The organism is Flavobacterium rhamnosiphilum (genome assembly GCF_004349195.1).
GTDB lineage: Bacteria > Bacteroidota > Bacteroidia > Flavobacteriales > Flavobacteriaceae > Flavobacterium > Flavobacterium rhamnosiphilum.
In genome coordinates this window covers 57672-115342 of the sequence record NZ_SMLG01000001.1, presented here as the reverse complement: position 1 = coordinate 115342, position 57671 = coordinate 57672, and the positions used below count along the sequence as shown (strand labels likewise).

General features: G+C 36.7%; 41 protein-coding genes (2 of these 41 cut by a window edge). 21 read left to right on the top strand and 20 right to left on the bottom strand.

The window, feature by feature from the left end; all coding sequences use genetic code 11:
• The 9 genes from hemE to E0I26_RS00405 form a co-directional block, all read left to right on the top strand.
• On the top strand, positions 1-938 hold the 3' portion of the coding sequence (hemE, locus tag E0I26_RS00445; RefSeq protein ID WP_039108302.1) for a uroporphyrinogen decarboxylase. 88 nt of this gene lie to the left of the window's left edge; only the last 938 of its 1026 coding nucleotides appear in the window; its start codon lies beyond the left edge, outside the window; the stop codon is at positions 936-938.
• 69 nt (positions 939-1007) lie between these two features.
• Complete coding sequence (gene hemF / locus E0I26_RS00440) at positions 1008-1916, top strand: oxygen-dependent coproporphyrinogen oxidase (RefSeq protein ID WP_131914538.1); 909 nt, start codon at positions 1008-1010, stop codon at positions 1914-1916.
• 122 nt (positions 1917-2038) lie between these two features.
• Positions 2039-3031 carry a porphobilinogen synthase gene (hemB, locus tag E0I26_RS00435; RefSeq protein ID WP_131914537.1) on the top strand — a complete coding sequence of 331 codons (993 nt, stop codon included), beginning with the start codon at positions 2039-2041 and terminating at the stop codon, positions 3029-3031.
• Positions 3032-3082: 51 nt separating this feature from the next.
• Positions 3083-4006: a hypothetical protein gene (locus tag E0I26_RS00430; RefSeq protein ID WP_131914536.1), complete on the top strand. Its 924-nt coding sequence runs from the start codon at positions 3083-3085 to the stop codon at positions 4004-4006.
• A gap of 248 nt (positions 4007-4254) precedes the next feature.
• A complete protein-coding gene (locus tag E0I26_RS00425) occupies positions 4255-4644 on the top strand; it encodes a c-type cytochrome (RefSeq protein WP_131914535.1) in 390 nt (129 codons plus the stop codon).
• A 216-nt stretch (positions 4645-4860) separates the two neighbouring features.
• Entirely contained in the window at positions 4861-5331 is a 471-nt protein-coding gene (locus E0I26_RS00420) for a methylated-DNA--[protein]-cysteine S-methyltransferase (RefSeq protein WP_131914534.1), read from the top strand.
• 164 nt (positions 5332-5495) lie between these two features.
• On the top strand, positions 5496-6209 hold the full coding sequence (locus tag E0I26_RS00415) for a 3'-5' exonuclease (protein WP_131914533.1): 714 nt from the start codon (positions 5496-5498) through the stop codon (positions 6207-6209).
• Between the two features lie 78 nt (positions 6210-6287).
• The gene (locus tag E0I26_RS00410) at positions 6288-7727 is read left to right on the top strand and encodes a nucleoside recognition domain-containing protein (protein WP_131914532.1); all 1440 of its coding nucleotides are present in this window, start codon (positions 6288-6290) and stop codon (positions 7725-7727) included.
• A 244-nt stretch (positions 7728-7971) separates the two neighbouring features.
• A complete protein-coding gene (locus tag E0I26_RS00405; RefSeq protein ID WP_165929385.1) occupies positions 7972-8421 on the top strand; it encodes a DUF1569 domain-containing protein in 450 nt (149 codons plus the stop codon).
• A 17-nt stretch (positions 8422-8438) separates the two neighbouring features.
• On the opposite strand, the gene E0I26_RS00400 is transcribed toward E0I26_RS00405, so the two are convergent.
• Positions 8439-9038, bottom strand: coding sequence for an RNA polymerase sigma factor (locus tag E0I26_RS00400; RefSeq protein ID WP_131914530.1), 600 nt, complete (start codon positions 9036-9038; stop codon positions 8439-8441).
• Positions 9039-9197: 159 nt separating this feature from the next.
• Between E0I26_RS00400 and E0I26_RS00395 the strand changes: the two genes are divergently transcribed.
• The 9 genes from E0I26_RS00395 to E0I26_RS00355 all read left to right on the top strand — a co-directional run bounded on the left by E0I26_RS00395 (position 9198) and on the right by E0I26_RS00355 (position 31855).
• Positions 9198-10391 carry a FecR family protein gene (locus E0I26_RS00395; RefSeq protein ID WP_131914529.1) on the top strand — a complete coding sequence of 398 codons (1194 nt, stop codon included), beginning with the start codon at positions 9198-9200 and terminating at the stop codon, positions 10389-10391.
• Positions 10392-11330: 939 nt separating this feature from the next.
• Positions 11331-14846: a SusC/RagA family TonB-linked outer membrane protein gene (locus E0I26_RS00390; RefSeq protein ID WP_131914528.1), complete on the top strand. Its 3516-nt coding sequence runs from the start codon at positions 11331-11333 to the stop codon at positions 14844-14846.
• A gap of 11 nt (positions 14847-14857) precedes the next feature.
• Positions 14858-16417, top strand: coding sequence for a RagB/SusD family nutrient uptake outer membrane protein (locus E0I26_RS00385; protein WP_165929384.1), 1560 nt, complete (start codon positions 14858-14860; stop codon positions 16415-16417).
• Between the two features lie 189 nt (positions 16418-16606).
• A complete protein-coding gene (locus E0I26_RS00380; protein WP_131914526.1) occupies positions 16607-17248 on the top strand; it encodes a fasciclin domain-containing protein in 642 nt (213 codons plus the stop codon).
• Positions 17249-17352: 104 nt separating this feature from the next.
• A complete protein-coding gene (locus tag E0I26_RS00375; protein WP_131914525.1) occupies positions 17353-18456 on the top strand; it encodes a DUF5007 domain-containing protein in 1104 nt (367 codons plus the stop codon).
• Positions 18457-19087: 631 nt separating this feature from the next.
• Positions 19088-23134 (top strand): LamG-like jellyroll fold domain-containing protein, encoded by a 4047-nt coding sequence (locus E0I26_RS00370; RefSeq protein ID WP_131914524.1) that lies wholly within the window; start codon positions 19088-19090, stop codon positions 23132-23134.
• 251 nt (positions 23135-23385) lie between these two features.
• Entirely contained in the window at positions 23386-28026 is a 4641-nt protein-coding gene (locus tag E0I26_RS00365; RefSeq protein WP_131914523.1) for a discoidin domain-containing protein, read from the top strand.
• A gap of 127 nt (positions 28027-28153) precedes the next feature.
• The gene (locus tag E0I26_RS00360) at positions 28154-29476 is read left to right on the top strand and encodes a hypothetical protein (RefSeq protein ID WP_131914522.1); all 1323 of its coding nucleotides are present in this window, start codon (positions 28154-28156) and stop codon (positions 29474-29476) included.
• Positions 29477-29656: 180 nt separating this feature from the next.
• A complete protein-coding gene (locus E0I26_RS00355) occupies positions 29657-31855 on the top strand; it encodes a TonB-dependent receptor plug domain-containing protein (RefSeq protein ID WP_131914521.1) in 2199 nt (732 codons plus the stop codon).
• Positions 31856-31924: 69 nt separating this feature from the next.
• Here the strand turns inward: E0I26_RS00355 and E0I26_RS00350 are convergent, their stop codons facing one another.
• The 12 genes from E0I26_RS00350 to E0I26_RS00295 all read right to left on the bottom strand — a co-directional run bounded on the left by E0I26_RS00350 (position 31925) and on the right by E0I26_RS00295 (position 45155).
• On the bottom strand, positions 31925-32584 hold the full coding sequence (locus E0I26_RS00350) for a CoA transferase subunit B (RefSeq protein WP_131914520.1): 660 nt from the start codon (positions 32582-32584) through the stop codon (positions 31925-31927).
• A gap of 2 nt (positions 32585-32586) precedes the next feature.
• Positions 32587-33288 (bottom strand): CoA transferase subunit A, encoded by a 702-nt coding sequence (locus tag E0I26_RS00345; protein ID WP_131914519.1) that lies wholly within the window; start codon positions 33286-33288, stop codon positions 32587-32589.
• 187 nt (positions 33289-33475) lie between these two features.
• Entirely contained in the window at positions 33476-35785 is a 2310-nt protein-coding gene (locus tag E0I26_RS00340; RefSeq protein ID WP_131914518.1) for a penicillin-binding protein 1A, read from the bottom strand.
• Between the two features lie 9 nt (positions 35786-35794).
• Positions 35795-36274: a gliding motility lipoprotein GldH gene (locus E0I26_RS00335; protein ID WP_131914517.1), complete on the bottom strand. Its 480-nt coding sequence runs from the start codon at positions 36272-36274 to the stop codon at positions 35795-35797.
• The gene (locus tag E0I26_RS00330) at positions 36258-37523 is read right to left on the bottom strand and encodes a PSP1 domain-containing protein (RefSeq protein ID WP_131914516.1); all 1266 of its coding nucleotides are present in this window, start codon (positions 37521-37523) and stop codon (positions 36258-36260) included. Before E0I26_RS00330 ends, E0I26_RS00335 begins: the two co-directional genes overlap by 17 nt.
• Before the next feature lie 187 nt (positions 37524-37710).
• Entirely contained in the window at positions 37711-37941 is a 231-nt protein-coding gene (locus E0I26_RS00325; RefSeq protein WP_131914515.1) for a ferredoxin, read from the bottom strand.
• Entirely contained in the window at positions 37941-39182 is a 1242-nt protein-coding gene (locus tag E0I26_RS00320; RefSeq protein ID WP_131914514.1) for a peptidase U32 family protein, read from the bottom strand. Before E0I26_RS00320 ends, E0I26_RS00325 begins: the two co-directional genes overlap by 1 nt.
• 6 nt (positions 39183-39188) lie before the next feature.
• Entirely contained in the window at positions 39189-40544 is a 1356-nt protein-coding gene (gene trhO / locus E0I26_RS00315; RefSeq protein ID WP_131914513.1) for an oxygen-dependent tRNA uridine(34) hydroxylase TrhO, read from the bottom strand.
• A gap of 150 nt (positions 40545-40694) precedes the next feature.
• Positions 40695-41105 (bottom strand): BrxA/BrxB family bacilliredoxin, encoded by a 411-nt coding sequence (locus E0I26_RS00310; RefSeq protein WP_131914512.1) that lies wholly within the window; start codon positions 41103-41105, stop codon positions 40695-40697.
• 101 nt (positions 41106-41206) lie between these two features.
• On the bottom strand, positions 41207-42358 hold the full coding sequence (locus E0I26_RS00305) for a lycopene cyclase family protein (RefSeq protein ID WP_131914511.1): 1152 nt from the start codon (positions 42356-42358) through the stop codon (positions 41207-41209).
• A gap of 35 nt (positions 42359-42393) precedes the next feature.
• The gene (locus tag E0I26_RS00300; protein ID WP_131914510.1) at positions 42394-42861 is read right to left on the bottom strand and encodes a thioredoxin family protein; all 468 of its coding nucleotides are present in this window, start codon (positions 42859-42861) and stop codon (positions 42394-42396) included.
• Positions 42861-45155, bottom strand: a complete 2295-nt coding sequence (locus E0I26_RS00295; protein ID WP_131915127.1) for a TonB-dependent receptor — start codon at positions 45153-45155, stop codon at positions 42861-42863. Before E0I26_RS00295 ends, E0I26_RS00300 begins: the two co-directional genes overlap by 1 nt.
• Positions 45156-45275: 120 nt before the next feature.
• On the opposite strand from E0I26_RS00295, the gene E0I26_RS00290 reads away from it, so the two are divergent.
• The 3 genes from E0I26_RS00290 to E0I26_RS00280 all read left to right on the top strand — a co-directional run bounded on the left by E0I26_RS00290 (position 45276) and on the right by E0I26_RS00280 (position 48363).
• The gene (locus tag E0I26_RS00290; protein WP_131914509.1) at positions 45276-47147 is read left to right on the top strand and encodes an Nramp family divalent metal transporter; all 1872 of its coding nucleotides are present in this window, start codon (positions 45276-45278) and stop codon (positions 47145-47147) included.
• 99 nt (positions 47148-47246) lie between these two features.
• Complete coding sequence (locus tag E0I26_RS00285) at positions 47247-47900, top strand: metal-dependent transcriptional regulator (protein ID WP_131914508.1); 654 nt, start codon at positions 47247-47249, stop codon at positions 47898-47900.
• Between the two features lie 46 nt (positions 47901-47946).
• The gene (locus tag E0I26_RS00280; RefSeq protein ID WP_131914507.1) at positions 47947-48363 is read left to right on the top strand and encodes a hypothetical protein; all 417 of its coding nucleotides are present in this window, start codon (positions 47947-47949) and stop codon (positions 48361-48363) included.
• Between the two features lie 131 nt (positions 48364-48494).
• On the opposite strand, the gene E0I26_RS00275 is transcribed toward E0I26_RS00280, so the two are convergent.
• The 7 genes from E0I26_RS00275 to E0I26_RS00245 all read right to left on the bottom strand — a co-directional run.
• Positions 48495-50903, bottom strand: coding sequence for a PAS domain S-box protein (locus tag E0I26_RS00275; RefSeq protein ID WP_165929383.1), 2409 nt, complete (start codon positions 50901-50903; stop codon positions 48495-48497).
• Between the two features lie 182 nt (positions 50904-51085).
• Positions 51086-51607, bottom strand: a complete 522-nt coding sequence (locus E0I26_RS00270; protein ID WP_131914505.1) for a YfiR family protein — start codon at positions 51605-51607, stop codon at positions 51086-51088.
• A gap of 74 nt (positions 51608-51681) precedes the next feature.
• Positions 51682-54366, bottom strand: a complete 2685-nt coding sequence (locus E0I26_RS00265) for a TonB-dependent receptor (RefSeq protein WP_131915126.1) — start codon at positions 54364-54366, stop codon at positions 51682-51684.
• A gap of 574 nt (positions 54367-54940) precedes the next feature.
• Positions 54941-55072: a FeoB-associated Cys-rich membrane protein gene (locus E0I26_RS00260; RefSeq protein WP_131914504.1), complete on the bottom strand. Its 132-nt coding sequence runs from the start codon at positions 55070-55072 to the stop codon at positions 54941-54943.
• Positions 55073-55078: 6 nt separating this feature from the next.
• Positions 55079-57178 carry a ferrous iron transport protein B gene (gene feoB, locus E0I26_RS00255; protein WP_131914503.1) on the bottom strand — a complete coding sequence of 700 codons (2100 nt, stop codon included), beginning with the start codon at positions 57176-57178 and terminating at the stop codon, positions 55079-55081.
• On the bottom strand, positions 57178-57417 hold the full coding sequence (locus tag E0I26_RS00250) for a FeoA family protein (protein WP_121343194.1): 240 nt from the start codon (positions 57415-57417) through the stop codon (positions 57178-57180). The genes feoB and E0I26_RS00250 overlap by 1 nt, the downstream gene beginning before the upstream one ends.
• A gap of 170 nt (positions 57418-57587) precedes the next feature.
• Positions 57588-57671, bottom strand: partial view of an SCO family protein gene (locus E0I26_RS00245; RefSeq protein ID WP_131914502.1) — the 3' portion only. It continues 582 nt past the right edge of the window; only the last 84 of its 666 coding nucleotides appear in the window; its start codon lies beyond the right edge, outside the window; its stop codon occupies positions 57588-57590.

Sequence of the window (57671 nt, the reverse complement as noted above, 5' to 3'; positions counted from 1 at the left end):
ATTTACCGGAATTCATCGCTTTGCGTGATAAATATGATTTTTTCACCCGTTGTCAAACTCCGGAATTAGCTGCTGAAATCACCGTACAACCAATAAGAAGAATTGCTCCGGATGCTGCGATTTTGTTTTCGGATATTTTGGTAATTCCGCAAGCAATGGGAATTGAAGTGTTGATGAAAGAAAATTTTGGTCCGTTTTTACCAAATCCTATTCGTACGATTCAAGATGTGGAAAAAGTTATCGTTCCAGATGTAAATGAAACATTAGGGTACGTTTTTGACGCTATCAAATTGACCAAAGAAATGTTGAATGATGAGGTGCCGTTAATTGGTTTCGCAGGTTCACCTTGGACAATTATGTGTTATGCAGTAGAAGGGAAAGGTTCTAAAAGCTTTGACATGGCTAAAGGGTTTTGTTTCCAACATCCAGAAGCAGCTCATGTTTTATTGCAAAAAATCACGGATACCACTATTTTATACCTAAAAGAAAAAGTAAAAGCGGGAGTAAATGCCGTTCAAATTTTTGACTCTTGGGGCGGAATGCTATCTCCGGTAGATTATCAGGAATTCTCATGGAAATACATCAACCAAATCATTGAAGCTTTGGCAGATGATGCTCCGGTAATTGTTTTCGGAAAGGGATGTTGGTTTGCGCTTGGCGAAATGGGAAAAAGTAGAGCTTCTGCGTTAGGAGTTGATTGGACTTGTTCTCCAAGAAATGCAAGATACTTGTCAGGTGGGAATATAACGTTACAAGGAAATTTTGATCCGTCAAGATTGTTGTCGCCAATTCCTGTTATTAAGAAAATGGTACACGAAATGATCGATGAATTCGGAAAAGACAAATACATCGTGAATTTGGGTCACGGAATTTTACCAAATATTCCTGTGGATCACGCAAAAGCGTTTATTGATGCAGTGAAGGAATACAATCAGTAGTCAGTCACAGTCACAGTTTTTACTTTCCATTTTTGGAATTTAAAAACTGCTGCTGAAAACTAATTTATAATGAAAGAACAATTTTATTCTTACATACAAAACCTTCAAGATCAAATCTGTAAAGGATTAGAAGCAGTTGAAGGTCAAGCCAAATTCCGTGAAGATCTTTGGGAACGTCCGGAGGGCGGCGGCGGAAGAACCCGCGTGATAGAAAACGGAACTGTTTTCGAAAAAGGCGGAGTGAATATTTCAGCCGTTCACGGGAAACTACCCGAAGCCATGCAAAAGATGTTCAATGTGGGCGAAGCTGATTTTTTTGCCTGTGGACTGAGTTTGGTTTTGCATCCCAAAAATCCAATGGTGCCAACTGTTCACGCGAACTGGCGTTATTTCGAAATGTACGATGACAATGGAAACGTAATCCAGCAATGGTTTGGCGGTGGACAGGATTTAACACCGTATTATCTGTTTGAAGAAGATGCAATCCATTTTCATCAAACCTGTAAAACAGCTTGTGACAAACACAATCCAGAGTTTTATCCAAAATATAAAAAACAATGCGATGCTTATTTTTGGAACGCACATCGTAATGAAGCACGCGGAATTGGCGGATTATTTTTCGATTATTGCAAAGCAACAGATGCAATGTCAATGCAAGATTGGTACAACTTTGTAGCCGAAGTCGGAAATAGTTTCCTGGAAGCGTATGTTCCAATCGTAGAAAAAAGAAAAGATTTACCGTATACTCCTGAGCAAAGAACTTGGCAGGAAATTCGTCGTGGTCGTTATGTGGAGTTTAATTTGGTACACGACAAAGGCACTTTATTTGGACTAAAAACCAATGGAAGAATCGAAAGCATCCTGATGAGTTTACCACCACATGTGCAATGGGTGTACGACCATCACGCAGAAGCAGGAAGCGAAGAAGAAAAATTAGTAAACGTATTAGAGAATCCAAAAAGTTGGATTGCAGATTGATGATTAACGATTTTTGATTGCAGATTTTCTGCTATCACCAATTTGTTTTTAAATCATAAATCTGCAATCGTAACCCGAGAGCTTTGCTCGAATTGGCGAAGCAATCTAAAATCAGAAATCATATGTTCCCATTACACAGAGGCAGAAGATTAAGAACAAACGAATCCATTAGAAGTTTAGTTCGTGAAACCAGTTTAAGTCCAGCGGATTTTATGTTTCCCATGTTTATTGCAGAAGGCGAAAATGTACAAGTGGAAATTCCTTCCATGCCAGGAATATTTCGTCGTTCCATCGATTTAACGGTAAAAGAAATCCATGAATTATTCGATTTAGGCATTCGTGCGGTGAATATTTATGTAAAAGTAAGCGAGAATTTAAAAGACAATACCGGATTGGAAGCATGGAATCCAAACGGATTGATGCAAAACGCCATTCGTGCCATCAAAGCCGCTTGTCCGGAAATGATTGTAATGCCAGACGTAGCTTTGGATCCATATTCTATTTATGGACATGATGGAATCATTGCAAACGGAGATGTAGAAAATGATTCGACGAACGGAGCCTTGGTAAAAATGGCGGTTTCTCATGCACAAGCGGGTGCCGATTTTGTTGCGCCTTCTGACATGATGGACGGACGCGTATTGCGTTTGCGTGAAGGTCTGGATGCTGCCGGTTTTCATAACGTGGGTATCATGAGTTATTCTGCAAAATACGCATCAGCATTTTACGGACCGTTTCGTGATGCGTTAGACAGCGCTCCTGTTGATGCCACTGAAATTCCAAAAGACAAAAAGACCTACCAAATGGATTATGCCAATCGAATCGAAGCCATTAAAGAAGCGTTGTGGGACGTGGAAGAAGGGGCTGATATGGTTATGGTAAAACCAGGAATTGCGTATTTAGACATCGTTCGCGAGGTCAAAAATGCCGTAAATGTTCCGGTAACGGTATACCACGTTTCGGGAGAATATGCGATGATCAAAGCTGCCGCCGAAAGAGGTTGGCTAGATCATGATAAAATTATGATGGAACAATTAATGTGTATCAAAAGAGCCGGAGCCAGTTTAATTTCGACTTATTTTGCCAAAGAAGCTGCGATACTTTTAGGGAAGTAAAAACTTACGAAAAAAAGTGTACCTTCGTCGAAAATTTAAGAAATACTCCATATGAAAAAAGGATTACTAGTAGCCATGATGTTAGCTTGTATTGCAACGTCAGCGCAAAAAATTAAAATTAAAAAGGATAAAATCAGTATCGATGAAACTGAAGTTGCTATTTTAGATAAAGAAAAGTTAGTATACAAAATCCTTTCTTTAGACAATAGACCAATCTTTTCAATTGAGAGAAAAGCTACAGCTTTATTAGATGGTTCGCTGGTTTACTGGAGTTTGTTAACTGATTTAAATACTAATAAAACAAATGAAATAGTTGATTACGGTCAAGATCAAGGTTTGAGTTTTCAAAATGCTATTGTTGCGAGTGTTTGTAATGATAAATACAGATTTATTAGCGCAGCAGGAATTGATGAAAAAGCAGTAACAGCGTTTATAAATGGTACACCAACTGATATAGAAAAAGTTTTTGCAGAGGCTAACTTAAAAACGAAAAATGAGCTAAAAGCGGATAACGATTTGATGGTTAAGGCAAAAGTATCAGTTAAAAATAGTGATATTTTTCAAATGCAAGATGTTGAAGGTAAGCAAACTAATGTCGTAATTGGATCAGTAAATAAAAAAAACGTGGTTTTTATTGCTGGTTTTCCGCCAAGTCTAGTATACGAGGTTAAGTCGTTATATAGCGAATTAGATAACAACAGCCGAAAACAAAATAGATCAAGAGAAATAGGAAGCTGGTATGCCACTAAAACAGGATATAAGAATCCAAATACGGACAAAAACGTCAAAAACGAAATCATTACTTCAGATAATAAATATTTTAGACTAAGAGGATCTGTCTCAGGTCTGGAGAAAATAAGTTCAGCGGGTTTGGAAAATGGAGATATTGAAACCTATGGAGGCGAAAGTACACTTTCTAACAGGATTGTAGCTAAATTACTTTCTAACGGTTACAAATTTGAAGCTATGAAATAAAATTGCAGTAGTAATTTGACATCTCTGTTGAATAAATTATTATAAGAAGTATCCAAAATCATAAATTATGATTTAAAGATTTGAAATACAAAGCCATTCGCTATTCGAATGGCTTTCTGTTTTTTTAAACTAACGTTAGTTTGCTTTTTTTCTCCGCGAAAATCTATTGGAATAACAAATAAAACTATGGTTTATAATTTGATAAAGATTTTAAATGAATTAAATTTGAGTACAAAACATTTCAAATTGTGAAAAAATTAATTTTTATTGGATTTGCCATTTTAGCCTTTTTTTCTTGTAAAAAAGAAGAAGTCAAAAAAGAATCTTTATACCCAACTTCTACAGAAGAAATCGCCCAGACTCCTGAGAAATTAGGGGAAGCAATTTTTCAAGGAAAGGGAAATTGCGTTGCCTGTCATGAAGTAGACAAAAAATCAATTGGTCCAAGTATTCAGGATATTGCAAAAATATACAAAGACAAAGGCGGAAACATTGTTGAATTCCTGAAAGAAAACGAAAAGCCCATTGTCGATCCAAGTCAATATGAGGTGATGAAAACCAATTTTGCAATAACAGAAGAGATGTCTGATGAGGAATTGAAAGCCTTAGAAGCTTACATGTATTCAAATTTGAAATAGTCTTAGCATTTTTAGGAGCTAATCCCGCTTTCCGCTATATCTTTATGTTTTTGGCAGCAAAAACATAAAGGATGCCGCTTTTATCGGGGCTAAAATACAAGAACCATTCGTCTCTGCGAATGGTTTTTTTATGTTTAAAACGTTTTAAGTTTTATTTCTTTCTGAACTTTGTTACTTCTTCATGAACAATGTGGTTAATTTTTTTATCTTTAAAATATGGAAATAGCATACATCAAAACCCCTTTAGGAATTGCCACAATAACAGGCGATGAAAATGGAATATCCGTAATTTCAGTTACCGAAGAAGGACAGATTTCAACTACAATTTCAGCGGTTTTACAAGAAGCCGTTACCCAGCTCAACGATTATTTTGAAGGCAAACGAACCGATTTTGGCTTTGCACTCAATCCAAAAGGTACTGAATTCCAACAAAAAGTCTGGAAAGGATTACTCGAAATTCCTTTTGGGAAAACCATGTCCTATATGGATTTATCCAAAAAACTGGGCGATGTCAAAGCCATTCGTGCCGTCGCTTCTGCCAACGGGAAAAACCCGCTTTGGATTGTCGTTCCGTGTCACAGAGTCATTGGAACAGATGGTTCATTAACAGGATATGCAGGCGGTTTGTGGCGAAAAAAATGGTTATTGGAACACGAAAATCCGACCACACAACAAAGTCTATTTTAAAATCAGACTTCTTAGATTTTTAGATGGTTAGACACATTAGATTTCTTTGATTGTTAGAAATTTAGATTGTCTCAGATTCAAAAAAATCGATCAAGTTTACTAATTTAGGTTTTTGTATTTAATCTAAAAATCTAAGAAGTCAAAAAATCTAACAAATGTAGCTGATGATAGAAAAAATAAACCTCAATAACATTCTGTTCCTCGATATAGAGACTGTTCCGGAAGCCGAAGATTTCAATGCTTTGGATACCGAAATGAAAGATCTCTGGGAGCACAAAACCCAATACCAGCGCAAAGACGAATACACAGCCGAGGATTTTTACGACCGTGCGGGAATTTGGGCCGAGTTTGGGAAAATCGTTTGTGTTTCGGTGGGTTATTTTACCATCAAAGGCGATATTCGAAATTTTAGGGTGACTTCTTTTTTTGGAGAAGAAAAGAAAATATTGTTGGATTTCAATAATTTGCTGAACAATCATTTCAATCAGCCACAACATGTTTTGTGTGGTCACAATGCCAAGGAATTTGATATTCCTTTCCTCGCAAGACGAATGATTATAAACCAAATTGCTATTCCCAACAAGTTGAACCTATTTGGGAAAAAACCATGGGAAATACCACATTTAGATACGTTGGAATTATGGAAATTTGGAGATTATAAACACTACACTTCCTTAAAGTTAATGTGTAAAGTACTTGGGATTCCTTCTCCAAAAGGCGATATCGACGGCAGTCAGGTGGGGCATGTTTTCTATGTAGATAAAGACATTGACAGGATTGTAACGTATTGTGAAAAAGACACCATTGCCGTAGCTCAAATTTTCCTTAGATTGCGAAGAGAGGATTTGTTGATTGAGGAGGAAATTATTCATGTTTAGATTGTCGCAAACCAATCGGGGTTCAAAATCCTGATGAGGTTTATTAATAAATATTTACATTTACAAAAATTATAGATTATGGTATTGAGTAGATTCTGGTTGGTTATTTTTATTTCAGCAATTGTATTTGTAGTGTTTAGTTTGTTTTCTGGAGACAGTTATACTATTGACCACGTTTTGAACGGAAAGAAAGATGATCCAATTCTGGTTTCGGAGAAATTTGCCGAAGAACTTCCTGCTTTTATAAAAGACAGCATTAAGACAGCACCAGAACAGACCATGATTATCAATCGTGATACCCTGAATGCGGATACGACTTATGTTTTTAAAAACAAAACAGTAAAAATTTATAGTGGTGTTCAAAAATCTGATGGTTTATTGCCAACGTGTAAAAGTACTTTACTAGATTTAATCCTTCCGCTGATGGCTTATTTGGCTTTTTTCTGTGGATTGATGGAACTTTTAATCATTTCTGGAGCTTCTGGAAAGTTGGCTAAAGCATTGAGTCCTGTTTTTGTAAAAGTGTTTCCGAGTATTCCTGAAAACCATCCTTCTATTTCCTACATGACTTTAAACTTTGCTGCTAATTTTCTGGGCTTAGATTCGGCTGCAACTCCTTTTGGTCTAAAAGCGATGGAGAGTTTACAAGAAATAAATCCAGAGAAAGATAAGGCGAGTGATGCTCAGATTATGTTCATGTGTTTGCACGCTTCGGGTCTTACTTTGATCGCTACTTCTATTATAGGATACCGTGCAGCTGCAAACGCAAGTAATCCTGCGGATGTGATGTTGCCTTGTATTATCACTTCTTTTATCGGTACAATTGCAGCTTTTCTGATCGTTGGAATCAAACAAAAAATCAATTTTAGAAGTGCTTCTTTGGTTATCGTATTGATGACATTAATAGCTGCAATTGTTGGTTTGTTGATGTATGTAAATCATTTGGATTTAATTGGAAAAAACTATTTTACCTCTAATCTTTCTGCTTTAATATTAATTGGAATAATTGCCTTTACCTTGATCTTTTCGTTTATTCATGAGAAAAAATTTACTGAGGCATCAACGACCGTTTTTGAAAGTTTTGTAGTGGGAGCCAATAATGGTGTGAAAACTGGCGTGACTATTTTTCCTTATGTTTTGGGAATGCTGGTTGCCATTTCTTTATTCAGAAACAGTGGTTTATTTGAAATTATTAGCAATTGGATCGCTTTCATTTTTTCAAATATGGGAGTAAGTAAAGAAATTACAGATGCTTTACCGGTTGCTTTACTTCGTCCTTTTAGTTCGGCCGGATCAAGAGGATTTTTGATTGATTCGATGAATACTTTTGGTGCCGATTCCTTAACGGCAAGATTGAGTAGTATTTTTCAATGCAGTGCCGAAAGTACTTTTTATGTGATTGCAGTTTATTTTGGTTCTGTAAATATTAAAAACACTCGTTATGCACTAGGAACGATGCTTTTAGTAGATTTGATTTGTGTGATTACGGCTATTTTTGTAGCGAGTTGGTTCTTCTAGATGAGATGATTTATCATTAATGCGTTCCGAAAGGATAGTTTGTAGTGTTTGGGAATAATTACACCATTTTTACTTTTGTAATTATTGTAATAAACAACCGTACAGTTTGTCATTTCGACGAAGGAGAAATCTCATCAAGTTATTCAGATTGTGTGATTCCTCCTTCGTCGGAATGACAATATTGCCAATAAATATTCCAATATTTTTAAAAATAAAATGGTATTACCAGTTAAAAACAATCAATATGAAAAATATTTTCGACAAGAAAGACAATCAGGAGCTTATTGCGAGAGTGCAAAAGTTAACGTCAGCTTCTAAAAGTACTTGGGGGGAAATGTCGGTTTCCCAAATGGTGCTGCACTGCCAGAAACCACTGGATGTTGCCGAAGGTAAATTGGAACTAAAAAGGAATATTATTAGTTTTCTTTTTGGTAAAATGGCAAAGAAAAGTTTTTTACAAAATGAATATTTTAAGAAAAACTTGCCAACCGATAAAAGATTTATCATTAAGTCATCTCCCGATTTCGAGAAAGAAAAAGAAGTATTATGCAGCCAAATTGCTCGCTTTGGAGCCATGGGGCCAAGAATCATAGCGAATAGCAGGCATCCTTTTTTTGGTGAAATGACCGAAGAGGAATGGGGAATTTTGCAATACAAACATCTGGATCACCACTTGAAGCAATTTGGCTGTTAAAAATTAGATCCGGAATATCATTTTAAAAAAGGCCAATGCAGCAAGAAAATAATTTGCACCGCCTTGTTGATGTTTGTTTCTCTAATTTTGGATCTGATTTGATATAAAGCCTTACCCATTTGAGTTTCCACCGTTTTTACGGAAATTTCCAGATGCGATGCAATTTCCTCATAGGTCAAGCCTTCCGTTTTACACATGATGAAAATTTCTTTTCTTTTAGGGGGAAGTTGTTCTATTATTTGCGCTATATACCTTAATTTTTGTTGAGTATATTCTTCATCGCTTTCTATCAGTTCAAGAACGGCCGTTTTTTGATTTTTTTCAGATAAACTTTCCTTACGCTTATCTTTTTTGTATTCGTTTATAAAGGAATAATAAGCAGCCTTATACAAGTAACTTTTTATGGAGCTGGTAATTTCTATTTCACTTCTATTTTTCCAGAGTCTGAAAATTACTTCTTGAACAATATCCTCTGCTTTATCGTAATCTCGTGTCAGACCATTTATATAATGTACAATGTCTTTGTATTTATTCGCATATAAATATTTATAGGCCTCCTCATTTCCGTTTTTGAGGGCTTCAATCAAATAATTATCATGTTTGAAGGAATGAATCATAATTTTTTAACGTTGATTTATTGGTTGTTAGAAATTAAAATAAAAAAAAACAGAAAAAAAATTAAAATGAGTAGGGGTATTTGTTTTTTCAACTGTCATATGAAAAGCGAATTAACATAAAATTAAGTTAAAACACAACTTTAAGATAAAAAACACGGAATGTATATAAGAAACATAGAGACAATCTTGTTAAAATACTTTAGCGGGGACGCAACTATTGAAGAGGTTGATTTTTTGGAAGAGTGGATTTCTGATAATCAGCAAGAATACATCGATGCAGTTAAAGTTTATTTCTCGACAATAGAATCGAAACAGCATATAGATACTGATTTGGCGTACCAAAAGTTTATTGAAAAAATAAATGAAGTTAAGGTAGTCGCTATAACGAAACCTAAGTTGACCTATAAAATTTTAAAATATGCGGCGGTATTTATTGGTGTGTCAATAAGCTCTTTTTTATTGTATCAGAATATTTACAAACAAGATTTAGGTTTGTCCGTAACTAATGTGAAAGCCTATGACAGAGCCACTTTGGTATTGGCGGATGGCACAGAAGTTGTTCTGGAAGAGCATCAAAATGAAGAGATCAAAACAGATGCCGGTGTTAAAATTGTAAACAATGCCAAAGTGTTAAAGTACAGTACGGTTGATAATTCTGTAAATACAGATCCAAGTAAAGTTGCCTACAATACACTGCATGTGCCTAATGGAGGAATTTATCAAATCGAGTTGCCGGATGGTTCAAAAGTTTGGTTGAATTCGGCCACTTCGTTAAAATTTCCAACACAGTTTGTTGGCAATCAAAGAGTGGTTTCTATTGATGGGGAAGCTTATTTTGAAATTCAAAAAGACAAGAAAAAACCGTTTATAGTTAAAACCGAAACGGCAGCCGTAACAGTTTTGGGAACGCATTTTAATGTGAATTCTTATAGTGAGGATGATTTTTTTGCCACCACATTAGTTGAAGGAAGTGTCCAACTGAGTGCTTCGAATCCAGGGGGGGCAACGATGATTTTGAAACCGGGTCAAAAAGGAAGCTTATTCAAAGACAATAATTCCTCAATAAGCGTAAAAGAGGTTGATGTGTATCAAGAAATAGCATGGAAAGATGGGAAGTTCTTTTTTGAAAAAGAAAAGTTAGGAACCATTATAGCCAAATTAAGCAGATGGTATAATGTGGATTTTATATTTGAAAATCAGTCTGTTGCAAATTATACTTTTACGGGTGTTGCTAAAAAAGATCAGCCTGTTGAATATTTGTTGGATATTATAAGTAAAACTTCTGATGTGAGGTATGAAATAGTTAAAAAAACCAAGACTAACAGAAAGCTTATAAAAATAAGGAAGAAGTAATAAAAAAAGCTAGAAAAATGCGCCAACATTTCCCTAGCTATAAACTTTAATCATTAAAAAAACTCTGGACAAGAGCTATTTATTAACCATTAAACAACCAAATTTATGAAAAAAATATTAGACTCAGTTGATGTCGAGGTATTAAGTAAATAAAAAAATAAATATTTGAGCAATGAAGAAATCAAATATTCTTTTTACAACTTTTTTTAGCATCACTTATTTCCTCCAGAAATCTTCAATCATACCTTTGAAAATATGGAAAACTGAGTAATATCTTTATGTTGATTTTATTGAAAAAACATATTTTTAGCACAAAAAAAACGCATAATGTTTTTTTGTGCTAAAAAAATAAAAATATTCTGTGCTCGAGCACATTTTTTTTGTATTTTCCTTGTTTTATTGAGATTTAATATATAGATTGGTCATGTATTAATGAATTAAATCACTTGGAGGGTGAAATTAATTTAATTGAATTAAAAGATTTAAATGTTTTGTCAAAATATTGATATACAGAATATTAAATGCGTAAAATAAGTCTATACTTGTGTTGCGGATGGTTGAAAATTATGTAAGATTTTTTAGAAGTTATCAGTTCTTTGACCGTTGAATTAAGAGATTTTTTCTGGTTGAAAAAAAACAAAAAAGAACCTAAAAAATCAGACTATGTTTTTTAGAAAAACAAGAAAAAGAATAAAAATTGTGGTTCCCAATTGCGGAGTCAATTTATGAATAGCCAGTAGGAATTTGTTGGATAGTATTTGCAAGATTTGCAATGTGTAAGTTTAAAATGCTAAAAAACAGGAAAAAATAAAACCACGAAACAAGTAGTAAAATAAAACCAGGAAAATGCGCCAACATTTTCCTGGTTATAAACTATTTAATCATTAAAAAAAAACTCTGGACAAGAGATTATTTACTAACCATTAAACAACCAAATTTATGAAAAAAACGTTAGACTCAGCAGATGTTGGGATGTTAACTAAACAAAAAAAATTAATCCTTTGGATAATGAAGAAATCACTATTCTTTTTTATTGCCTTATTTAGCATTACTTCTTTTGGATACACTCAAAATTTTTCTTTAAACCTAGGTAAAGTTACTTTACACGAAAGTTTTGACAGAATAAAAAAAGCAGGGAATGTGACGATGTTTTATAGTGATGATGAGCTAAATGTAGATAAGTTGGTTCGTGTTAAATTCACTAATAAAACGGCATTGGAAATGGTTTCGGATTTAGTTGGGCCAAATTTTGAAGTGAAGTTAGTTGATAATTCAGTTATACTGATTGTGCCAATTTCAAAAGAAGCAGCTTTAGCAATTAAAGAACTAGCTGACATTACGGTTACCGGAAAAGTAACGGGTGAATTAGGGGAGAACTTGCCTGGAGCATCTGTTAAAATTAAGGGGACGAACAAGGTGGTATCTACAGATGTTGATGGAAGCTTTAGCATCGTAGCTAAAGATACGGATGTTTTGGTGGTTTCCTTTATTGGATATACCACTAAAGAAGTACCGGTTGGTAGTCAAAAACAATTTAACATCAGACTTAAACCGGCACAAAACGAATTAAGTGACATTGTCGTTATCGGGTACCAAAAGGCGCATAAAAAAAATGTGAATGCTGCAGTTGCCAGTATAAGCAGCAAGCAATTGGAATCGATACCTGTATTGAGTGTTTCTGCTTTGATTGCCAGTTTATCCACAGGGGTTATGACCCCAACACAAAGTGGGGCTCCCGGAGCAAGGGGTTCTGTCGTGATCCGTGGTAACTCGAATGTGTCAGGAGCTGTTGATGGTACTGGGTATAGCAACCCGCTTTATGTAATTGATGGTGTGCAAACTTCTTTGGAAGATTTGGCAGGATACAATACCTCTAATACCGACTTTTTGGCTTCATTGAATCCAAATGATATTGAAAGTATTGATATGTTGAAAGATGCTTCGGCTGCTGCCATTTATGGATCACGTGGTGCCAACGGGGTAATCATTATCACGACCAAAAAAGGGACAGCATTAGACAAGCCGGAATTTAATTTTACAATGAATACCGGTGTTACACCAATTCCGGAATTGGTTCCTATGCTGGTAGGTTCTGCAGAAAGAAATGCCAAAATGGGTATGATTGACAGATGGTGGAAAACAGGATATGCGCAAAGTGTGGAAGTACCAATAATGTTGTCTGACAGTTTGAATCCTGCATTCAATAATAATGTAGACTATCAAGGGTTGTTTTATAGAACGGGTCTCTTCCAAAAGTATAATTTAAGCGTTAGAGGCGGATCAGAAGTTTCTAATTACAGAGTGTCTTTAGGGTATGATAACGTAGAGGGGGTAATACAAAACTCTGGTTTTAAACGTTATACCTTTACGACGAATCTTAATTCTAAAATTGGGAAGAAGTTTGAAAACCAACTTAGAATAAATGCAGTTTTTACGGATAATCAAACGGGTCAAGGAAATCCGGATCAAAACAATTATCAATTTAATACCTCCCTGCCTACGGATCCTGCCGATTTAAATTCGTCCTTATTTTATCTTTCGGATGCTAAAAAGCTATCATTCAGGGGAGAATTGAGCGAAAAATTGAATACCGATGAGGCTATTCAAACTACGTTTTCAAACCTTTCAAGATTTGATTTCACCAATGCGCTGAGTCTTAGCGCCCAATTTAGTTTTGTATATAGTTCCCAAAAGAAAAACTTTTACGAGCCCTCAACGCTACGGGAGGAAGGGGACGGTTTTGCCAGTTATGCGCTATATACCCGTAAAAATTTATCGTCAGATATCTATTTGAATTATTTTAAAAAGATTAAAGACCACACTCTTAGTGCTGTTTTAGGGACTAAAACAGATTATAACAAATTTGAGGATATGGGACTTTGGGGCCAAGGTTTTGGTGTTGATGCGATCCAGGTAATCAACGATCGATATACCACAGCACAAATAAATGGATATACAAAAATCGAATCTAACGCATTGCAGTCCTATTTCGGGCGATTTGGGTATCAATTCAAAGATCGTTATATGGTTAATGCTACCTTGAGTAGAGATGGATCTTCCCGTTTTGGTAAAAACGTGCGTTATGCAAATTTCTCAGCCGTAGATGTGGGTTGGGTATTTTCTGACGAACCATTTATCAAAGATAATATTTCATCGATTTTGAGTTATGGGAAATTTAGAGCCAGTTATGGTGTAAATGGCAAACAGTTTACTGAAAACTTTTTAAGATACGGATCGTATAGTCTAGGGTATGGAGGAAACCCTCTATGGTCAAATCTTATGGCTGTAAGTACATATGGTGGAGTAAGCGGGGTAGTCCCTAATTATAATACTCTTGGAAATCCTGAATTGTCATGGGAAAATTCTAAGCAATGGGATTTGGGTTTAGATTTGGATTTTTTTAATAACAGATTGAACATAACCTTTGATGCATACAATAAGAAAACTGACAAATTGTTATTTGATATTCTATTACCGCAACATTCGGGTTTTAATAAAACAAAAGACAATGTTGTTGGTGTGATGAACTATGGATGGGAAAGCATGTTTAAATGGCAAGTTTTTCCAAGAGCGAATGATTGGAATTTAGAATTAACTTTGGGTCTAACCCAAAACAAAAATTACGTAACTAAATTACCAAATAATAATAAAGACTACTATGGAGTAGATCCTTATGGCAGAGGTTTTGGATATGTTGTAGGTTTACCGCTTAACCTTCCTGTATTGTTTATTAACGATTATATATTGGATGACTTAAATCAACTGCCAACCAATCCTTTTACGGGTCAACCGCTTAGAGGTAAATCTGCTTGGTCAACAATAAGACCAGGTTTTCCAATTTGGGAAGATTTGAATGGAGATTATCTTTTAGATGAATTGGGAGATGAAAAACTGTATACCGAATTTAAAGCGACACCGGATATTACAGGTTCATTTAACCTGAACTTAAAATACAAAGGATGGTATCTGCAAGCCTACAGTCAATTCTCGTTTGGATCAGATATTATGAATTCGGTTTTACAAAATTATATGGACAGATACGATAGAGGAGATACGGAATGGGCTCAAAAAGGATTAGCTGATTTAAGCAATGAAAGTTTCTGGCAACAACCGGGTGATGGAGCAGCAGGAGTGCGTTTCCCTGCAATGTATCCTTCGGTTACTGGTTTGGGGCCATTTTACAGATTTAGAGGAAACCAAACTTTATGGATAGAAAGCGGCGATTTTTGGAAAATATCCCAAGCTTCCTTTGGTTATACTTTTGATAAGTCTTCTTTTCTGGACAAACTAAATTTAACCCGTGTGCGTGTTTATGCGAATGTTTTAAACCCATACCAATGGCAACGTTCTAAATCGGTAACTGATGCTTCTCAGGTTGATGAACATGGGTATACTTTGGGTAATGGGTATCCACAAGCAAAAACGATTTCTTTTGGACTGGATATTAAATTTTAAATGAAATGAAAATGAAAAAAAATATAAAAATTAGAATTGTTACTCTGGTCTTTGGCTTGTTTGTTTTTTCAGGCTGTGCTGACCTTGACCAAGAACCTTTAAGTCTTGCCACTCCTGATAATTTCTGGGTATCCCAGCCCAATGCCGAATCGGCACTTGCAGGTTGTTACGGACTGTTGAAAAATGCTTTAGTTTCGGACGCTAATTTCTTGTTATGGGGTGAGTTTGGCGCTAATACTTTTATGAATAGCCGTTCTTGGATTGTTGGTGCTGTTGAAGATGGAAATTATCATTTAATGAACGGTTATTACAGACCTAACACACTGAATTGGAGAGGTTTTTACAGAACTGCCAACTGGGCACTTGCTATAGAGAAACATGTTAATGAAATGCCGGACAGTAGTTTCAAATCATTAGCTGAAAAAAACAGAATCATTGGTGAGGCGGCATTCATCAGATCTTTGTCTTATTTCTACATGGCCCGTATTTGGGGTGATGTGCCTATTGTTGATGAAGTTATTGAGACATCAGATCAATTAATTAAGGATGGCAATGTTTTAACGCTTCCTCAACAAAACGAAAAGAAAGTGTTGGATTATTCTTTGGCGGCGGCTAACAAATCCATCAGTTTATTGGAATATTCATCACCCGGCACTGATAGATGGGCTATTCAAGCTAATAAAGCCAGTGCCGAGGCCTTGAAAGCACACATCGCCTTATGGTATGCAGCCAGGGATAATGGCAATCAACAAATGGTTACCGAAAGTATTGCCGCTGCCACTTCGGTGATTAACAATAGTAATGCATCTCTTGTTGATTATGTAAATGAGGGTGTAACCGGATTCAATACCATGTGTCTTGGGAAATCTAAAACTGGTCTTTTTGAAATTAATATCAGCTCGGATACGAATGAATCTTTCAGGATGTCTACGGGTGATAATAGCCACACAGGCTTGACTTTGAATTTTCCCATATTCAGATTCATTAATGCTTCTGGTGCGACACCTTTTATTGATCCTGCTTATTATGGGAATACCATGATGAAAGCAACTGAAAGAGCCAATGATGTACGCAAGACATTATTTTTCTATAATATTCCAGCTCCTGGCATCCCTGTTCCTCCCGCTGATGTATTTCTTATGAAATACTCCCATCAGTCAAAAGATCCAAACGCGACCGATGCGTATGCACAATTTTCGGAATCCAATATTTTGATCTTCAGATTGGCGGATATATACCTCCTTAGAGCTGAGGCTAATATGAAATCAGGTAATTTTTCAGCGGCTATTACTGACCTTAATACCATCAGAAGTAAAGCCAATGTGCCTAATTATACAGGAGCTTCAAGCGTAACGGCACTTACCAAAGCCATTTTTGATGAACGTGCTATTGAGTTGGTCGGGGAAGGACAAGCATGCTTTGATAGAATCAGATTGAATTATTATACTGGAGTAAATTGGATGAATTCAGCCAGAATTAGTCAAAAAGGGAATTTCTGGCCTATCATGCCAGGGGTTATTTCTATTAATCCGGTAATTGTTCAGCCTGAATTCTGGAAAGGAAAATTGTAAATTATTTAATAATCTAAATTAAGTATAAAAATATGAAAGAGCATAACGAGAATTCGATACAACAGCGAAAGCAATCACTGAACTCCTGTTGAAAACAGAATTTAGTGAACTAAGTAACGAATGATAGTATATGCGAATTCATCCCGATAGTTATCGGGAGACTAATAAAAAAACAATAAATATCTACATATGAAACATACATTGTTAATACTAATTGTGCTATTTGGGCTGTATTCATGCTCAGATGATTACCTCGTTGACGGAGGGCTAGCCAAACAAAATGTGGGAACAACCACATTCGAATTTTTGAAATCCCACAAACAGTTAGACACTTTAGCGATACTGATTGAAAAAGCGGATATGATCAATGTGGTGAATGCCAAATCGACCACTCTTTTTGCCCCGAATAATAATTCAATCAAAAGATATGTTAATGCAATCTTGGCCAAGAAGCAAAATATAGATCCTTTGGCGACTTTTACCATTAACGATATCCCCGTAAGTGAATTAAAAGTAATGTTGGGGAATTATATCTTTGACGAGACCATTGATCGCAGCAAAATGGTGAAAGAAGGTAAGATATACAAGACTCACAGTGGCGAGGACAGAATGATTTCTTTGCAGCCCGTTGATGCTTATAATGGCCAACTGGATTCTTTTCCTGAATATGCTTATTATATTTTCAAGGTTGGCCCGGATTGGGATCCTATCGAAAAGGCTGTAGATGATCATAAAACGGTAGTAAGGACATCCAATTTGATTTCTACTAACGGTGTTATTCATGTACTTCAGGGAGATCACATGTTTTCGAATTACATACCAATACCATAATAAACTAAAAGCTATTTTAATAACAATTAAAGAAAATGGAACAGTCATGATATAACAGTTTTAATCATGACTGGTTCTATAAACTTTAAACAAAAAAATTACAGATGAAAAAGATAATCTTTTTTTTAATGATCGCTGCATTTGCATCATCATGTGAGCAACCCGAAGTGGGCTATATGAGTGATAATATTCATTCGTTGCAGGATGTGATAACCGTACCCAAAGGGCTATTCATGATTACGCCGGCTCCCGCAATTGAAGGATCAACCTATCCCTTGGAATGGAAGATAACGGGCATTACCGATAAAGACGGTAAGCCAACAAATGAATTGCTGGAGGAGCATGAAATCTTAACCTGGTTAAAGCCATTTGATCCTAGAACTGATACCACCTTGGAGCTGGCGATGAAAAAATTGGAATTGACTAAACGAGCCTCCATTTTATTGAATACCACGAGTGGGCAGTTTGCGTTTACGCAAGCATCAAGAAAGGTGGTAGGTAATGATTTCGACATTAGTGTCAACGTTAAAAACGTTCGAGGGGAGCGTCAGTTGGATAATTTCGCACACATAAAATTGACTCCTTTTGTGCCGGTTGAAATTAAGAACTCGATGGCGGTACAGCTGGAAGGTTTAAAGGGTAATACTTGGGAGACTATTGGCCAGGCTTATAACGTTACGAATGATTTTGACCCCAAAGTACCAAGTATTCTGGACGGCACTAATCCTTATATGACCATCGTAAAAGTAAGTGATGAACCAAAATTATCGATTAAAGTAAAACATATTGTGACCGACAGTAACAACCAAGCTCTTGATCCTGCAAAAGTAGTGTTTAACCCCGCACGCCTAGGAAACTTTCATGACAACACCATCGGGGGGGGGTTGACGGATGCCGTAGGAACCACTTTTACATTGCCGGCTCCACCATTCCCTCAATTTAGCGGAAGATTTAACTCTAATGACGGTTCCCCCGGCATATACTGGATGTATTATTTAACTGCCCCCGGATCTTTTACGGTGGATAAAGCGGCTGTTGAGGCGAATAATCCTACTCCCTCAATCGGGTGGCCTGCTTATTGGGCTCAGTACACAGATACAACCACCGGAGAGATTCGTAACAGAGGGTATATCAGATGGGCATTTAAAATTAACGATACCGGGACTTGGGAAGTAAGAGTGAAAATACCTTATACTAGGAAGAAATAGTTTGACTCCCAAGGAAATATCTGGGATTTCAATATGGTTATGGAATCTAAGGCAGAATAAGAATGCTACTTTTATGAATTAGTTATCAAAGCGGGTTGTTTTTTTAACCCGCTTTTTTTAAAAGTAGAACCCAAGTCATAAATACAACTTCGTAGACCCATCGAAAAACAATATTGTTTTGGTTAGTTGAAAAGGCATCATCGAATTTATTTATGATGATGTCTTTTTTAGTATATGTTCTTGATTAAGTTCAAGTAGCATAGTTTTTCATGCCTTAAAATTAGCTGAAGAACCGAAAAGTTTGATATTCTAATTAACCTGGATAATCGGCTTAATTCATTTTAGCATAAAATTTACCGGGTTAAGTTGTTGTGATTTTGTCATTTCGACGAAGGAGACTCGAACGAAGTGAACAGGTGAAACAAATCACATAATTTGAATGACTTGATGAGATTTCTCCTTCGTCGAAATGACAAATAGATATTGTTTTTATTCCAGTAAAAAGAAAGATTAAATGGTATTGATTTATTTTTCAAAGAATTACACCTCATTTTTGAAATTAATAAAATGAAATTATTGTCTAATTAACCAACCACTAAATTACAAGTTGCTTAACTTATAAATTTAAATTATGAAAAAAACACTACTAATCACTTTACTTTTGGGAATGAATTTATCCTATTCTCAAAAAGGAGAAGAAGAGAAAGGAGATATAAAATACGAACTAAGTCATAAAAATCAAGCTTGGTTTACAGGAATGAAACCAGGGGCTAATTATTTTCAAATTAAAGAAAAATTTGACACCTATTTTGGGAATCATAAATGGGAAGAAAGTAAGCCCAGGGAATTAGGGGAATCCTGGATAAAAGAAAATATCTTTTATTTGGATAAAGAGGGATTCGTGCAATCCCCACCACCGTTCGATGCATTAAGAGCGAATATTGGAATTAATAATGTATTTGCTGCTACAACAACAAGAAATGCTGGTAGTTGGGGCCTGATTGGACCTGTAAATAGCGCCACAACAACCTACTCCGGAAAAGGAAACCACGGAGGTTATGTACATCTCAATAGAATAGATCCTACCAATCCCCAAAAAATGTTTGTTTCATTTTTAATGGGTGGACTCTGGGTAACATCGGATGGAGGAACGAGTTGGGTCTTAACCGATTCTAATTTTCCGGATGAAAAGTACCTCGATATCGATGTTTGTGTAAGCAGTCCAAATACAGTATATGCTTTGAGTAAAAAACAACTCCTAAAATCTACAGACGGGGGATTAAACTGGACTTCTACAACATTAACGAGTACAGCCTATGCAGGCACAGCCTTTGATATTGCGGTGTCTCCATCAGACCCTAATACGGTTGTTGCAAGATGGGGTGATAAAATATACAGAACTACCGATGGTGGAACCACTTGGACAAGTATCGTTAGCGGTTTGCCAAATTATTATATTGTTGGAGATTGTTCCGTAAATAGCGAAATGCTGGATTGGAGCACAACAAATGCGGCTACAGTTTATTTCATCAGTACCACAAACAACAATGTGTCTACGGTTTACCGTTCTACTGATTCAGGACTAACTTTTAATATTTTGTCAACTATAACCTTAGATCCTACCGCAAATGGTCAAGTGATAGGCTGGGCAAAATTGTTGCTTCCTTCAAATAATGCAACTTCCATTTATATAGCAATAGGTACAGGAGCAAATGCTTATGGTCACCATGCGGTACAATTGTATAAATTAAACGCTACTACGGGTGTGCAAGAATTGAAACGGGTTAATATGATTTCAGGAACTTTTCCTAATGAGATACATCATGGTGATATTGCTATAGATCGAAATGATGAGAATAAGTTGGTATTTGGTTCGTATAGTCATAAAAATAATTATTATTCGACAAATAATGGAGTTTCATTTACTAAGGGTGCAACCGAACAACATTCAGACCTTCGTTCTCTTGATATGGTAAACAATAGGGTATTAGTGGGTTCAGATGGAGAATCTGTCCTGTCTTTAGATGGAGGAAATACAAATACTACTATAACAAACAGTATCAGTAATCATGAATTATGGGGGTTTGGTTCGGCTTTTAAAACGAATCTTGTAGCCGGAGGAGCCAATCACGGACCGGTTATGATTAAAGAAGCGGGTAATGGATTTGAATGGTATAATGGAACCGGGGCCGATCAAGGGAATACCGATGTGAATCCGCTGGACGACAGGTATGTTTACAGTCAAGGGTATAGCAATTACAGATACTTTAGAACCGGAGTCCATACTTTGATAAACGAATCCAATTTTCTGGATTTAGGAGGGATTTATCATTATTTTAATTCAATAGAATTCCATCCTAATTATTATTATTCGATGATTACGCACCATGCTGGGCAATATCCAACAGGAAATGCAAGTCTTGCCACTTGGAAAAATTCACTTATAAAAACCGAAGACAACGGAAACAGTATCTCTATTGTTAAAACTTTTTCTAGTCCTGTTTTTAGGGAAAAAATATGCATGACCAACCCAAAATATATGTATGTTATTGAAGGATTGACCAACAACAAATTATGGCGTACTTCAGATGGCGGAATTACTTGGATCAATATAACACCTTCTCTTGCGGCTAGTAGTTCTATGGCTAATATGTCTGATATTGCGGTAAGTGATGTTGACCCGAATCAGGTCTGGATTACTTACAGTGGTGTACAGTCAGTTTGTAAGGTCTTGAAAACCAGTAATGCGGATGCAGCTGCTCCTGTATGGGACAATCTTACAGAGTCTATTTTAACAAGCAACCCAAATACGAAAATTATTTTTCAGAGAGGTTCAGATGGAGGGGTATATGTAGGGAATAAAAGCGGTATTTATTATAAGAATAATACCATGCCGAATTGGGTTATGCTTGGGAACGGATTACCACAAACAGACGTTCGATTTATGTTTATCAATTATAATGAAAACAAGCTGAAAATAGGGACATCAAGAGGTGCTTTCGAGCATGGATTATATGAAATTTCTTCACCAAAAGCACAAATTTCTGCCAGCACAAGCAAGGTAAGCTGTTCTCAGGTTGAGAAAGTTCAGTTTAAGGATTATTCAACCGTTCGCAATGCAAGCGCTAGTTGGTCATGGAGTTTTCCTGGAGGAACACCGGCAACATCAACACTTGAGAATCCGGAAGTTTCCTATGCCAATGCACCCAACGGTAAATATGACGCGACACTTACAGTAACAGACGCTTATGGAACAGATACCCAAACTATAACCGGAATCGTTGAGGTTCTGAATCAATGCGGTAGCTCGGCTGCGGAACCAATACCTGGAAAGGCCGCAAATCTAAAGGGGGCAACGGGACAGGATTATCTAAAACTTTCAAACTTAAGCCTCAATAAAAATGCTTTGACTTTTTCTTGCTGGATAAAACCAAATGGAATTCAAACCGATTATAGCGCAGTTTTTATGAGCCAAGATGCAAATTCGGCGTTTGGGATGAATTTTTTGGGTGGAAATAATACTGTTGGATTTCATCCTAACTGGAGTTGGAATTCAGGATTAATAGTTCCTGCAAACCAGTGGTCCCATGTTGCATTGGTTAGTGACGAGACAAGTGTAACTATATACGTTAATGGCGTGGCGAGCAGTACTGCGGCAACTATTCCGTCAGATGTCATTACAGATTTATTTATGGGGACTTATGGGAGAGGATATAATAATCGTGTTGCTAATTTTGAAATAGATGAGGTATGTTTCTGGAACAGGGCTTTATCAACTGACGAAATCAGAAAATGGAGGCATTTAACCAAAAGCACTGCCGGAGATCCAATTCTAACAGGATTAGTGGCATATTATCAGTTTAATGAAGAGGTTGGTTCGTTGTCTTTAAACAAGGTTGGAAGTGATTTTTTGACTTATAAAGGATCGACCTATAGCCATGATAGTTCTACAGCTCCGGTATTTGGTGGTCTAAGTGAGAAAATCACCGTTACCTCCAGCGGAGAGAAAAACTTTTCCACGACAGGACTGTCGATGACATTTCCAAATAATTCATTGCCTAATGGGGATATTTGGGTTTCAAAAGCGACTCTCAACCCGGATGTATTACCAGATGCATTATCAAATTTCAATACGTATTGGGCTGTGGACAATTATGGCGCAGGACAAACATTTGGCGCAATAACGGAATTGACTTTTACCGATAATGCCTTTAATAGCTCATCAGCTGGGGCAAGTACGTATAAATTGTTTAAAAGAAACAGCAATGATTTTGGGGCAACATGGGGTACGGCCTTAGATACAGGAGATTCTAGAAGTGGATCAGGGACAAGCGCGGCAATAACATTTTCAACTGGACTTAGTTTAACCTCTTTAGGTCAGTTGATATTGAGTCAGGATGCCACCACTCTTTCAGTAAAAGGGAATCAGATTAAGGCTAACGAAATGCCGACTGTGCATCCAAATCCTTTAAAAAGCAATACTCCCCTAAAAATAGCAGTACCGGCAGTATGGAAAAATTCGACATTGTTTGTATACGATAGCATGGGAAGATTAATTATAAATGCCACATTAAAAGAAGGTGAAAACGAGCTGTTACTGAATGTGTCTACTGGAATATACTATTTAAATATTATCAGTCCAAATGATACTTTTAGCACGAAACTCCTTGTGGAATAATATTGTTTTGGTTAGTTGAAAAAGACACCGTCATATTCATTTATGACGGGGTCTTTCTTAAAGTCAAGTGAGCTTAGTTTTTGTCATAAAATGGGTTAAAAAGCCCAACAGGTTTGATTTTTATATTGGAAATCACAAATGAAAAGGGAGTAAACTTCCAGAAATAGGATAATTTGAAAAAAATTATTGTCAAAACATGATATAAAAAAAATAAATATTTGAAATTAATGAGTACTTAAAAATTTTAAATTATGAAAAAAAGTTTTACAATTTTATGTGTTATTTTACTTCTTCTGTCTGGTAAGACTTGGTCGCAGGATTCAGGTGGAGAAGAAGGCTTTGAAGGCAAAAATCTAAAAAGCATGCACGCCAATGCCGATTGGTATAAATTAATGAATGCACCTGAAACAAACGTATTCGAGGTTAAGAAAGCATACGATACTTATTTCCTTACCAATAGTTTTGTAAAGAGTAAAGAAACCCGGGCTTACGAGTTTTGGACAAGACATATCGTAAGAAGTAATTATGACAGTAATGGAAATGTCGGGAAGCAAAATAAAAACGCCAACGATTTAAAGAAAAAGAGCAATACGAACAGAATACAGGGGGTTACCGCAAACTGGACACGAATCATGGTCACACCTGATATGGTTCCTAATTGGGGATCGGGTTGCTACACGCAAGGAACCTGTAACATGCTTGCCATTAATCCATCAAACAGTAATCAGATGATTGCCGCTTTTATTGATGGTGGTACTTTGTGGCGTACTACAGACAATTGCGTAACCTGGACACAAGTTGGAACGAATCTGTTAGCTCGTCATTTTGGTGCCGTGGTTTATAGCAAATCAAATCCTTTAATTGTTTATGCGGCAAGTGCTCAAGGAGTCCTGAAATCAACCGATGGAGGTGCCACGTGGACAATGACTTCGTACAACAATACGGCTGCTTACCCAGGTGGGAATGAAATTTGGACCATGGAAGTAAAAGCCGATGACCCAAATACGGTATTGTTCGGAATCAGTAATAGTCTTTATAAGACAGTCGATGGCGGAGCGAGCTGGACTAACGTTACATTTGGTAACGGGATACGCGATCTTAGGGCCTTACCAAGTACGCCAAATGTAGTTTTGGCGACTGTTAAAAACGGATCCTGGTGGGAAGTTCGTCGTTCTACAGACTTTGGTACCACTTGGACATCAATAACTAACGGATATCCAATATCGATTAGCGGTTATACCACGGATCTTGCTCTTTTGGCTGTTACTCCGGCTGCGCCAAATAATGTATGGGTGCATTTAATATGCAAACAAACGTCAACAGGAACCAGTAAAACGTATGACATTTACAAGTCTACCGATGGAGGTATGTCATTTGCTAAAATGAATGTAACGGCTGATCTTACTAATAGTTTCTGGCAAGGAGGCTGGAATCAGGCATTTGGAATTTCTGATACGGATCCCAATCTTATGGCTACGGGAGCTTATGATATGTTCGTTTCCACAAATGGAGGTACTTCCTGGACAGTAAGCCCGAACAGTAATGCAAAAAACGGTCCCCATTCTGATGTACACGGTATTGTGATTAAAGGCACTGCAATCTATTCTGCTGGTGACGGTGGTATTTTTAAATCCACTGACAATGGCGCAACCTATGACCACACTGTTGATAACGGCATTCAATCACAATGCATTTGGGGATTTGACCAAGGTTGGAAAAGCGACATTATGGCGATTGGCATGTATCACGGACCATCAACGCTACGCGACGATTCTATTTATACCGGTTGGTATCCTCTAAGTGGTGCCGATGCAGGTGAAGCTTTCGTAAACAAAGGTGACGACCGCTATATCTATGCCCATCCTTGGGGAGATGCAAGATTTACACGTTCAACAAATCGAATGATTGCACCCGCGAGTATTTCAATTGCTCAAATTTATAAGGGCAAAAATGATATGAACGACCCCGATTACTATGAACAGGTATACGGTACAAACGGTAGTAAGGTATATGTGAGTACGAACAATGCCTCAGGTTTTGAGCAAGGTAAAACATTCCAGTCAAATGTTGACGACTACATCGTGGCACTTACCAACAACAAAATTATTTATGCGCGTACAGGAAATACCATAAATAAAACCGTTGATGGTGGAGTTACTTGGACAGATGTTTCGCCAAGTTCCATCAGTGCCGGTAGAAGCATTAGCCATATTGCCGTAGATGGATCTAATCCATCGGTAATTTGGGTCACTTTTGGTGAGAAACAAAGCACAGTGAAGGTTGGTAAATCAACTGATGGAGGTGTTACCTGGACCAATTATTCCGGAACGGTACTTCCTTCGTACGCCGTGAATTGCATTGCTAGCCAAATGGGAACGGCTGGCGGTGTCTATATTGGCACAGATGCCGGGGTTTATTATCGCGACAACTCATTGTCCGATTGGACTCTATTCAGCACCAATTTGCCTGTGGCCACTCAAGGGGGTTGGATAAAGATCAATTATGCAAAAGCTAAACTACGCATTGCCGGACAAACCGGTATTTGGGAAAGCGATTTATATTCGGCATCAGCACCTGTTGCCCATCCTTCAACCCCTTCTTTCGTAGTGGAAATCGGAAAACCCGTTCAATTTGTCGATATGTCAGTTTGCTTGGCTAATGCAACCTATTCTTGGAGTTTCCCCGGAGGAACACCAAGTACTTCAACAATTGAAAAACCAGTTGTCACCTATGCTGCCGGCGGCGATAAAAGTGTGTCGTTAACGGTAATCGATGCCAATGGAACCAACTCTCGTACGTATACTAATTTTGTACGCGCACGCACCGTAGGGGATATAGCAAAAACGGGATGGACGGTGTTGCACTTCGATAATCAACAAAACACCACCGATCAGGCTGCAACTTTAGCTATTGATAGTAATCCCTCGACAATATGGCATACAGCATGGAGTGGGACACCTGGTTATCCTCACGATATTCAAATTGATATGCATGCTACAGTTTCAATTGAATCTTTCAAATATATGCCTCGTCAGGATGGTGGTACAAATGGTACCGTAAAAGGATATGAATGGTACACCAGTACCGATGGTGTAAATTGGGGTACAGCACTATTGACGGATAATTATGCGTCAGATACGGGAGAAAAAATCAGTACATTATCTGCTCCTGTTTCTGCAAGATATTTCAGATTCAGACCTACTTCTGAAATCAACGGACAAGGTTTTGCCTCAGTTGCCGAAATTGGCATTAATGGATCAACGAGTTTAATTTCGGCTTTCGCAGCCAATAAAACGCTGATAATGCCGGGCGGATCCATAAATTTCACTGACAAATCGGTTGGCACGCCGACATCTTGGTCCTGGTCATTTCCGGGCGGTACGCCTTCAACGAGTACCGCACAAAACCCAACAGTTACTTACAGCACCGAAGGCATATATCCGGTAACACTTTCTATTACTAGTGCCTCCGGAACAGATATCGTAACTAAAAATTCATACATTAATGTTAGCACTTTTGTTCCTCAAACAGGTTGGTCTTTAAAATATGTAGACAGCGAGGAAACATCCAGTGAAAATACCCCCGCTACGAATGCTTTCGATGGCAGTAACAGCACTTTTTGGGGTACAAACTGGTCTTCTACAAATCCTTCTCCTCCACATGAAATTCAAATTGATATGGGGACGAACTATAATGTAAATGGTTTTAATTATGTTCCAAGACAGAACGGTGCAAACGGTCGTATTGCAAATTATGAATTTTACGTAAGTGCCGATGGTGTAAACTGGACTTTAACGAATTCCGGCACATGGGCTAACGACGCAGTTGAAAAATCGTTGAGTTTTACCCCAGTTAGTGCCCGTTACATTCGCCTCAGAGCCTTGTCTGAAGTAAATGGCAATCCATGGACTGCTGTGGGTGAAATAAAGATGAAACTGGCTGGTGATTTGCCTCCGGTTGCCAATTTTAATGCCAGCGCAACGGCTATTATTGCAGGGCAATCAGTTACGTTCACCGATTTAACAACCAATACGCCTACTTCTTGGAGTTGGACGTTCACCGGTGGAACACCATCAACCAGTACGGTTCAAAATCCAACGGTTACTTATAATACTGCAGGAACATACGCAGTTGCACTTACGGTAACCAACGCAGCTGGAAACAATACCATGACAAAAAACGCTTACATAACAGTAACAGCGCCTCTGACGTATTGCGCTTCACAGAGTACAAGCTTTACTAACGATTATATCAAAACGGTAACAGTAGGAGCTACAACCAAGGCTTCCGTAGGTTCTACATACAGTGATTATACGTCTACTGTAATTCCGTTAACCTCAGGGGCTTCCACAACCTACTCACTTGCACCAAAAGGATCATCACGTACCGAATATTGGAGAGTGTATATTGACTACAACCACAATGGCGTATTTACAGATGCTGGAGAACTTGTAGTTAATGTGAATGGTAAAACAACAAGAACCGGTTCGTTCACCGTTTTGGCGACAGCCCTAACCGGACAAACCCGAATGAGAGTGATGCAAAAATACAGTACTGCTTTAACCGGCCCATGTGAAGCTTTTACTAATGGGGAAGTTGAAGACTATACTGTAAACATAAGTAGCAATCCAGTTGTGCTCAGTGTTGCCTCAATAGACAACAAAAAAGTAGTTGATGTTTCTATTTATTCGTATCGTAACGAAATAAAAATAGACCTTGGCGGCGAACAAAGTGATGGTAAAGTATTCATTTATGATATAATGGGGCATCAAGTTGAAACGAAAGAAATTTTTAAAGGCTTGAATACAATTCCTGTATACAATACCGGTATCTACATTGTAAAAGTTATTGTAGATAACAATGTTATAACTCGCAAGGTTATAGCGGAATAAAAATTTCAATGGATAGATTAAAGCCGTAAAGAAATTTACGGCTTTTTTTAAAACTCACAGTTTTCCTGGAAAAGAGGAGAAGTCAGCGTTCTGGAACACTTTAATAATTAAAAAATATAATTATATAATGAAAAATTCATGCTTAACTTATTTATCATTAATGCTGTTTGTGCAGGTTAATGCCCAAACTAGTATCGATACAATACGTCCTTCAAAAACCGAAGTGGTGAACCCAATACACAAGGTAGATTTCAACAACGGGAATCAATGTCCTGAACGCAAACAAGGAGGGAATCCACAAATGGTAAACGGGTATCAGGTTTTTAATGGCTCGATGGATGGCAACCGGCAAGTAGATCCGCAAATAGCTGTTGGGGGTGATTATGTGTTGGAAGGGACCAACAGCGGACTGATGATTTATGATAAAAAAGGCAAATTTGTTCAAGGCGTTTCTCAAAAATGCTTTAATAATGGGATAGATCCCAAAATGTTTTTTGATGTCCACAACAAGGTATTTGTTTTTGATCTATGGTGGTATTACGATGCAGCCAAGACAAAGCCGGTAAACATTTCCGTTTCGGAAACCAGTAATCCAACGGGTGCATGGAATATTTACCCCGTTTCAAGAACTGAGGAAGTCGATGGCGGTGGCATTGGCTACAGTAAAAAATGGATTGGTTATTCTTATCCCGGAGGAGAAGAAAATACTTTTGTTTTGCGTACGGCTGATGCCAAAGCAGGCAAACCAGCCACCATTTATCATTTTAAAGGAAGTTTAGGACATCCCGTTTTTGTGCAGGATGCGATTGATGATTTGTATTTTTTTGCTATTGAAGACGATCAGTTTGTGATCCGAAAAGTATCTGAAGATGCAAATGGACAACCGTATTGTTTGGTTGTATCCCAAAAACCGCACGGTCTAAAATACATGGATTACCCTCCGCAATCTCCACAAAAGGGCACGGAACAAAAAGTCTCCAGCGGAGATCGCAATCCTAAAAATGTCGTTTATCAAAATGGAAGTATTTGGTTTTCGCAAGCTGTAAAATGCAAAGGGCGTTCAGCAGTGCAGTGGCATCAGATAAATGCAACGACAGGGAAAATAATTCAAACAGGATTGATTAAAAGTAATGCAAGCAATTATATACAGACAACAATTGCCGTAAATAAAGAAAATGATGTGTTGGTTGGGTTTCAGGAAGTGAATAACAATTCATTTATCAGTCCGCGATTTGCCTTTAGAAAGGCAAAAGACCGTTTAGGAACAATAAGGGAAATCGTGAGTGCAGGAGAAGGCAAAGGGGCTACTGATGGAGTGGCGTGGGGAGATTATAGCGGCAGTATTATTGATGGCGACAATCTCCTTGATTTATGGACAATACAAAGTATGGCCAATATAAAAGGAAAAGGGGAAACCGTTATTGTAAAAGTTCCTTTCAAAGGGAAGTAAAGCGAGAGGTTTTTACCTAACAGCTATTTTTCGCTGACAAAATAATTTGAATGTAACGCATTTTTTTTTCAACCAAAACCAAAAAAACAAACTATTTTTAATTCTAAACGGTATATTCGTGTGCCCTTAAAAGTGGTTGTGCGTAAGGCTTTCAAATTTTAAACGAATTAATTATAAAACATGAAAAAAACTATAGTTGTTATGGTTTGTATTTGCTCTTTGGCGGGATTTTCCCAAACCAAAAAAGACACCATAAACTCAATAGGATTAGATGAAGTGGTTGTAAGTACACAACGATTTGCAAAACCAAAAAGGAAAATTACGCAACAGATTGAAAGTATTTCTAGAAAAGAAATCGAGTTTAATAACTTCCAGTCCAGTGCCGATGTGTTGGGAAATTCGGGGACTTTAGCAGTTCAAAAATCACAACAGGGTGGTGGAAGCCCTGTTATCAGAGGTTTTGAATCCAGTAGGATTTTATTACTCGTTGATGGAATCCGAATGAATAACTTAATTTACAGAGCTGGACATTTGCAAAACATAGTTACTGTAGATAAAAATATAATCGAGAATGTAGATGTGCTTTTTGGACCATCGTCTACTATTCACGGAAGTGATGCGCTTGGCGGAGCCATTTATTTACAAACTAAAAATGCAAAATTGCTTTCCGATACGGAAAACAAAAAGTTTAGCGGAACTGCTTTAACAAGTTACAACTCTGCAAACCAAGGGAAATCAGGTCATTTAGATTTCAACTTTGCGGGTCAAAAATGGGGTTCCTTAACTTCATTCTCCTATAGTGATTATGGGGATTTAAAAATGGGAAAACATAAAAATGGTTCTAATGATTTTTTTGGAGAAAGACCTTTTTATGTGGTAACCAATGATGGTGTTGACACTAAAGTTGCCAATGACGACAAATATGTGCAAAAATTTTCTGGATACAAACAATATGATTTTATGCAAAAAATTGTTTTTCAGCAAAATAGTAACACGCGACATAGTTTAAATTTACAATATTCTACCACATCAGACATTCCGAGATATGACAGGTTAACTGATTTGAGTTCAAACGGAAAATTTAAATCTGCAGTTTGGAATTATGGACCACAAAAAAGATTGCTTTCTGCTTATAAATTAGACAAAAAGAAGGTGTTCTTGAGCAGTGATATGAATTTGGTTGCCAGTTATCAAAACATCGAAGAAAGTAGAATTACCCGTAGTTTTGGTAATCCAACACAAAGTTCCAGGATCGAAAAAGTTTCGATATTTGCCATCAATTCTGATTTTAAAACAAAAATAGGGAACGGTGATTTTATTTATGGCGCCGATGTATATTATGATAATTTGAATTCTTCGGGAATTAAAAGAAACATCTTAACTAATGCTGAAGGCATCACTGATTCGCGTTATCCGGATGGAAAAAACCATACTTTTAAAGCCGAAGGTTTTGCTTCCTACAGCAATAGCATTAATAAAACGGCCTCGTACAATGCAAGTGCAAGAGCGGGTTACACCGCTTTAAACAGCGAAATTTCAACCAATTTTCTGAATTTACCTTATACTACCGTTTCACAAAAAAACTTTACCTATAGTGGTGCCGTTGGAATTGTAAATAATGCCAGCGAAAACACAAAAATAGGTTTTAACTTAGCTTCTGCATTTCGAGTTCCAAACATTGATGATTTAGCAAAAATATTCGAATCGGCAGCGGGAACTTTAATTGTGCCAAACAAAAATTTGAAGCCTGAGAAGTCAGTAACGGCTGATTTGAGCATTACTTTTTGGGAAGGCAAGCGTTTTCAGTTTGAAAATGTTTTTTATTACACAAGACTGTATGATGCAATAGTAACGGGTGCTTTCACGTTAAACGGACAATCTTCGATTGTTTATGAAGGAAAAAACAGCCTCATTTATGCCAATCAAAATCAAGGAAAAGGAAATATTGCCGGAATTTCTTCGACCTTAAGAAGTTATATCACAAAATCATTCTTGTTTTATGGCACTTTCAACTTTACTCACGGTAGAGTACAAAATGCGACGGGTAATTTTCCTCTAGATCACATTGCTCCATTTTACGGGAAAACAGGTTTTAAATATGAAAGTAAAGTAGTAAACCTGGATTTATATATGTTGTATAATGGAAAAAAAGAGTTGAGCAATTACTCACCCAGTGGAGAAGATAATTTGCAATATGCTCCAAAAAACGGGATGCCTTCTTGGGAGACCTATAATTTGAAAGGATCTTTATCTTTAACGGAACAGTTCACTGTTTTCTCCGGTGTTGAAAATATTTTAGATACGCAATACAGGACTTTTGCTTCTGGAATCAATGCTGGCGGAAGAAGTATTTATCTTGGAGGGAAATACAATTTTTAGAATTTAAATCGCAAATAAAAGCCCGCAATTTTATTGAAATTGCGGGCTTTGTGTATTTCGTAATTTTTATTAGTCAATAATCATCTCCGGAATTTCACCTTCAATAATTAAATCTGCTTCAGTGGAAGCGATTATATGTTCTACGGTAACACCTGGAGCGCGTTCCAATAGTTTGAAACCTTGTGGTGTTATTTCCAAAACGGCCAATTCTGTAACTACTTTTTTAACGCAACCCACGCCAGTAAGCGGAAGTGTACATCTTTTTAGAATTTTTGATTCACCGGCTTTGTTAACGTGCATCATGGCTACAATAATATTCTCGGCAGAAGCCACTAAATCCATTGCGCCACCCATTCCTTTTACCATTTTACCTGGGATTTTCCAGTTGGCAATATCACCGTTTTCGGCTACTTCCATCGCGCCAAGGATTGTTAAGTCAACATGTTGTCCGCGAATCATTCCAAAACTAAATGCTGAGTCGAAGAAACTAGCTCCGGGCAAAGTAGTTATGGTTTGTTTTCCTGCGTTGATTAAATCAGCGTCTTCTTCTCCTTCAAAAGGGAATGGACCCATACCCAGAACACCGTTTTCGCTTTGAAATTCAACGTCAATTCCTTCTGGAATATAATTAGCCACTAATGTTGGAATTCCGATTCCGAGATTCACGTAATAGTTGTGTTTTAATTCTTTTGCAATACGTTTTGCAATTTGATTTTTATCTAAAGCCATAATTAGAAAATTTTTCTCACGGTTCTTTGTTCAATTCTTTTTTCATATTTCCCACCTTGAAAAATTCTATTTACAAGTATTCCCGGAATATGAATTTCATTTGGATCTAAACTTCCTGCAGGTAATAATTCTTCTACTTCGGCGATGGTGATTTTTGCCGCTCCAGCCATACATGGATTGAAGTTTCTTGCGGTTCCTTTGAAAATTAAGTTTCCGGCTTCGTCACCTTTCCATGCTTTTACGATGGCAAAATCAGCTTTGAAAGCGTGTTCCATAACATGCATTTTCCCGTTGAATTCGCGTGCTTCTTTGCCTTCTGCCACTTCAGTTCCATAACCGGCTGGTGTGAAAAAAGCAGGAATTCCTGCTTGTGCCGCACGACAACGTTCTGCTAAAGTTCCTTGAGGAATAAGATCCACTTCAAGCTCACCAGAAAGCATTTGGCGTTCAAATTCAGCATTTTCTCCTACATAAGAAGAAATCATTTTTTTGATTTGACGCTTTTGCAAAAGCAATCCAAGACCAAAATCATCTACACCGGCGTTGTTTGAAATACAGGTTAAATCCGTAGTTTCTTTTTTTACTAATTCGGCGATGGAATTTTCCGGAATACCACATAATCCGAAACCGCCAAGCATGATGGTCATCCCATTTTCAATTCCTTGAAGGGCATCCTGAACGTTGTTTACTTTTTTGTTAATCATAAAAATGAGTTGCTATTTGTCGAATTTTAATTTAAAGAAGAATCAAATCTGTTTATATTACTAAGAACAACAGGATTCAATTTAGAGAACGAATGCCCTAGCCCAGATAGCAGTGGAAATCCTTTTTTGAGGTTTTTACCGAAAAAAAGATTGCAACGGATAGCTGGATTAGCTCCTAAAAAGAATTTTACAATTCAAATTCTTCGGTGTCTTGTTCTACGGCTGTCGTGTCTACTACTTTTTTAGGAACGTAACAGTCTACTTTGATCGAAAGATTTGCAGGACGCTCAAAGGGTCCCTTAGATATTTTAAGTGCCGGATCAGCATAACACAGTTTCATGAAATAACCCCAAACCGGCAATGCGGCCGTGGCTCCCTGACCATAAGTAATGCTTTTAAAACGGGCCGAACGATCCTCACAACCAACCCAAACTCCAGTCACAAGATTAGGAACCATTCCCATAAACCAACCATCAGACTGGTTTTGTGTGGTACCTGTTTTTCCTGCAATAGGGTTTTTAAATTGATAAGGATAACCGGTCCAGCGGTTGTCTCCGTTACCGCCGCCAGTGGTGCGCAAACGGTCTCCAGATCCACCTTCGGTTACACCTTCCAGTAATTTGACAACCGCATAAGCGATGTCTTTATTTAGGACATCATGCGATTCTGGTATTGGCTCGTAGATTACAACGCCACTTTTGTCTTCAATTTTCGATATAAATTGCGGTTTCATATAAACACCTTGGTTTGCAAAGGTGCTGTATGCGGCAACCATGTCTTCAACTGTTATTTCAACCGCTCCTAACGCAATGGATGGTTGGTTTACAATTTCGGATTTAACCCCTAATTTATGTGTTAGGTCTATTACGGCTTCCGGACCAACTTTGTCAATCAATTTTGCAGATATTGTATTTATGGAATTCGCCAAGCCTCTTTTTAAGGTAACCATTCCGCGGTATTTGTTGTCAGAGTTTCTAGGTTCCCAATCTTCGGTAACATGATGGCGTCCTTTTCTGATTACAAATGGCCCATCAATAATCGAGTCACACGGAGACATGTTTAACTGTTCGATAGCAGTGGCGTAAACAAATGGTTTGAAAGTCGAACCTACTTGTCTGGCACCTTGTCCTACGTGATCGTATTGAAAATATTTGTAGTTGATACCGCCAACCCAAGCTTTTATATTACCAGTTTGTGGTTCCATCGCCATCAATCCGGATTGCAAAAAGTGTTTGTAATACCGAATAGAATCCAATGGCGTCATGATGGTGTCTTTTTCTCCTTTCCAAGAAAAGACGGTCATTTTTGCTTTTTCGCTGAACGATTTTATAATTTCTTCATCGCTTTTATCCATTGATTTCATCACAGCCCATCGGTTAGATGATTTCATTGCCTGATTCAGAATTCGTTGTGTTTCTACAGAAGAAATGTTAACGAAAGGGGCATTTTTATTACCCTTAGTTTGATTAAAAAACTCTTCTTGAAGGTTTGCCATGTGTGCCGTAACCGCTTCTTCAGCATGCAATTGCATTCTGGAATCAATCGTGGTGTAGATTTTTAAACCGTCTTTGTAGATATCATAATCTGAACCGTCTGGTTTTTTATTTTCTTCGGCCCATTTTTTCATGTAATCACGTAAATATTCTCTAAAATACGTAGCCGTTCCGTCTTTGTGTGTTTCTAATTTGAAATTTAACTTAATAGGTAAACTTTGAAGTCTTTCTTTTTCTTCTTTTGAAATAATTTTTCCTTTTTCCATTTGCAAAAGCACCACGTTTCTGCGGTTTTTTACTCCTTGTGGGTTTCTGATAGGATTGTATAAACCGGAGTTTTTAAACATTCCTACTAATATTGCCGATTCACTGATGGTTAAATCCTTTGGTTCTTTAGAAAAATAGGTTTTTGCCGCAGAGCTTACTCCAACAGAATTATTTCCAAAATCATATACGTTGCAATACATTGCAATGATTTCATTTTTAGTGTATTGTCTTTCTAATCGAATAGCGATAATCCATTCTTTTATTTTTTGTACAATTCTAAAAGGCAGAAATTTAGATCCTTCTCCGTGGAATAATTGTTTTGCCAATTGTTGTGTCAACGTACTCGCACCACCGCTGGTTCCTAAACTGGAAATAGCTCTCAAAGTTCCTCTTCCGTCAATGCCGGAATGCTCATAAAAACGAGCATCTTCAGTAGCTATTAATGCTTGTACCAAGTTTTTTGGTAAGTCGGAATATTTTAACTGGGACCTGTTTTTTTCAAAATATTTACCCAAAACTACTCCGTCAGCCGATATGATTTCTGTAGCTAAGTTTGAATCTGGATTTTCTAAATCTTCAAAAGAAGGCATCGAACCGAAAAGTCCCCATGAAGCAAATAAGAAAAATAAACCGACAGCACCCATTCCATAAAAGAAGATTTTCCAAAATTTCTTTTTGTAGTAAGTGATGTCCTTATCAATATTTTTTGTCTGATTGTTATTTTTTTTGATAGCCATAATACTATTTTATTCTTTTTTTTCTATTCTAAAACCTACCTCTGTAATTCCGTCTAAAGCCGTTACGCCGGGAACTTTGCCGTTTTCTCTAACCGCTTGTTTGATATAGACTTTGTATTTCGATCGGAACCGTACATTTTCCTTATAAAAGAGCTTGCTTTCTTTTATATCCGAAAATCCATCGCCTAAAAGTGTTCCGTCCGGATCTGCCATTTGGTATTCAAGCGTGTCCACTTTTGTGAAACCATTTGGTAATTCCAATGCCACAATTAAAAACAGATTGTTGTATTGATAATTGTTATTGGCTCTCAAATTCACAAATAGATTGTATCGTTTTGTTGAGTCTAATTCCGGTAAATTGAACGTTACAATGCTGTCTTTGTGCCACGCACTACCAACAGATTTATATTCATCAAAAACTCTTTTTTTATCACATGAAGAAAAGAGAATCACAACTAAAAGAAGTAAAGCGCTATTTTTTATCCACATTTTTAGTAATAATTATAGGTTTTCTTGGTTCCGCAGGCTTTTTGTCATTTGAATTCTGACGGTTATTATTGTTATTGTTTGCGGGCTTGTTGTTATTTGCTACAATTGCATTTTCACCGGCCGGTTTACGTTTTTTATTTGGTTTTTTCTTTGGTTTTGGCTGGTCGAAACGAGTCAAACTTTCCTGACCCATTGCATTATTGAAGTTTTTCTCCGGCTCGGCAACAATCTCGATAGCATAATCTTCTAACGAAGAAACTTTGTTTTTTAGTTTGTTTTCGGCAACAATTTCTTTGACTTGTTCAATTTTTAGCACATGCCAGTTAGCAAAATTATTGGTATACGCAAACCACATTAATCCTTTGAAAATGTCTTGTTTCTGGCAAATGGCATCTCCTTTTTCAGTCACCAATTTTGTCTCGAAATCCGGAAAATCTTTCAACGCATCCATGTAGGTATCCAACTCATAGTTCAAGCAGCATTTTAATTTTCCGCATTGTCCTGCCAGTTTTTGTGGATTCAAAGACAGTTGTTGGTAACGTGCCGCTGAGGTGTTTACACTTCTAAAATCCGTCAACCAGGTAGAACAACACAATTCTCTTCCGCAAGAACCAATTCCGCCTAAACGAGCTGCTTCCTGACGGAAACCTACTTGTTTCATCTCAATACGAGTACTGAATTCTTTAGCAAAATCTTTAATCAACGCACGAAAGTCAATACGGTCATTTGCGGTATAATAAAACGTAGCTTTTGAACCATCCCCTTGAAATTCAATATCCGAAATTTTCATTTCCAGTTTTTGAGCAATCGCTAGTTCCCGTGCACGAACCTTCATCGGCTCTTCACGATCTCTTGCTGTAGACCAAATATCAATATCTTTTTGGGATGCTTTTCTATAAATTTTCGGAATTTCATTACCCAAGTAATTCGCTCCTTTTTTCTTCATTTGAATTTTAACCAATTCTCCTGTCAAAGTAACAATTCCTATATCATGACCCGGAGAAGCAACAGTAGCAACGATGTCGCCCATGCTTAACGTTAGTTTTTCAGTGTTGCGGTAAAATTCTTTTCTGCCGTTTTTGAAACGTACTTCAACACAATCAAAAGGAGCGTCCCCATTAGGCAAACTCATATTAGAAAGCCAATCGAAAACCGTTAATTTATTGCAGCTATCGGTGCCGCAAGTCCCATTATTTTTACAACCCTTAGGTGCGCCACCATCAGAAGTTGAACAACTTGTACATGCCATAATCTTATATGTAGTGTTGCGACGAGCACAACTTAAGTTCTTAAAACGTTTAATGTGTAAAGATAGTATTTTTTAATTTTATGGAACAATGCCTATTTGCGCCAATAAATCATAAATTTTTAATAAAAAAACCCATTACAATTGCAGCTGTAATGGGTTGAATCTAAATCTGTTTTTAATAAAAAACTTAGGTTTCTTTCACCGAAATTATTTTAACCGGACAGGCTTTTGCGGCTAATTCACAACTTTCAACAATCGTGTGGTCGTGTGATTTTAAAGTGAAAAAACCTTTTGCATTTTGCGAATGAATCAAAACTGATTTCCCGTCTTTTTTGGACATTTGAAATTGAATCGGCGCCATTTCAACGCAATAATTACAGCCAATGCATTTGTCTCTTTGTAAAGTAACAATAACCATTAGGCTTCCACAATTTTATATAATTTGTCCGACATTCGGATTCTGAAAGGTAATTTTAAAGTACAATCATCGCCTTTGGTGGCTTTGTCAGCCGTAACATCATTGACAAACATTTCGTCGATAATCATTTCCTGCGCTCCGGTGCTTGGTCCTGTTACCAGAATTTTATCTCCAATTTTGATGTCGTAAGCTTCAATTTTGAATTGACCAATGTTGGCTTTCGGGAAATAATGGGTTCCTTTTCCCACATAGACTTTTTTCTGTGTCGCCATCGATCCGGAAACATCACTCCATTCGCCCAATTCTTGTCCGAGATAATAACCGGACCAAAAACCACGATTATAAACCGTGTTCAACGCTTCCATCCAATCCGCTACTTTTTCTTTAGAAAACGAATCTTCATAATAACCGTCAATCGCTTCTCGATACGTTTTGATAACGGTGGCAACATATTCAGGAGCACGGCCACGGCCTTCAATTTTCAAGACCTGAATGCCGGAATCAATGACTTGGTCCAGAAAATCTAAAGTGCATAAATCTTTTGGAGACATTAAATATTCGTTATCAACTTCGATTTCAAAACCGGTTTCCTGATCAATAACAGTGTATTTCTTGCGACAATTTTGTTTACATGCACCACGATTGGCGGAGGAATTATAGGAGTGTAAACTCAAATAACATTTTCCCGAAACTGCCATACACAAAGCGCCATGACCAAAGATTTCGATCTCCACTAAGTTGCCGTTTGGGCCTTTAATTTGTTCTTTTTCGATTTGAGCGGTGATGCTTTTTACTTGACGTAAACTCAATTCCCGACTTAAAACCATCGTGTCTGCAAATAAACTGTAGAATTTTATGGTTTCAATATTGGTCACATTCAGTTGTGTCGAAATGTGAACTTCCATCCCGATGCCTCTTGCCATAGCGATAACCGCTTGGTCAGAAGCAATAACCGCAGTGATATTCGCTTCTTTGGCTTTGTTCAATAAGGTTTTTACGATGGATAAATCGTGGTCGTAAATTATGGTGTTCAAGGTCAAGTAACTTCGAACATTTTTAGTTTCGCAGCGTTTTGCTATTTCCGGTAAATCGTCCATGGTGAAATTCACGGTGGCTCTGGCGCGCATGTTTAGTTGCTCTACGCCAAAGTAAATAGAATCCGCGCCATTATCTAATCCAGCTTGTAAGGACTCAAAGTTCCCGGCAGGAGCCATAAGTTCTATTTTGTTATTCGATGTCATGATAAATTAGTCTAAAATCTTATATAATTTATCAGATAATCGAATTCTGAACGGCAGTTTAAAAGTACAAGTGTCTCCAGAAATCGCTTTTTCTTGAGCCAAATCGTTCACTAGCATTTCTTCGATTACTACTTTTTGTTCTCCGGTTGTGGAACCTTTGATTAGAATCGTATCGCCAATTTTGATTTCGTTTTCTTCAATTAAAAACTGGCCAATACTTGGTTTTGGAAAGAAATGAGTTCCTTTTCCAATATAAACTTTCTTAATTTTTGGTTCTTTTTTGATGACAGTTTTTGGTTTTTCTGTAACAAAAATACCATGCGTTTCTTCCTGATTTTTGAAAGTCAGCACCTCTGATTTTCCTTTTTTGAAAATCTTATTTCCGTTTTTAATCCCTCTTCGAATGGCTTTTTGTTCTTCTTCCGGCAAGTGAATGACACTCACACATTCAGCAGAACAGCAACCTTCCATTTTTTCCTTGCAAGAATCACATTGGATAAAAAGTAAATGACAGCCTTCGTTCACGCAATTGGTATGGACGTCACAAGGCGCGCCACATTGATGGCATTGCGAAACGATATCAGCTGTAATCCTTTCGCCCAAACGGTGATCAAATACGAAGTTTTTACCGATGAATTTACTTTCTAATCCTTCCGCTTTTACCTGACGCGTGTATTCTATGATTCCACCTTCCAGCTGGTATACGTTTTCAAAACCTTTGTGTTTGAAATATGCACTGGCTTTCTCGCAGCGAATTCCTCCGGTGCAATACATCAATAGTTTTTTGTCTTGTTTGTGTTCAGCAAGTTGTTCTTCGATGATTGGTAAACTTTCACGAAAAGTATCAACATCTGGTTTTATGGCTTTGGTAAAATGTCCAATTTCACTTTCGTAATGATTTCGCATATCGACCACAATCGTGTTTGGGTCTTCCAGAAGTTCATTAAATTCCTTGGCTTTTAAATGAATTCCGATATTCGTCACATCAAAAGTTTCATCCACCAAACCGTCAGCCACAATTTTATCACGCACTTTTACGGTGAGTTTCAAGAACGAATGGTCGTCTTGTTCTACGGCAATATTCAAACGGATTCCTTTCATGAAATCATAGACTTCAATAGAATCTTTGAACGCATAGAAATTATCGGCAGGAAGTGATAATTGGGCGTTGATTCCCTCACTGGCTACATAAATTCGACCCAAAACTTCAAGAGAGTTCCACGCCAGAAATAATTCGTTACGAAATTGTGTTGGATTTGAGATTTGCGCATAAGCATAGAAAGACAGCGTAAGACGTTGTTTTCCGGCATCATCAATCATGATGGCTCTTTCCTCTGCGCTTAATGTGTTATACAGTTGCATGCTATAAACAGTTTAAGTTGAGAAATATATTTTTTGCAAAAGTAAATAATTTAACCGCAAACTTCACAATGAAGTCGCAAAGTTTATAAATAAAAAACCCTTTCAGAGTTCTAAACTCTGAAAGGGTTAATACATTCTAAAATATAAATTTTAGCAATATTCGTTGAAAGCGTCTTTCAAGTTTTCAGCAATTAGTTCTGCCGGACGACCTTCAATGTGGTGACGCTCTAGCATGTGCACTAATTCTCCGTTTTTGAACAAAGCCATACTTGGCGATGATGGAGGAAAAGGGAACATGTGTTGTCTTGCGGCATCAACAGCATCTTTGTCAACTCCTGCAAAAACCGTGATTAAATGGTCTGGTTTCTTAGCACCTTCTAAACTCATTTTTGCTCCCGGACGTGCGTTTCTAGCAGCACAACCACAAACTGAATTTACAACTACAAGCGTTGTTCCTTCTAATTTCATTGCGTTTTCTACTTCTTCAGCACTATGTAAATCTTGAAAACCTGCAGCTGTTAATTCCGCTTGCATTGGTTTTACCATTTCTTCTGGATACATATCTTTTTATTTTAAATCAATAATAATTTTGAGTTGCAAAGTTACAAAGTTTACATTCAAGAATAGGAGTTCAATTATAAAGTTTTGTTATAGTTTGATTGTTATTTCATTGTTTTGAAAGCAACATGAAACAGGGCTTTAATAAATAGTGATTTTGGACATTTTAAAATTACTTGTATGTCTTCCTTAAGTGAAGTTTCTTCATCCAAAAATTTAAAAATCAAACTTGGATTTCCTTTCTTGAACATCGAAGAAAAGATAGGAGAACCCAATTCATTTTTTCGGTCTAAAATGTCTAGCAGAAGCAAATCGTAAAACCAGAATTTGGTTCTTTTATGCAATTTTGTAAAGTCGGTTTCCCTTTGCAGAAAGGCAACCAATTCACTCGATTTTTTATCCGAATTTTTGAAAGTGTAACCCGTGCTGGCTTTCGTCCAACCGCCTGAAGTTCCAATATTTAGTACATTTTTAGTATTCGCTTTCCAAAAAGGATAACACGTCATCGGGATGCTGCCTTGCTCTTTTTCGACTATTTCATAGTTCGAAATCCCAAGTTTTTCGATGTATTTCTGGATTTCGTTTTCGTATTCTTCGGCTTTCAAATGGTTGTGCGAAAACAAGGTGTATTCCAGTAAAGCCTCGGTTTTTGAGGCGGGTAAAACATACATAAAACGGGTATTTCCTTTTTGCTCCACCGAAAAATCCATGAAAGTAGCTTGCTCCGGATTGAAAATAGCCTGCTCACTTTTGATAAACCAACCAATAAAATGCTGCTGCAGCAAAGGATATTTCGTCTGGTTTTCTGCTTTGTGTTTGTTGTAAATGCTGTTGAATAATTTCGAGCACGAAAAACTCTCATTTTCAGTTTGTATTAAAATTATAGTTTCAGATTCTTCAATTTCCAGTATTTTCTGCTGGATGAAAGTGATGTTGTCTTGTTTTGAAAGCAAATCAAATACTTGAGTGTAAAAATCCAGCCCTTTCACCATATTGTATTGGTATGGTTTCAAGTCTAAATCCCTGCGAAAGTTTTCATTGGCAAACAAAGCCGAATCCCATTTCTTTGAAATGGATTTTTTCCAAACAGTTTCATTTTTCTCCCAAAAACACCAAGTTCTGTCGTTGGTTTTTTTAGTATTTTCATCCAATAACAAAACACTTTTATCCTTAAATGTACCGGATTGCACCATTTTATACACGGTCATCAAAGCCGATAATCCTGCTCCGGTAAAAATATAATCGTAGTGTTTCATTTGGGAATTTGACATTTTCCCAAAAATAGACAATTTTATTCTTTTAGTTTCTCTAAAATGAGCTTAAATTCTTTTGGTTTCAAGTAGCCGTTGTGCTGAAAAATAATCTCGTTTTCACTATTCAAAACACATAAAACAGGAAAGTTCAGTTGCTTATTTACCGTTCCTAATGCGATGGCCAATTCATGTGTTCCAGAGTTATTCCCCGTGGGCTTGAATTGAAAAGTGGTTTCATTGAAAACTACCGTTCGTTTTTCTTCGGCATTGAAATCAACAAAATAGAAAGTGTTGTTTAACTCCTTGATGATTTCCTCGTTTTTGAAAGTGGTACTTTTCATCGCATGGCAAAATTGGCACCAATCGGTTTGAATGAAAACGATAGTTTTTCTCTTTTCGATACTTTGTAAACTGTCGATTTGTTCCAATGAAACCGAATGTAGCTGTGCAAATCCAGAAGGAATCGCACAGCATAAAAATAACAGTATAGCAAGGTTTTTTTTCATTATCGCAACGTATAGCGAAGTCCGAAAAAACTTCTGATTCCTTGGTTGGGTCCATACACATAAGTCGTGTCAAACGTTAATCCATATGGATTATCTGTTGTGTCAACTGTTTGGCCATTTGGGACGAAATTGTCATTTAAACCATAATTATCGCGGTTATCAGTATTACCATCAGAAGTTCGTACATTTTTATCAAAAGGATCATTTGTTCGTGCAATCAAAAATGGATTGTTTTGTTTAGGCAAAAAGTTCAATAGGTTTTTAATTCCGGCATAGAATTCAAAGTTTTTTAAACCAGAATATGTGAATTGGATGTTTTGTAAACTGTACCAAGGCGATTCTGAAGCACGAGGATCTAAAGCGCTTAAAAGCGGCAATTGCATCGGGCTGTACACATTTCCGGTGTAATCTACATTCAAATCAATAGCTTGAATTTTATACGAAACGCTCCAGGTTGCAGTAAATTTTTCGGTTAAAAAAGGCGTTTCTTTTCGGCCATTTTCAACGTTTTTATTGTCTAGCAAAGAAGCACCAGTGATGATTTTTAATCCATTCGGAAAATTGAAATCAATATTCGTACTGATTCCTTGACTTATCGCATAGCCATTGATGTTGTCATAAATAATTTGGTTGGGATCAGTATCATAATCCGAAACAATTTTATTACTGAATCGGGTATGGAAAAAGGAAGTTTCAATTCCTATAAAGGTTCCGTTGTTGAAATTTATTTTCTTGATATAATTCAAATTGGCATTTATGGATTGTTCCGGTTTCAAGTTATTGGCAATTACAATTTCACGAGCGCCGGTCAAAGCAGCGTGATCTTCGGTAAATAAATTCACAACTCTAAAACCCGTTCCGGCATTCAAACGAATGATGTTATTGTCGTCCAATTTCCATTTATAGGCTAATCTTGGCGTTAATATGCTTCCGTGAAACGAGTTGTAATCGTAACGCATTCCCAGTAACAGCTTGTGTTTTTCAGTGAACGTGATTTCGTCTTGAATAAAAACTCCCGGTAACCACGTTTTTTCTGGGTTGTTATTTCCCAGTTTTGAAGTTGCCGGCGTATTGTCATCGTAATAATTGTATCGGGTGGCAATTCCGGTAAGCAGATCATTTTTCCCTATTTTTTTATCCCAAGTCAATTGTAGAAAACCAATTTTTTGGTTGGCAATATAACTCGTTGTACCGTATCGACTGTCCTGAAAATGTACGTTTCCTGAAAAGGAAAGCATTAGTTTTTCCTGAAATGGCAATTGGTAACTTCCGATAAGTTCCGCACGTTTGGTATAAATACTTTCGCCATAGATTTCGTCTCCGCCACGGTGTTTTTTCTCCCAACGCACATCGCCACCAAAACGGTCTTCATAAACGCCACGCGCCGCAATGGTGAACAATCGATTTTCTTTTCTGTTGAAAGTCCATTTTTGAAAAAGGGAAATTCGGTCAGAAAGGGTAACATCGGTAAAATTATCGCCATCGTTGTCTATTTTTTGATTGTATCTGAAATAATTTAAACCTAAAAGTGCGGTTGCTTTCTTACCAACATTGAGTTTTACTCCTAAATCAACATTGGTTTCCAACCAAGAAGTAGAAAATACATCAGCGGAGAATACGGGAGCGTTTGTGGGGTTTTTAGTAATGATATTAATCAAACCACCAACGGCTTCACTGCCGTATAAAGAGGAAGCGGGACCTTTTACGATTTCAATTCGTTCCACCAGTGAATTTGGAATTCCGGATAATCCATACACCGTGGATAAACTGCTCACGATGGGCATTCCGTCTATTAGAACCAAAGTATATGGGCCTTCCAGTCCATTGATGTGGATGTCGCCCGTGTTACAAACGCCACAATTAAGTTGCGGTCTTACGCCATTTACATTTTGTAATGCTTCATAAATACTGGCCGTTGGATTTTTCTTGAAAAACACAGGAGAATAAACTTCGACTGGAACGGCACTTTCTAATCTTTTTACCGCTTTTAATGTTCCCGAAACCACTACTTCGTTAAGTTGGTTTTCGGTATTTGAAAGTTCAAAATCCAGAATGTTATTTTCATTAATTTTGACAGTTATGTTCTTTTTTAAAGTTTGAAAACCGCTTGCTGTAATCTGAATTCTGTAATTCCCCTGAGGAATATTTTCGATGCTATACTTCCCTAAACTATCCGTTTGGGTGGCGTATTTTGTTCCAATTAAAAACACACGGGCATCCGAAACCTCCTTTTTTTCTGATGAAACGAATCCCGAAAGACTTGTTTTTTCTTGGGCATAGCCGAAGTTAAACATCAGAAAGATAAATAAAACACATAATTTTTTCACTATACTTAAATTAAATTTAGGCAAAGCTAAAAATTATATTTTGCAAAACAAATTTTTTAATTACATTTGTATCAATAACTTAATAATATGACTAAATCGTTAGAAGAAGTAAACCAATCGGTTTCCACACTAAACAAGAAATCAGTATTCCGAAAAATCCTTGCTTTTTTTGGGCCGGCCTATTTAATTAGTGTTGGTTATATGGATCCGGGAAACTGGGCGACGGACATTGCAGGCGGTAGCCAGTTTGGGTATGCCTTGCTTTGGGTTTTATTGATGAGTAACATTATGGCTTTGTTGTTGCAAAGCTTGAGTGCCCGACTGGGGATTGTTACCCAACGTGATTTGGCGCAAGCTTCCCGAGAAACCTATTCGCCATTTATCAATTATATATTGTATTTCCTTGCCGAAATTGCTATCGCAGCCTGTGATCTTGCCGAGGTTTTAGGAATGGCAATCGGTATCAATTTACTATTTGATATTCCGTTGATCGAAGGGGTCTTGATTACGGTTTTAGATACCTTTTTGTTGTTGTTCTTAATCAATAAAGGGATCCGTAAAATGGAAGCTTTTATCATTGTATTGGTTGCTATTATTGGATTTTCCTTTATTTTTGAAATGATATTTGCCCAGCCGGAACTGGATAAGGTGTTGTTTGGGTTAATTCCTTCAATGCCCAATGAAACGGCATTGTATATCGCTATTGGAATTATTGGAGCAACGGTTATGCCGCACAATTTATACTTGCATTCCTCATTGGTGCAAACTAGAAACTTCGACCGAAGTAAAGCTGGAATTAAGCAGGCTTTAAAATACAATTTCATCGATTCTACGATTGCATTAAACTTGGCTTTTTTAGTGAATGCTGCTATTTTGATATTGGCGGCAGCCACATTTTATAAAAACGGGATGTTTGAAGTGGCTGAAATTCAAGATGCCCATCGATTCCTGGAACCGCTTTTAGGAAGCAAATTTGCACCAATATTATTTGCGGTAGCCTTGATTGCTGCTGGGCAAAGTTCCACAATTACTGGAACACTGGCAGGTCAAATTGTGATGGAAGGATATCTTAATTTACGTATTCAGCCTTGGGTTCGTAGAATTATAACACGATTAATCGCTATTGTTCCTGCGGTTATTGTAATTACTATTTACGGGGAAAGTGTAACAGGAAAATTGCTGATTTTGAGTCAGGTTATCCTGAGTCTGCAATTGGGTTTTGCCATTATTCCGTTGATTCATTTTGTAAGTGATAAATCAAAAATGAAAGGATTCCATATTGGAAAAATTACTCAAATTGCTTCTTGGGTTATTGCAACAATCATCGTTTCATTAAATGCTAAATTGGTTTTTGATGAAATAACAGGATGGCTTGAAACTTCCGAAAATCCACTTTTATTATGGTTAACGGTAGTTCCCTTAGCCATAGGTTTCTTGATTTTGTTGCTTTATATTGTGTTTAAGCCTTTTGTTGCCAAAGCAAAAATAGATATTACAAATCATTCGCCACATAGTTTAAAATTGCAATTTTCTAAATCTGCAAGTTATGCTAAAAAGAATATTGCGGTCTCTGTAGATTTCTCCAGTGCAGATGAGGTGGCATTAAATAATGCTTTTGAATTAGGCGGAATAGAAGCTAAATATACGTTGATTCACGTGGTAGAAACCGTTGGAGCGATGATTTATGGCGAAAATACGGATGATCACGAAACGTTAATCGACGAAAAATTATTAGAAGAATACAAAGTAATGCTTACTGAAAAAGGATTTAAAGTTGAAACGCAATTAGGATTTGGAAAACCTAATAAAGTGATTCCGGAAATCATCAATAAAGGAGAATTTGACATTTTGGTGATGGGAACTCACGGTCATACGGGATTCAAGGATTTAGTCTTTGGAACCACGGTTGACAAATTGCGCCACAAAATTTCTATTCCGTTACTTATTGTAAAAAAATAAATTTTTCAGGAGCTATTTCCTGCTATTCGCTATATCTTTTCCTGCTTAAAAAAGCAGGAAAAGGATACCGCTTCTATCAGGGCTAAAAAAATAAAAAAAATGACATTTTCAGAAGAAAATTATCTTAAAACCATATACCATCTTACCATTATTTCAGATTCAGAAATAAGCACCAATGCCATTGCCGAAAAAATGGAAACCAAAGCTTCTTCAGTGACTGATATGCTTAAGAAATTAGCCGAAAAAGACTTGGTTAATTATAAAAAATACCAAGGTGTTTCTTTGACAGAGCACGGTAAAATAGCGGCAAAAATGATCGTGAGAAAACACCGTCTTTGGGAAGTTTTTTTAGTAGATAAGCTAGATTTTTCCTGGGATGAGGTCCATGATATTGCGGAACAATTAGAGCATATTAAATCAGAAAAACTCATCAACAAACTAGATGATTTTTTAGGGAATCCCACCGAAGATCCACATGGAGATCCTATTCCTGATGCAAATGGGCAAATCGTTAAAATCGAAAAACAATTGCTCTCGGAATTACAGGAAAATCAAGCAGGAATATGTGTTGGCGTTAAAGATACCTCATCAGAGTTTCTAAAATATTTGGACAAACAGGGAATCGCACTGGGTTCTAAAATTGAAATCATAGGAAAGGAAAGTTTCGATTTGTCTTTGAAAATAAAAGTAGACAGCAAAGATTTAACCATTTCAAATAAAATTGCCAGCAACCTTTTTGTAAAATTGACATAGTGATTTTTGCGATATTTTTGGATAAACTGTTTAAAAAATAAAGAACATGAAAAAGTCATTGCTATTGTTTTTTTTGATTCTTGGTTCGATAACTTTCGCACAAAATGCCAAAACAGAAAATGTTCAATCCCTAAAGATAACCCAAAAAAAGTGTCTTAAGAAAAAGGGATTTAATTTGGTTTTAAAAGAAGTCGTTTCTGATTCCCGTTGCCCGGAGGGTGTGACTTGTGTCTGGGCGGGAGAAGCTTCGGCTATAATTTCTGCTTACAAAGATTCAAAATTAGTTGAGGACCACACGATGGTTTTTTCGATGAAAAACGAAGAAGAAAATAAGCAGTGGTTTTCTAAATATTTGCCAGAAAAACAAAAAAAGATAAAAAGCTTTAGTGTTTTACCTTATCCAAAAGAAGGGGGCAAAATCAATCCGAAAAACTATTATGTAAAAATCGGGTATATAAAATAAACCTTGTGACAACTGCGAATGATTGCACTTTCTTAAATGAATTTATATTCCTTATATGGTTTAAATTTCTTAACATATAAGGAATATAAGTTCATTTAAGTTTAAAAAAACAGTACAGTAAATGCTATTTTTTATCCCTTTTTAAATCCAATTAATTTTCGATATTTCTGTTCACTTTCTTCCAAAGCGACTTCAAGTTCTTTGTAATAGGTAATGTCTTTTATATTTGCAACGGCGGCAATAACATAGTTGTTTTCATCGATTATTGGTCTGCCGCTAATGACAACCCGTTTTTTGGTTTTAGTTTCGTTATCTTCAATTATTATTTCAACGTCATCCGTTGATTCGCCTTTTAATGCTTTTTCTAACGGAAGGTTCTGGGCAGGAAAAACGGTTACTTCGTCAGGATAATATAATTCATATTTAGTTGACCAATCCAGAGTGGTTGGCATTTCGGAATCTTGTTTTATTCCTATAATTTCTTCTGCCATGCGATTGGATAAAACAATTCTTTTCTGGCTGTCAGTTACAATAATTCCTTCGCCAATATTCTCCAGAATTAATTTCAATTTTAGCTCGTTAAGACGCACTAATTTATCGGCTTCTATTTTTTCATTTTCCATTTTTTTTGTCAACGATATGTCTTTGATAAAAGCAATGAAGATATATTTTCCTAAAATAGTGGCTGGAGAGACTGTTAACTCAATCTCAAATTCGATGTTTTTTTTGTTAAGAGCCGTGATTTCTATTGTTTTATTGATAATAGGCCCTTCAGCTGTTAGAAGGAAATTTTGGAAACCTTTAGTATGGGCCTCTCTATGTTGCTCAGGAATGATTAAATCCCGCATCGATTTTCCTATGACTTCCCCTAATGACCATCCGAATATTTTTTCGGCTTGTGGATTCCATCTAATAATGATTCCCTCATCATTTATTACAATTAGGGCATCTGGTGCCTCATTAAAGATGGTTTGCAATTGACCTTCGCTTTCTTTTAATTTTTGTTCGGCTGCTTTCCGTTCTGTAACGTCTCTCAGAATAGATTTATGCCCAGTTATCCTATTTCCTTCTCGTAACTGCATTACCGTTTGCTCCACCCATTTTTGTTCTCCGGATTTGGTAATGATAGGAAATGAAAACAAGGATTCATCTATTTTATTTTTAAATTGATTCAAATAGAATTCAGCCACACGGTCTTTCCATTCCGGAGCTACAAGTTCTGAAAAATGTTTCCCTATGAGTTCATCTGGCGTGTAACCCGTCAGTTTTTTACACGCAGGATTGATATAGGTAAAATAACCTTTGTAATCAGAAGTATGGACTACATCGCCGATATTCTCCACTATTTCACGATATTTTTCTTCGCTTTTACGAAGGGTTTCACTCGCTTCTGCTAATTGGGCGGTGCGTTCTGTTACTTTTTGTTCCAGTCCTTCATTTAGTTTTCGTATCTCGTTTTCCGAATTTTTTAGTTCCGTAATGTCGTGAATAACTAGAACTCCACCGGTTATCTCCCCAGAGGGGCTTTTTAACGGTCTGGCAGTTACAATAACAAAAAGACCTTCGGGTTTTTTATAATTTTGGATAAATATTTCCATATTATCCACCTCTTCACCATTTAATGCTTTTACTAAGGGGAATTCATTAGTGTCAAAAATTGTTTTGGTATCGGGCAGAAAGAAGCCATAGGTTTGAGCCCATCTCTCTTGAGGAATATCCATGGGCCCAATTCCAATTATTCTTTCACCGGCAGGATTCCAAAAAATGAATTTTCTGTTCTCATCAACTACGATCAACCCGTCACCCATGTTTTGTATAACAGATTGTAAAAGGGTGTTTTGTTCATTCAATTGTTCTTTAGATTGCGCCACTTCATTGTCTCTTTTTTCAATAGTTGAAAGCATATCATTAAGCCCCAAGGAGAGGATACTGATTTCATCTTTTCCTTCAACAGCCATGCGGATTTTGTAATCGCCGGTGTCTTTTATCTGTTGTATCCCTGTTACCAGGTTCAACAAGGGTTTTGAGATGTATTTTTTGATAATCATCGCAATTAGAAATGCGAGTCCGATTCCGACAACCAGTAATGCTATTCCCAGACGCAAAACGTCCATTTTTATTTTATTCAATTCCGATAGTTCAAATCGGATGCAAACTAATCCTATTGTTTTATCGTCTTTCTTAATTTTGCTGTAAACAAAAAGATTTTCATTGGTAAACAGGAAGCTTTTTTCATTCATGGTGGGAATAGCAAATCGATATTTAGGATCAGAGCCCGGTTTTGTATAGGATGCAAAAACGGTACCTTTTTTGTCCAATATATTTGCATTCAAAATATCGTTTTGCACGTTTAATTCTGATAGAATTTTATTGGCGGCAGCATTGTCCAAAAATTCAAGTGCAGAAACATTATTAAAGCCTACCACTTGTGCAATGGCTATTGAACTAATCACTTTTCGGTCTTTGAATCCTTTGATGTCTATTAGCACAAAAGCGGTAATACATAGCCCTAATACAAACGCAGAGGTGAAAACCTGCATGAGCACGAGCTTGTTTTTAATGGATATGTTACGTAGATTTATCATGTATTTGTTGTTTTTTCGATACTAAAAAATAATACTCTGCAAACCAAATGCTCCGCAACTGTTTTTCTCTTACATCTTCCTTTTTCCATTCAAATTCACGCACAAATGGAACGATCTAAATTTGTAATTTGATACTATTATTGCACAATAATTGCATGTTGCAGCAAGAAGGAACTGATTCCTATTCCTGCTTTATTTATTGCTTTGAGATTTACTTCAAATTTTAATTTATTGTCGACTGTAACAAAATTCATATGTGCCCCTTTTTTTCCATAACCATTTTGCTCTGTCACAATCAGTACCGGTTTACCGGAAAGTTTAGAAAGAATGGTTTCAATTGGTATGGTACAGTTGTAAGGAACAAACAGAATATTGCAAAAACCTAATTCGTTCAAATTTTTATATTCCTTTACTTCAATTTTTTTGTTTTTAGTAATAGTAAGTAATGAAGTGGTAATTGGGCTTTCTTCCAGAATAGCGATCTTGAAAGTTTGTTTTTTAGAATAATTTTTCCAATAAACATAATCTACAAAACGATACAGAAAATCAGCTTTTAGCGCATATTCCTTCTCCCCGGTGCCCTCTTGGGCTGACATTGGATTTCCTCCCATTAAAATAATAATGACTATCCAAAAAAATATGTGCTCTTTACGTACCATCTATTTTGTTTTTAAAGAAGTTCTTTCCTGATTGAAATAATTGATTCTATCGTATTTTTTAAATAATTCTGATATTAGAATTTATAGATTAATGATAAACTAAACAAGGTCCCTAATTGGCTAAAGTGATATCCTCCGTATGTCATTTGTGAATAACGGCCATTGAATGTAATCAAGTTAAATTGTGATTTTACTTGAGTCGGATCATTTAAAATGGCGGCTCCAGCTGCGTTCTCAGCTTTAAATTTCCATTCCGGCAATACATTTAATAAATTGTTCACATTAAGAGTTACGGTTAATTTATCCGTTGCAGCGTAATTAATTCCTAAATCGGTAACTATTTTTGGTGTAAACTCAGTTCTTAAGTCTGAATCTAAACCATCTTGTTTGAATGTTGTTTTTCCAAAGTAGGTGTTGTTAAGCGATAAGTCAAATTTTCTAATTTTGTAATTTGCGTCCAAAATCCATTTTGTTTCAGGTCTTGATGTAAACATTAAAGCGTTAAATCTTGCTCCAAAATTATCACTTGCAACCAGTGAAATTCTTTTATTTTCAAAAGTTACGTTTCCGGATAAATTGAATCCTAATTCTCCGGTTCCTAATGCTACAGCACCGTAATTCATCACTACATCCAAACCTGAAGTCCTCGAATCGAATGAATTTTCAAACCAGGAAACGGTACCGAATGAGGTTACTACTTGATCCCCCAAAATAATCCGGTCTTTTACTTTAATGTTATAATAATCTATAGTGAAATTTAAGTTTTTTAAAGGGTTGGCTCCTATTCCTACAGTTATGTTGGTTGATTTTTCAGCGTCTAATTGAGGAATGCCTAATTGGCGTGCTTGTGGGGAAACATTGTTTATAATTCCACTAACTCGAACCCCTTGGTCTGGTACAAATGAATATTGTGATTTTTGAGTATAAATTTGGTGTAATGTTGGCGCTCTGAATCCAGAGGAAACGGATCCTCTTATCGTAATTTTATCATTCGAGAATTTATATCTGGAACTTAATTTCCAAACCGTTGCTCCCCCAAAATCGCTATAATTTTCATAACGAACCGTACCGTTTACTAAGAAATTTTTAGTAAAATCATACGCTAAATCGAAGTATCCGCCTAAGTTATAACGATTCCATTTGCCTGAATCCTCGGGTCTGTTACCAGCAAATGAGTCCGCACCAAATCCATCCCAAGATGCTTTGTCTCCTGCAATCACTTCAAAAGTTTCTGTTCTAACCTCAGAACCAAAACCAATACTTATTTTATCAGATAATACTTTAGAAATATCCAAGTTACCCACAATATGGTTAAACGAAGCTCCTCCCGGTTTAAAAAATATGGGACTGTTCTCTCGATATATATTAATCTTATTAGGATCTTGAATAGGGGATCTATTATGAGAGTTTTCTATGGTATAGGTTTGCTTATTACCACCAACAGTTATACTGGCATCGGTATTCCATCCATTCTTTATAGATTTATAACCCAAGGTAGCATGGTAATCGTTCAAATCTCCAGTAAATGTAGGGTGATACCCTTTGTAAGAAGCAACCGTTCCGTCTCCAAAGAAGTCTAATAAGTAGGGAAGATCGTTTAAAGTAATGTCTCCTCCATAGTCCCAATAGGGTGTTCTGTAATTGGCAAAAGAATTTACTTTTTTATAGACATAAGCGACATTATAATACAATTGTGTTTCATCTGATAAAATAAATCCGCCGTTTACCAAGAATTTTACGGAAGCAGTTTCTGGAGATCCATTGATGTTTTGAGCATCTGGATATTTTGCAAGAAAAGATTTAATATCTGCCAAGGTGTTAATGTCAGAAATAGTGCCGCCGAAACTGGCAAAATCTCCATCAGCATCTACTTTTCCGGGTCTGTTGGCCAAGTTTACTTTTGAAAAATCTAAGGTGTAATTTACAAAACTTTTTTCGCCTACAGTAGATCCATTGTTCAAACTCACGCCTAGCATTTCGCCATCACCTTCAGCCGTAATACCGGTTCTTACAGTTACGGAACCATCATCGGTTCTTTTTTTTAAGATAATATTGATTACCCCGGCTATTGCATCTGAACCATATTGAGCCGATGCGCCATCACGAAGAATTTCCACTCTTTCTATGGCATCTATTGGTATTGCAGAAATATCGGCACCTGTTTCTCCACGTCCTGGTGACGGTTGAACATAAAGCAAGGAGCTTAAATTTTTTCTTTTTCCGTTGATAAGGACTAACGTCCTGCTGGGTCCCATATTTCTAATTTCGTATGGGTCCAGTAATGAAGTAGCATCATTTACAGGAGTTTGAACGGTATTAAAAGATGGGATTTTGTACTGTAATGCTTTGTCAAATGTGGCTTGTCCTGTTGAAGTCAGTTCTTCAAATGATACTACATCAATAGGAAGTGTAGTCGTGGTATTGCTTCTGGGTGTGGCTCTTGTTCCGGTTACCACAACTTCGTTAAGATTTTGTCCGACTCCTTCGGATAAGAAAACATTTAGAATAGAATCGGTTGTGTCGTGTTCTTGCTTAGAGAAACCAGTGTAGCTAAAGACTAAAGTAGCTCCTTCCTTAACATTAATCTTGTAAGCTCCGTTGATATCAGTGGAAACGCTGTTGTTTGTTCCTTTTTCGGTGACGTTAACGCCTGACATCGCAAGACCAGCATTATCTAGTACAAAACCCGAGATTTCTTTTTGCGCAAAAAGAAACGTGATGTTCAGCATAAATAACAATATGGTAACAAATTTTTTCATGATTAGTTGATATTGGTTCATTTCTGGTTTGAAATCAATGGCAACGTAATAATTGTAAGAAGTTTTCATTGAACTACTTAATATGTTTTTTTTGATAAAAAGTAGTCAGTGAAAAGAATAATGATGAAATTAAAAGTTCGTTTTCTTCAAATTATTAAAAGAAGTCTATCCAAAAACGAATCCTAATTAGGGCTGTTACAAAACCTGAAATATTTTATTGAGATTAAAAATATTTATAACTTAGGTAGTAGATTTTTACTAAAAATTATGATTGTCTAATCGGGATGCGGATTATCAATTCATAATAGTTCTATAATTTCAATTGCTTGCAGGGGTAAAGCTGAAATTATGTTCAGAAGTCAACTTAGATTCAAGTTCAATTCAGAAGCCTTTTTTTAAAGTTAAAAAACGGAAATTACTGATTTTGAGTCTAAAAGCTCGTTTTTTGCTATAGTAAATTTAGTCAAAAAAAGGGATTTTCTTAAATTATAGAAAGATTTTTTTTATCTTTTTAAGGAAAATTTAACCCGTTGTGTTTTAAAGTAGCACAATTTTAGACAGAAAAATGGGATTTTTAATTACAACCGCAATCATCACCGCTACCGCAATTTTTATCTGATTTTCTCTTTTTGAAAAAGAATTTTTTGATCAAAAAAGCAAGGGCAATTCCCAAAGCAATAAAAGCAATTATTTCTTGAATATCCATAATCGTTTATTTTAAGATTTGATAGGCAATTAAAGCCACTACATAAGCAAATCCGGACATGAAAATCAATTGTCCAGCCGGCCATTTCCATGAATTGGTTTCTTTTTTAGTAACGGCGAGTGTACTGGCACATTGCAAAGCAAAAGCATAAAACAGTAATAGTGATATTCCTGAAGCAAAATTGAAAATTTTTTCTCCGGTAACCGGATTAATTTCGGCGGCCATTTTATTTTTTATTGTTACTTCGTTATCACTGCCGCCTACGCTGTAAATCGTAGCCAATGTTCCCACAAAAACCTCTCTGGCAGCAAAGGAACTGATAATGGCAATTCCTATTTTCCAGTCATAACCCAATGGAGAAATAGCAGGTTCAATGGCTTTTCCCATTAACCCGATATAGGAATTCTCCAGTTTTTGTGAAGCTACAGCATTCTCAAATTCGGCTTCCGGCAACGGATTATTTTTTGTTTTTTCAGTAACAATTGTTTCTGCATTATTGAATTTTTCTCCTGGCCCGTAAGACGCTAAAAACCACAATACGATAGAAATGGCTAAGATGATTTTTCCTGCTCCAAAAATAAAGGCTTTGGTTTTTTCGATTACATTGATTCCTACGTTCTTGAAAAGTGGTAATTTATAATTCGGCATTTCTACCACAAAGTATGTTTTTCCTTTTATTTTAAGGATTTTATTCAAAATATAAGCTGAAAAAATAGCCATTCCAAAACCCAAAAGATACAACAACATCAAGGTCATTCCTTGCATGTTCAGAAAACCAAAAACGCGATTATCCGGGATTACCAGTGCAATAATAATGGCATAAACAGGCAATCTGGCAGAGCAGGTTGTAAATGGTGTTACCAGAATGGTGATTAATCTTTCCTTCCAGTTTTCGATATTTCTCGTGGCCATAATTGCAGGAATAGCACAGGCGGTACCAGAAATAAGCGGCACCACACTTTTACCCGATAAACCAAATTTTCGCATGATTTTATCCATCAGAAAAACAACTCGGCTCATGTAACCACTTTCTTCAAGAATCGAAATAAACATAAATAGGAAGGCGATTTGTGGAATAAATATCAAAATACCTCCTATTCCAGGAATGATTCCCTGTGAAATTAAATTGGTTAAAACTCCTGCCGGTAATTCTTCGGCAGCAAGAGTGCTTAATGTAGCAAAAGTGCCATCAATGAAATCCATCGGAATTTTAGACCATTCGAAAATAGATTGGAAAATAACAAACAAAATCAGGAAGAAAATTACATATCCCCATACTTTGTGTGTCAGAACGCGATCCAGTTTGCTACGGAAATCTTTAGCAATAGTGGTGTCTATTTTTAATCCTTCCTTCAAAACATCATTGATGAATTGATAGCGTTTTATGGTTTCTTTTTGTTGCAAACGCTTTAAATCCGAGTGGGATTTAGTAAACGAACTTCGGATTTCATTTCGATCTAAATTCAGGAAGTTTACATCTTGCGTGATTACCAACCATAATTTATACAACAGTTGGTTGGGGAATGTTTTGCGAAGCGTATCGAAATATTCAGGATCAATACTGGACGCATTCAAACACGGTTCGCTGGAAATAGTTTTGTAACTGACAATCAATTTTTTCAATTCATCAATCCCAAAACCTTTTCTCGAACTGATGAGTGCGATTTTTGTTTTTAAATGTTCCTCAAGATACGGAATGTCTAATGTAATTCCTTTAAATTTCATTCTATCTGCCATGTTGATGACTAATATTGTTGGAATTTCAAGGTCTTTTATTTGGGTAAAAAGCAGTAAATTTCGTTTTAAATTTTCAACGTCAGTAACTACAAGCGCTACGTTCGGATATAATTTATCGTTTTTATTCAGTAATAATTCAATGACTACATTTTCATCAATAGAACTTGCATTCAGGCTATACGTTCCGGGTAAATCCAGAATATTAGCTTTAACATTATTGGGTAATTTGCAAAAACCAATCTTTTTTTCAACCGTAATTCCAGGGTAGTTTCCCACTTGTTGATTAAGGCCTGTCAACTGATTAAAAACGGAAGTTTTCCCCGTGTTAGGATTCCCGATTAAAGCAACATTGATATTTTGATTGGTCATTATAAGTTGTTTTTTAGTATTTCAACTTCAATCTCACGGGCTGTTTCCACGCGGATAGCAACGTGTGAACCATTAATATTAAGGTATAAAGGATCGCCAAAAGGAGCAATTTGAAGGAGTTCAACCATATTTCCCGGCAAACAACCCATTTCCAGTAATTTCAACGGAACAATGTCAATATCAAAATCTTTGATAATGGCCTTTTCACCTTTTTTTAGAGAATGTATCGTTGTTTGCAAGTCTTATTTAGATTGAATTAAGATTGCAAAAGTACATATTATAAAACTAAAAAAAATGATAATTATCAATTTTGTAGTTTTTCTGGATAAATTTAAGAATGGGGCAACCGTTTGTTTTGCTGGGTTTTTCAATCAGATTATAAGCGATTGGTACAACCTTAAAAAGTGCTTTATTCATTGCTCAAAAAAGTAATATCTTCGATTAATCGCTTGATATCTTCCTTATTGGTGCCGTCATAAAAGCCACGAACTCT

Coding starts and splice junctions, on each gene's coding strand:
- hemF (WP_131914538.1), top strand. CDS start 1,008: ATGAAAGAACAATTTTATTCTTACATACAAAACCTTCAAGATCAAATC.
- E0I26_RS00410 (WP_131914532.1), top strand. CDS start 6,288: ATGGTATTGAGTAGATTCTGGTTGGTTATTTTTATTTCAGCAATTGTA.
- E0I26_RS00400 (WP_131914530.1), bottom strand. CDS start 9,038: ATGATTCATTCCTTCAAACATGATAATTATTTGATTGAAGCCCTCAAA.
- E0I26_RS00380 (WP_131914526.1), top strand. CDS start 16,607: ATGAAACATACATTGTTAATACTAATTGTGCTATTTGGGCTGTATTCA.
- E0I26_RS00405 (WP_165929385.1), top strand. CDS start 7,972: ATGAAAAATATTTTCGACAAGAAAGACAATCAGGAGCTTATTGCGAGA.
- E0I26_RS00375 (WP_131914525.1), top strand. CDS start 17,353: ATGAAAAAGATAATCTTTTTTTTAATGATCGCTGCATTTGCATCATCA.
- E0I26_RS00415 (WP_131914533.1), top strand. CDS start 5,496: ATGATAGAAAAAATAAACCTCAATAACATTCTGTTCCTCGATATAGAG.
- hemB (WP_131914537.1), top strand. CDS start 2,039: ATGTTCCCATTACACAGAGGCAGAAGATTAAGAACAAACGAATCCATT.
- E0I26_RS00275 (WP_165929383.1), bottom strand. CDS start 50,903: ATGCAGGTTTTCACCTCTGCGTTTGTATTAGGGCTATGTATTACCGCT.
- E0I26_RS00385 (WP_165929384.1), top strand. CDS start 14,858: ATGAAAAAAAATATAAAAATTAGAATTGTTACTCTGGTCTTTGGCTTG.
- feoB (WP_131914503.1), bottom strand. CDS start 57,178: ATGACCAATCAAAATATCAATGTTGCTTTAATCGGGAATCCTAACACG.
- E0I26_RS00350 (WP_131914520.1), bottom strand. CDS start 32,584: ATGGCTTTAGATAAAAATCAAATTGCAAAACGTATTGCAAAAGAATTA.
- E0I26_RS00305 (WP_131914511.1), bottom strand. CDS start 42,358: ATGAAACACTACGATTATATTTTTACCGGAGCAGGATTATCGGCTTTG.
- E0I26_RS00265 (WP_131915126.1), bottom strand. CDS start 54,366: ATGAAAAAATTTGTTACCATATTGTTATTTATGCTGAACATCACGTTT.
- E0I26_RS00290 (WP_131914509.1), top strand. CDS start 45,276: ATGACTAAATCGTTAGAAGAAGTAAACCAATCGGTTTCCACACTAAAC.
- E0I26_RS00355 (WP_131914521.1), top strand. CDS start 29,657: ATGAAAAAAACTATAGTTGTTATGGTTTGTATTTGCTCTTTGGCGGGA.
- E0I26_RS00330 (WP_131914516.1), bottom strand. CDS start 37,523: ATGGCATGTACAAGTTGTTCAACTTCTGATGGTGGCGCACCTAAGGGT.
- E0I26_RS00325 (WP_131914515.1), bottom strand. CDS start 37,941: ATGGTTATTGTTACTTTACAAAGAGACAAATGCATTGGCTGTAATTAT.
- E0I26_RS00285 (WP_131914508.1), top strand. CDS start 47,247: ATGACATTTTCAGAAGAAAATTATCTTAAAACCATATACCATCTTACC.
- E0I26_RS00420 (WP_131914534.1), top strand. CDS start 4,861: ATGGAAATAGCATACATCAAAACCCCTTTAGGAATTGCCACAATAACA.
- E0I26_RS00360 (WP_131914522.1), top strand. CDS start 28,154: ATGAAAAATTCATGCTTAACTTATTTATCATTAATGCTGTTTGTGCAG.
- E0I26_RS00320 (WP_131914514.1), bottom strand. CDS start 39,182: ATGACATCGAATAACAAAATAGAACTTATGGCTCCTGCCGGGAACTTT.
- E0I26_RS00280 (WP_131914507.1), top strand. CDS start 47,947: ATGAAAAAGTCATTGCTATTGTTTTTTTTGATTCTTGGTTCGATAACT.
- E0I26_RS00370 (WP_131914524.1), top strand. CDS start 19,088: ATGAAAAAAACACTACTAATCACTTTACTTTTGGGAATGAATTTATCC.
- E0I26_RS00270 (WP_131914505.1), bottom strand. CDS start 51,607: ATGGTACGTAAAGAGCACATATTTTTTTGGATAGTCATTATTATTTTA.
- E0I26_RS00340 (WP_131914518.1), bottom strand. CDS start 35,785: ATGGCTATCAAAAAAAATAACAATCAGACAAAAAATATTGATAAGGAC.
- E0I26_RS00430 (WP_131914536.1), top strand. CDS start 3,083: ATGAAAAAAGGATTACTAGTAGCCATGATGTTAGCTTGTATTGCAACG.
- E0I26_RS00365 (WP_131914523.1), top strand. CDS start 23,386: ATGAAAAAAAGTTTTACAATTTTATGTGTTATTTTACTTCTTCTGTCT.
- E0I26_RS00260 (WP_131914504.1), bottom strand. CDS start 55,072: ATGGATATTCAAGAAATAATTGCTTTTATTGCTTTGGGAATTGCCCTT.
- E0I26_RS00390 (WP_131914528.1), top strand. CDS start 11,331: ATGAAAAAAACGTTAGACTCAGCAGATGTTGGGATGTTAACTAAACAA.
- E0I26_RS00310 (WP_131914512.1), bottom strand. CDS start 41,105: ATGTATCCAGAAGAAATGGTAAAACCAATGCAAGCGGAATTAACAGCT.
- E0I26_RS00335 (WP_131914517.1), bottom strand. CDS start 36,274: ATGTGGATAAAAAATAGCGCTTTACTTCTTTTAGTTGTGATTCTCTTT.
- E0I26_RS00295 (WP_131915127.1), bottom strand. CDS start 45,155: ATGTTTAACTTCGGCTATGCCCAAGAAAAAACAAGTCTTTCGGGATTC.
- E0I26_RS00395 (WP_131914529.1), top strand. CDS start 9,198: ATGTATATAAGAAACATAGAGACAATCTTGTTAAAATACTTTAGCGGG.
- E0I26_RS00345 (WP_131914519.1), bottom strand. CDS start 33,288: ATGATTAACAAAAAAGTAAACAACGTTCAGGATGCCCTTCAAGGAATT.
- trhO (WP_131914513.1), bottom strand. CDS start 40,544: ATGCAACTGTATAACACATTAAGCGCAGAGGAAAGAGCCATCATGATT.
- E0I26_RS00300 (WP_131914510.1), bottom strand. CDS start 42,861: ATGAAAAAAAACCTTGCTATACTGTTATTTTTATGCTGTGCGATTCCT.